The organism is Tritonibacter sp. SIMBA_163, assembly GCF_046535935.1.
Lineage (GTDB): Bacteria > Pseudomonadota > Alphaproteobacteria > Rhodobacterales > Rhodobacteraceae > Epibacterium > Epibacterium scottomollicae.
On record NZ_JAWJBP010000017.1, the window covers coordinates 1 to 57,671 of the forward strand.

General features: G+C 60.2%; 49 protein-coding genes (1 of these 49 running past the window's edge). 18 read left to right on the top strand and 31 right to left on the bottom strand.

Translation table 11 applies throughout. The features are described from left to right. Nucleotides 1–333: 333 nt before the first annotated feature. Nucleotides 334–1,263: a LysR substrate-binding domain-containing protein gene (locus R0J92_RS17660; protein ID WP_411052583.1), complete on the bottom strand. Its 930-nt coding sequence runs from the start codon at nucleotides 1,261–1,263 to the stop codon at nucleotides 334–336. 88 nt (nucleotides 1,264–1,351) lie between these two features. On the opposite strand from R0J92_RS17660, the gene R0J92_RS17665 reads away from it, so the two are divergent. Then, nucleotides 1,352–2,020: an FMN-dependent NADH-azoreductase gene (locus R0J92_RS17665; RefSeq protein ID WP_411052584.1), complete on the top strand. Its 669-nt coding sequence runs from the start codon at nucleotides 1,352–1,354 to the stop codon at nucleotides 2,018–2,020. A gap of 74 nt (nucleotides 2,021–2,094) precedes the next feature. On the opposite strand, the gene R0J92_RS17670 is transcribed toward R0J92_RS17665, so the two are convergent. Genes R0J92_RS17670 through R0J92_RS17700 form a run of 7 tightly spaced genes read right to left on the bottom strand, consistent with a single transcriptional unit; the run spans nucleotide 2,095 to nucleotide 8,954 of the window. Continuing rightward, a complete protein-coding gene (locus R0J92_RS17670) occupies nucleotides 2,095–2,796 on the bottom strand; it encodes a DUF1989 domain-containing protein (RefSeq protein WP_411052585.1) in 702 nt (233 codons plus the stop codon). 2 nt (nucleotides 2,797–2,798) lie between these two features. Then, a complete protein-coding gene (locus R0J92_RS17675) occupies nucleotides 2,799–3,692 on the bottom strand; it encodes a polysaccharide deacetylase family protein (protein WP_411052586.1) in 894 nt (297 codons plus the stop codon). Then, entirely contained in the window at nucleotides 3,689–4,957 is a 1,269-nt protein-coding gene (locus R0J92_RS17680) for an amidase family protein (protein WP_411052587.1), read from the bottom strand. Before R0J92_RS17680 ends, R0J92_RS17675 begins: the two co-directional genes overlap by 4 nt. After that, a complete protein-coding gene (locus R0J92_RS17685) occupies nucleotides 4,954–6,072 on the bottom strand; it encodes an ABC transporter ATP-binding protein (protein ID WP_411052588.1) in 1,119 nt (372 codons plus the stop codon). The genes R0J92_RS17680 and R0J92_RS17685 overlap by 4 nt, the downstream gene beginning before the upstream one ends. Continuing rightward, complete coding sequence (locus R0J92_RS17690; protein WP_411052589.1) at nucleotides 6,069–6,890, bottom strand: ABC transporter permease; 822 nt, start codon at nucleotides 6,888–6,890, stop codon at nucleotides 6,069–6,071. Before R0J92_RS17690 ends, R0J92_RS17685 begins: the two co-directional genes overlap by 4 nt. 3 nt (nucleotides 6,891–6,893) lie before the next feature. Next, nucleotides 6,894–7,781 carry an ABC transporter permease gene (locus tag R0J92_RS17695; protein WP_411052590.1) on the bottom strand — a complete coding sequence of 296 codons (888 nt, stop codon included), beginning with the start codon at nucleotides 7,779–7,781 and terminating at the stop codon, nucleotides 6,894–6,896. Nucleotides 7,782–7,838: 57 nt separating this feature from the next. Beyond that, the gene (locus R0J92_RS17700) at nucleotides 7,839–8,954 is read right to left on the bottom strand and encodes a spermidine/putrescine ABC transporter substrate-binding protein (RefSeq protein ID WP_411052591.1); all 1,116 of its coding nucleotides are present in this window, start codon (nucleotides 8,952–8,954) and stop codon (nucleotides 7,839–7,841) included. A 105-nt stretch (nucleotides 8,955–9,059) separates the two neighbouring features. Here R0J92_RS17700 and R0J92_RS17705 point away from each other — a divergent pair, with 105 nt between their 5' ends. Then, nucleotides 9,060–9,932, top strand: coding sequence for a LysR substrate-binding domain-containing protein (locus R0J92_RS17705; RefSeq protein ID WP_411052592.1), 873 nt, complete (start codon nucleotides 9,060–9,062; stop codon nucleotides 9,930–9,932). A 739-nt stretch (nucleotides 9,933–10,671) separates the two neighbouring features. Here R0J92_RS17705 and R0J92_RS17710 read toward each other — a convergent pair. From R0J92_RS17710 to R0J92_RS17720, 3 genes are all read right to left on the bottom strand, one after another. Continuing rightward, complete coding sequence (locus tag R0J92_RS17710) at nucleotides 10,672–11,811, bottom strand: aminotransferase class V-fold PLP-dependent enzyme (protein ID WP_411052593.1); 1,140 nt, start codon at nucleotides 11,809–11,811, stop codon at nucleotides 10,672–10,674. Nucleotides 11,812–11,877: 66 nt separating this feature from the next. Next, nucleotides 11,878–12,549: an amino acid ABC transporter permease gene (locus R0J92_RS17715; RefSeq protein ID WP_411052594.1), complete on the bottom strand. Its 672-nt coding sequence runs from the start codon at nucleotides 12,547–12,549 to the stop codon at nucleotides 11,878–11,880. A gap of 83 nt (nucleotides 12,550–12,632) precedes the next feature. Beyond that, nucleotides 12,633–13,442 carry an ABC transporter substrate-binding protein gene (locus tag R0J92_RS17720; protein WP_411052595.1) on the bottom strand — a complete coding sequence of 270 codons (810 nt, stop codon included), beginning with the start codon at nucleotides 13,440–13,442 and terminating at the stop codon, nucleotides 12,633–12,635. 185 nt (nucleotides 13,443–13,627) lie between these two features. On the opposite strand from R0J92_RS17720, the gene R0J92_RS17725 reads away from it, so the two are divergent. Then, on the top strand, nucleotides 13,628–14,287 hold the full coding sequence (locus R0J92_RS17725; RefSeq protein ID WP_106164468.1) for a GntR family transcriptional regulator: 660 nt from the start codon (nucleotides 13,628–13,630) through the stop codon (nucleotides 14,285–14,287). Between the two features lie 366 nt (nucleotides 14,288–14,653). Here R0J92_RS17725 and R0J92_RS17730 read toward each other — a convergent pair whose 3' ends face one another. Then, nucleotides 14,654–15,712 carry an ABC transporter ATP-binding protein gene (locus tag R0J92_RS17730; protein ID WP_411052596.1) on the bottom strand — a complete coding sequence of 353 codons (1,059 nt, stop codon included), beginning with the start codon at nucleotides 15,710–15,712 and terminating at the stop codon, nucleotides 14,654–14,656. A 55-nt stretch (nucleotides 15,713–15,767) separates the two neighbouring features. Continuing rightward, nucleotides 15,768–16,559: an IclR family transcriptional regulator gene (locus tag R0J92_RS17735; RefSeq protein ID WP_411052597.1), complete on the bottom strand. Its 792-nt coding sequence runs from the start codon at nucleotides 16,557–16,559 to the stop codon at nucleotides 15,768–15,770. A gap of 140 nt (nucleotides 16,560–16,699) precedes the next feature. Here R0J92_RS17735 and R0J92_RS17740 point away from each other — a divergent pair, with 140 nt between their 5' ends. The 15 genes from R0J92_RS17740 to R0J92_RS17810 all read left to right on the top strand — a co-directional run bounded on the left by R0J92_RS17740 (nucleotide 16,700) and on the right by R0J92_RS17810 (nucleotide 34,271). After that, nucleotides 16,700–17,953 carry an ABC transporter substrate-binding protein gene (locus tag R0J92_RS17740; RefSeq protein WP_106164471.1) on the top strand — a complete coding sequence of 418 codons (1,254 nt, stop codon included), beginning with the start codon at nucleotides 16,700–16,702 and terminating at the stop codon, nucleotides 17,951–17,953. A 140-nt stretch (nucleotides 17,954–18,093) separates the two neighbouring features. After that, nucleotides 18,094–19,017, top strand: a complete 924-nt coding sequence (locus R0J92_RS17745; protein WP_411052598.1) for a carbohydrate ABC transporter permease — start codon at nucleotides 18,094–18,096, stop codon at nucleotides 19,015–19,017. Continuing rightward, nucleotides 19,017–19,865: a carbohydrate ABC transporter permease gene (locus R0J92_RS17750; protein ID WP_106164473.1), complete on the top strand. Its 849-nt coding sequence runs from the start codon at nucleotides 19,017–19,019 to the stop codon at nucleotides 19,863–19,865. The genes R0J92_RS17745 and R0J92_RS17750 overlap by 1 nt, the downstream gene beginning before the upstream one ends. Then, a complete protein-coding gene (locus R0J92_RS17755) occupies nucleotides 19,862–21,928 on the top strand; it encodes an alpha-galactosidase (RefSeq protein ID WP_411052599.1) in 2,067 nt (688 codons plus the stop codon). Before R0J92_RS17750 ends, R0J92_RS17755 begins: the two co-directional genes overlap by 4 nt. Next, complete coding sequence (locus tag R0J92_RS17760; protein WP_411052600.1) at nucleotides 21,925–23,640, top strand: IlvD/Edd family dehydratase; 1,716 nt, start codon at nucleotides 21,925–21,927, stop codon at nucleotides 23,638–23,640. The genes R0J92_RS17755 and R0J92_RS17760 overlap by 4 nt, the downstream gene beginning before the upstream one ends. Before the next feature lies 1 nt (nucleotide 23,641). Beyond that, complete coding sequence (locus R0J92_RS17765) at nucleotides 23,642–24,412, top strand: SDR family NAD(P)-dependent oxidoreductase (RefSeq protein WP_411052601.1); 771 nt, start codon at nucleotides 23,642–23,644, stop codon at nucleotides 24,410–24,412. Beyond that, complete coding sequence (locus tag R0J92_RS17770) at nucleotides 24,409–25,323, top strand: 2-dehydro-3-deoxygalactonokinase (protein WP_411052602.1); 915 nt, start codon at nucleotides 24,409–24,411, stop codon at nucleotides 25,321–25,323. Before R0J92_RS17765 ends, R0J92_RS17770 begins: the two co-directional genes overlap by 4 nt. Before the next feature lie 10 nt (nucleotides 25,324–25,333). Then, nucleotides 25,334–25,939 (top strand): 2-dehydro-3-deoxy-6-phosphogalactonate aldolase, encoded by a 606-nt coding sequence (locus R0J92_RS17775; RefSeq protein ID WP_411052603.1) that lies wholly within the window; start codon nucleotides 25,334–25,336, stop codon nucleotides 25,937–25,939. Then, the gene (locus tag R0J92_RS17780; protein WP_411052604.1) at nucleotides 25,936–26,781 is read left to right on the top strand and encodes an SMP-30/gluconolactonase/LRE family protein; all 846 of its coding nucleotides are present in this window, start codon (nucleotides 25,936–25,938) and stop codon (nucleotides 26,779–26,781) included. Before R0J92_RS17775 ends, R0J92_RS17780 begins: the two co-directional genes overlap by 4 nt. 7 nt (nucleotides 26,782–26,788) lie before the next feature. Then, on the top strand, nucleotides 26,789–28,696 hold the full coding sequence (locus tag R0J92_RS17785; RefSeq protein ID WP_411052605.1) for a beta-galactosidase: 1,908 nt from the start codon (nucleotides 26,789–26,791) through the stop codon (nucleotides 28,694–28,696). A gap of 845 nt (nucleotides 28,697–29,541) precedes the next feature. Then, the gene (locus R0J92_RS17790; protein ID WP_106164481.1) at nucleotides 29,542–30,072 is read left to right on the top strand and encodes an Lrp/AsnC family transcriptional regulator; all 531 of its coding nucleotides are present in this window, start codon (nucleotides 29,542–29,544) and stop codon (nucleotides 30,070–30,072) included. A 127-nt stretch (nucleotides 30,073–30,199) separates the two neighbouring features. Beyond that, the gene (locus tag R0J92_RS17795) at nucleotides 30,200–31,339 is read left to right on the top strand and encodes a glycine cleavage T C-terminal barrel domain-containing protein (protein WP_411052606.1); all 1,140 of its coding nucleotides are present in this window, start codon (nucleotides 30,200–30,202) and stop codon (nucleotides 31,337–31,339) included. A 25-nt stretch (nucleotides 31,340–31,364) separates the two neighbouring features. Next, nucleotides 31,365–31,814 carry an OsmC family protein gene (locus tag R0J92_RS17800; RefSeq protein WP_106164483.1) on the top strand — a complete coding sequence of 150 codons (450 nt, stop codon included), beginning with the start codon at nucleotides 31,365–31,367 and terminating at the stop codon, nucleotides 31,812–31,814. Nucleotides 31,815–31,835: 21 nt separating this feature from the next. Beyond that, entirely contained in the window at nucleotides 31,836–32,636 is an 801-nt protein-coding gene (locus tag R0J92_RS17805; protein ID WP_411052607.1) for an enoyl-CoA hydratase, read from the top strand. Between the two features lie 3 nt (nucleotides 32,637–32,639). Then, nucleotides 32,640–34,271 carry an acyl-CoA synthetase gene (locus R0J92_RS17810; RefSeq protein ID WP_411052608.1) on the top strand — a complete coding sequence of 544 codons (1,632 nt, stop codon included), beginning with the start codon at nucleotides 32,640–32,642 and terminating at the stop codon, nucleotides 34,269–34,271. Between the two features lie 201 nt (nucleotides 34,272–34,472). Here R0J92_RS17810 and R0J92_RS17815 read toward each other — a convergent pair whose 3' ends face one another. From R0J92_RS17815 to R0J92_RS17900, 18 genes are all read right to left on the bottom strand, one after another. Further along, nucleotides 34,473–37,910 (bottom strand): AAA family ATPase, encoded by a 3,438-nt coding sequence (locus R0J92_RS17815; protein WP_411052609.1) that lies wholly within the window; start codon nucleotides 37,908–37,910, stop codon nucleotides 34,473–34,475. Next, nucleotides 37,910–39,145 (bottom strand): metallophosphoesterase family protein, encoded by a 1,236-nt coding sequence (locus R0J92_RS17820; protein WP_411052610.1) that lies wholly within the window; start codon nucleotides 39,143–39,145, stop codon nucleotides 37,910–37,912. Before R0J92_RS17820 ends, R0J92_RS17815 begins: the two co-directional genes overlap by 1 nt. A 261-nt stretch (nucleotides 39,146–39,406) precedes the next feature. Further along, a complete protein-coding gene (locus R0J92_RS17825) occupies nucleotides 39,407–40,033 on the bottom strand; it encodes a DUF2147 domain-containing protein (protein WP_411052611.1) in 627 nt (208 codons plus the stop codon). Between the two features lie 339 nt (nucleotides 40,034–40,372). Then, nucleotides 40,373–41,689, bottom strand: coding sequence for a TRAP transporter large permease subunit (locus R0J92_RS17830; RefSeq protein WP_106164489.1), 1,317 nt, complete (start codon nucleotides 41,687–41,689; stop codon nucleotides 40,373–40,375). 11 nt (nucleotides 41,690–41,700) lie between these two features. After that, nucleotides 41,701–42,201 (bottom strand): TRAP transporter small permease, encoded by a 501-nt coding sequence (locus R0J92_RS17835; protein WP_411052612.1) that lies wholly within the window; start codon nucleotides 42,199–42,201, stop codon nucleotides 41,701–41,703. 40 nt (nucleotides 42,202–42,241) lie between these two features. Then, entirely contained in the window at nucleotides 42,242–43,210 is a 969-nt protein-coding gene (dctP, locus tag R0J92_RS17840; protein ID WP_411052613.1) for a TRAP transporter substrate-binding protein DctP, read from the bottom strand. Between the two features lie 317 nt (nucleotides 43,211–43,527). Continuing rightward, entirely contained in the window at nucleotides 43,528–44,391 is an 864-nt protein-coding gene (locus R0J92_RS17845) for an ABC transporter ATP-binding protein (protein ID WP_411052614.1), read from the bottom strand. Next, nucleotides 44,391–45,257 carry an ABC transporter ATP-binding protein gene (locus R0J92_RS17850; protein WP_411052615.1) on the bottom strand — a complete coding sequence of 289 codons (867 nt, stop codon included), beginning with the start codon at nucleotides 45,255–45,257 and terminating at the stop codon, nucleotides 44,391–44,393. Before R0J92_RS17850 ends, R0J92_RS17845 begins: the two co-directional genes overlap by 1 nt. Continuing rightward, a complete protein-coding gene (locus R0J92_RS17855; RefSeq protein WP_106164492.1) occupies nucleotides 45,254–46,120 on the bottom strand; it encodes an ABC transporter permease in 867 nt (288 codons plus the stop codon). Before R0J92_RS17855 ends, R0J92_RS17850 begins: the two co-directional genes overlap by 4 nt. Beyond that, a complete protein-coding gene (locus R0J92_RS17860; RefSeq protein ID WP_411052616.1) occupies nucleotides 46,113–47,120 on the bottom strand; it encodes an ABC transporter permease in 1,008 nt (335 codons plus the stop codon). The genes R0J92_RS17855 and R0J92_RS17860 overlap by 8 nt, the downstream gene beginning before the upstream one ends. A gap of 60 nt (nucleotides 47,121–47,180) precedes the next feature. Next, complete coding sequence (locus R0J92_RS17865) at nucleotides 47,181–48,710, bottom strand: ABC transporter substrate-binding protein (RefSeq protein WP_106164494.1); 1,530 nt, start codon at nucleotides 48,708–48,710, stop codon at nucleotides 47,181–47,183. A gap of 86 nt (nucleotides 48,711–48,796) precedes the next feature. Continuing rightward, nucleotides 48,797–50,338 carry a phytoene desaturase family protein gene (locus tag R0J92_RS17870; protein WP_411052617.1) on the bottom strand — a complete coding sequence of 514 codons (1,542 nt, stop codon included), beginning with the start codon at nucleotides 50,336–50,338 and terminating at the stop codon, nucleotides 48,797–48,799. Continuing rightward, complete coding sequence (locus tag R0J92_RS17875; protein WP_411052618.1) at nucleotides 50,335–51,891, bottom strand: indolepyruvate oxidoreductase subunit beta family protein; 1,557 nt, start codon at nucleotides 51,889–51,891, stop codon at nucleotides 50,335–50,337. Before R0J92_RS17875 ends, R0J92_RS17870 begins: the two co-directional genes overlap by 4 nt. A 13-nt stretch (nucleotides 51,892–51,904) precedes the next feature. Next, nucleotides 51,905–54,049, bottom strand: a complete 2,145-nt coding sequence (locus R0J92_RS17880; RefSeq protein ID WP_411052619.1) for a thiamine pyrophosphate-dependent enzyme — start codon at nucleotides 54,047–54,049, stop codon at nucleotides 51,905–51,907. Nucleotides 54,050–54,192: 143 nt separating this feature from the next. After that, entirely contained in the window at nucleotides 54,193–54,639 is a 447-nt protein-coding gene (locus R0J92_RS17885; RefSeq protein ID WP_411052620.1) for a MarR family winged helix-turn-helix transcriptional regulator, read from the bottom strand. After that, complete coding sequence (locus R0J92_RS17890) at nucleotides 54,636–56,207, bottom strand: phytoene desaturase family protein (RefSeq protein ID WP_411052621.1); 1,572 nt, start codon at nucleotides 56,205–56,207, stop codon at nucleotides 54,636–54,638. The genes R0J92_RS17885 and R0J92_RS17890 overlap by 4 nt, the downstream gene beginning before the upstream one ends. Nucleotides 56,208–56,211: 4 nt before the next feature. Further along, nucleotides 56,212–57,003, bottom strand: a complete 792-nt coding sequence (locus tag R0J92_RS17895; protein ID WP_411052622.1) for a cyclase family protein — start codon at nucleotides 57,001–57,003, stop codon at nucleotides 56,212–56,214. Nucleotides 57,004–57,421: 418 nt separating this feature from the next. Then, nucleotides 57,422–57,671 carry the 3' portion of a MarR family winged helix-turn-helix transcriptional regulator gene (locus R0J92_RS17900; protein WP_411052623.1) on the bottom strand. Its footprint extends 227 nt past the window's final position, so only the last 250 of its 477 coding nucleotides appear in the window; its start codon lies off the right edge, out of view; the stop codon is at nucleotides 57,422–57,424.

Sequence of the window (57,671 nt, forward strand, 5' to 3'; positions counted from 1 at the left end):
GGCTTGCTCATACCACCCGTCTAACCGTATGGATTCGTGTTGTGAATCCTTCGCGGTCAGAGTTCTGCAACAACGCCAGGCTGACGCACGTTTGAATTTTTGCGAGTGCACGGCGTTTTTCCAGCGTGATCTAAATTGGCACTAGGTTAAACTATCGCGGCCAATAGGAGAACTCGTCCAAGTAGGTTGGTTTGGGCTCTAACCGGGCCTCTGCTGTCAATTCGCAGTGCTGCACTGCCGCCCCCTAAGGAACGCATTCAATGCGGGTGCGCAAACAGAAGCCTCGGAGCAGTCGGTACCGCAGGGCATTCGGGAATTGCGCGCGTGCAGCGGCTACCCGGAAGCACGCGCCCATGAAGCAAAGTGCTCAACTTCTGCAAAGCGCGGATGATTGCTGCGGCTCACCGCCCAAAAAGTTCTGCCAGGCAAAACCGCGTCAGACAGGCGCACTAAGTGCCCGGCTGCGACAGCGGGGCCAGCCAACACGCTGGAAGCCAGTACCACGCCTTGACCGGCAAGCGCCGAGTCTATGGCATTGATTTCCTCTGAAAAGTGCTGTGCGATCTCGGGCACCGCAGCCCCGAGCCCGGCTGCGTGAGACCAGCGCTGCCAGCTTGGCGACGCTTCCGCGCCGCAATTCCAGCGGTACTGGATCAGCGGCAGGCGCAAAATACCAGCGTCGTCGTTGGTCTGAGACCGGCGCAGCAGTTCCGGCGCGCAGAGCGGGATCAGGTTGTCTTCGAACAGCGGCAGCCAATGGTCTTCTGGTTGCGGCTGGACTGCGTAACGAACCGCAAAGTCGACATCACTACCGGAGAGGTCTACCGGCTGGTTGTCGGCCTCGACCTTCAGGTTCAATCCGGTCTGACTGCGCAACGCGGGCAGGCGCCGCATGAGCCAGAGGCTGGCAAACGCCACCGTGACGGACACCGTCAGCGGACGGTTCGTCTCCTGCTGCGAAATCCCCGCGATGGCGCTGCTCATGCGGTCGAAACTCTCGCGCAGTACCGGGTATAATGCCGCGCCTTCTGCCGACAGGCGGATTGGGCGCGGATAGCGGTGGAAGAGTTTCACCTCCAGGATCTCTTCCAGCTGGCGGATCTGGTGGCTGATCGCGGTTGGCGTCAGGTGAAGCTCGGCCGCGGCTCGAGCGAAATGAAGATGCCGGGCGGCGGCTTCGAAAGCACGTAGTGCGTGGAGCGGAGGCAGGCGCCGCATCGGTTCAATCCTTTCCGTTCGGGGTGGTGGCAGGGTGAATTTCATTCACCCTGACCATGAGAAATTCGCTTTCGCCAGAGGCTTGGCCGCTTGGTAGGCACAATGCGCAGTGCATATACTCAGGAGATTGCCCATGCCCACTCTGTTGCGAATTGATGCAAGCGCCCAGCTTGAAGAACGCTCCCTCACACGTCATCTGACCGGGCTGTTCACGCAGACCTTTCTGGCGCAAGTACCGGACACGAAAGTGATCACCCGGGATGTCGGTTTGAACCCGATCCCTGCGATCGACCACAAATTCATCCATGCGGCCTTTACCCCGTCCGACGAACGTGAGCCGTGGATGAACGAGCGTCTGGCCCTGTCCGACGAGTTGGTTGATGAGGTGATCGCGGCTGATATCGTTGTCCTGGGCGCGCCGATGTACAACTACGGAATGCCGACCGCCCTCAAAGGCTGGATCGACCACATCGCGCGGATCGGTCGGACCTTTTCCTTTGACCTGGCCCGCGGCGACACGCCGATCGAGCCGATCCTGTCGGGAAAACGGCTGGTGGTGCTGTCGTCGCGCGGTGAATTCGGCTTTGCGCCGGGTGGGCCGCGCGCGCATCTCAACGCGCTTGACCCGGCGCTGGCAGCTTGTGCGCATTACTTCGGCGTGGCACAGGCAGATATCGAGACGATCGCGATCGAATATCAGGAATTCAAAGATGCGCGTCACGAGGCGTCGGTTGAATCGGCAGAGGCCCGTACCCGCGACCTGGCCGCGAAACTGGCCGGTGGGACGGCGCAAGCGGCCTGAAACAACCCTTTGAAACGGTAAAGCTAGGTGGCGCGGATTTAAAACCGCGCCACCAATTCGTTTTGCGGTCAGGTTCATTCGGGTTCCCGGTGCAGCTTGACTTCCAGCGCGCTTGGCTCAGCATCTTCGCCATTGATCGGCAGGAGGTCCATCGGGCAGCAGGAAATCACCACCACAGCATCCATTTCAGCGCGGAACAGCACTTGATCCCCTTTGGTCGAGACAGGGGGGCGCCACTCCATTGCGCCACCTTCGATGACAGGCGTGTTCATCCAGAGGTTCAGCGGGCAGGGCACCGATGTCGGGCGCAGGCCGATGGCCCGCAGCGCCATGCGCAGGTTGTCGGTGCAATTGTCGTGATACCCCTGATGTCCAAGTTGGGCATACCGGTGAATATCGCAGGACGCGACAAGCGTGTCGTGAACGCCGGGCGAGCTGTCCTCAACCAGTGTCAGGATCGGGCGCCGCCGGTTGGTCACCAGCGCGTCGCCGGGACGTGGCGAAATGCGACGCAGCGTCGGGCGCAGGTGCTCCATCGACAGATATTCGTCGCAGTCATCTTCGACAAAGGCCCAAAAGTCTCCAATCTGGCTGCCGTCGCGGTTGATAACCGACAGCAGCTCTCCCTTCTTTACGCGCATCGCCCGGCCCTGACGGGCGGGAATGGTGTAGGTCGTATTGGGGCTGAGTCGGCCATCCTCTGCAAGCGTCTGATGTGCGCTCGGGTTTTCACCGTCGGGCCGTGCGGCATCAAAGGGGGTATCGCGGGTATCCATCTTTATTTCTCCATCAGGACGGGATGAGCGTAGGGCGCTGCGGGCTCACGGTGCGGCTGCCAGGCGCCTTCGGCCTCCTGGCTTGCGGCGTAGGCGGCGATCTCTTCCAGCGGCGCGAACCAGACATCGCCTCGCGACAGCACCTCTTCGAGCCACCGCTCCACCACCCGCCAGCGGGCCAGCCGCCCAGTCAGGAAGGGGTGCCATATCCCGATCCAGAGCCCGCCAGCCGCGTATTGCGCCTCAAATTCCTCAAAGGAGGCCTCCAGCCCGCGGCGCGGCGACATCACCGGCATCTTGTAGCCGATCTCGTCGAAATGCGCGAAAGGCGGCCAGTCATCGCTGCCCCAATGCACCGGCAGCTCATAAAGAGAGCCGGCTGCGGTATCGATCCGATAGGGCAGGTCGTCCGCCATCATCGAGCTTTCATAGGTTAGCCCGTGCTTTACCGCGAGCGACAGCACCTCGGGGGTGACGTTATAGACGGGGGCGCGGTAGCCGCGCGGGGTGCTGCCGGTCATCTGCCGGTGAACCGCAAGCGCGCGTTCGAACCAATAGGTCTGTTCCTCGGTGCTCTGTTCGGCGGGGTCTTCGTGCAGGTATCCGTGGTGGCCGATCTCATGCCCACCGGCAAGGATCGCCTCGACCGTTTCGGGGTATTGTTCCATCACCCAGCCGGGCATGAAAAAGGACTGTTTGAGCCCCAACCGCCGGTAGGTTTCCAGAATGCGCGGCACACCGGAATTCGGACCATAGCGGCCCATGCTGATCGGGTAGAGGCGACGGTGACCATCGTCCGGACGTGCGATGTGGATCAGGCTGTCGGCATCCACGTCAAACGTGATCGCACAGGCACAGCGGGCACCGTTTGGCCATTTTATCGGGTTACGGATCATGTCAGGGTTTCCTTCTGCATCAGCAGCGTTTCGACAATTGCCGCGGTGGCAAGCAGAGTGCGGTCACAGTCTGGCGGACCGACCAACTGCACTCCCACCCAAGCCCCCGCATTCGTTTTCCCGACGGGGAGAGAAATGGCGGGCAAATCCAGCAGGCTCGCAGGCATGGTCAGGCGTAGAGCCGCAGTATTTGTTGCGGCAAAGGTTTCGGGATCTTCCAGCAGCGGCGCCAGGTGCGGGGCTTCGATGGCAACCGTCGGCAGGAGGTAGATGGTACCGGAGGCACGGACGGTTTTGCGCAACGCTCTGGCACCCTGTTTGACGTGCGCGATCTTGTCCGGGTCCAGGCCTGCTGACGCACGCAGCCGCGCCGCGACAAAGGGGTCAAGGTGAGGAGCGCTCTCGGTCTCGAGCAGATGCCCATAGGTTTCGGCCGCCTCAATGGCGCCCGGCCAGCCGCCCGCGCGGATCAGCGCCAGCGCCTCATCCAGAGGCGACTGTCTGGTGTGCTCCAACAGGACACCCGCCTGTCCGAGAGCTGTCACCGCCTCCTTGCAGCGCTGGGAGACCGGCGCGGAGACATCGCTCGCGTCGAGCACGTCGCTGAGCACCGCAAGGCCGCTGGCGATGTCCGGGTGGGCGTTGTCGCCGGACAGGATCGCATCCAACTCGATGATATCGGCAACCGAGCGGGCAAAGCTGCCAACGGTGTCATAGCTGGGCGCGAGTGGCATCACGCCGCTCGTCGGATACCGTCCGCGCGTGGGCCGAAAGCCCACCACGCCCAGAAACGCCGCTGGCACCCGGCAGGAGCCAGCAGTATCGGTACCGACCGCGAGGCGGGTGATCCCTCGTGCGACAGAGGCCGCAGCCCCCGAGGAGGACCCGCCCGGTATCCGTCCCTCTATCATCGGTGTTCCGTGGTGTGGATTGTAGCCGATACCGGAGAACGCCAGCTCGGATTGATTGGTGACACCAATGCTGACCAGACCGGCCTTGCGGGCGCGCACCACCACCTCAGCATCCGCTGGGGCAGGGGACTCGGGGCGCCAGTGGGCGGAGCCTGCACGCGGGGTGGCGCCCTTGATCGCGATCATATCTTTCCAAGAGACAGTACTCCCATCCAGGGGGCTCAATCTCTCGGTGCGACCATCGCTTTGACGAGCTTCCGCGCGGGCCCGGTCCTGCAACAGGGACAGAAAAACCTCCCCCTCCCGCCCGGCTCGACGCAGAGCCTCCGTGGTATTGTCGAGAACAGACCTCATGCAGCTCTCACCTTGGGGCCCGGCTCCGACTGTTGCGCACGCTCCAGAAGAAATCCGTCATCGGAGTGCCAGGACGCATAGACCCGCGCGCCGATGCTTGCGTCCAACTGCTCCAGATCCCGCTGTTGAAGCTGCGCCACAAGGCTGTGACCTGACGCGGTTTCAAGATGCAAATTGACGACGGCCCCGGCAAACTCCTCTGACACCAGCGTGCAGGCGATTTCGTTTTCGCCCCAACCCGGCTCAACCGTCACGGAGATCCGGTCCGCCCGTACAGCCAGATCTGCGGCTGCGCCTTCGGCTAACCCGCTGCTGTGGGAAAGCCGGACTTTGCCGTCGCGTGTGTCCAAGAAGCGCTTGCTGCCCTCGCTGCCCGAAACCTTTCCTTCCAGCAGGCTGATCCCGCCGACAAACTGAGCAACAAATTTGCTGCGCGGTCGCAGAAAGATGTCCTGCGGGCTGCCAATTTGCTCCACTCTGCCGGCGTTCATGATGACAACCCGGTCGGCGAGCGAAAAGGCCTCGGAATGGCTGTGGGTGACATAGACAAAGGTGATGCCGAGCTCGCGCTGGAGCTTCTTCAGTTCGCCCTGCATCTTGATTGCCATATGGGCATCGAGCGCCGAAAGCGGCTCGTCCAAAAGCAGCACTTTGGGTTCCAGCACCAGGCTGCGGGCGAGGGCAACGCGCTGTCGCTGACCACCTGACAGACGCGCGACATTGCGGTCTGCGTAGGTGGTAATGCCCAACCGTTCCAGCCAGTCGTCAGCGCGGCGGCGGCGTTCTGGCCCGGCAACGCCGCGCATCTTCAGTCCGAACTCGACGTTTTCCCGCACGGTCATGAAGGGGAACAGCGCTAGGCTTTGCCAGACCATGGGGGTTTCCCGCTCCCAGACCTGCAGTTGGTCGATCCGGTTGCCCGCAAGGGTGATCTCACCGCGGTCTGCGGTTTCAAGACCGGCAAGCATGCGCAGGCTCGTGGTCTTGCCACAGCCGGACGGCCCCATAATTGCGATGAACTCCCCTTGCGCAATATCCAGCGAAAATTCTTCGACGGCGATGAAGGTACCATAGGACTTGGCAAGCCCCGCCAGTTTCAGATGTATGTTGGTCATGATGTCTCCTCCTTGGACATGGCGCCGCCGCTCTGGCGCAGGACCACGGCAAGCGCGATCAGAACCAGCGTCAGGGTGACGGAAAAACTCAATGTGCCGATGACGTGGATGGTGGGGTCGACCTGCCCTTGAAGCGTGGTCAGAACCGCAACGGGAATGGTCTGGTTCAAGCCGCCCGTGAACCAGGAGATCACATATTCGTCGAATGACACGGCAAAGGTGATCAGGAAGGCGGCAAGGATGGCCGGCAACGTATGCGGCAGCACGATGCGGGCGAGCGCGGAATGGGGCAGGGCACCGAGGTTCTGGGCTGCGGTTTCCAGCGTCTCATCCAGTTGCGCCAGACGCAGACGGCAGACCGCCATCGCAAAGGGTGCGGCGATCACGACATGCGCGGCAACCACTGCGGCAAGCGTGCCGGCAATGCCGATGCGGGAGAAGAAGGCCAGCATCGCCAAACCCAGGATGACCAGCGGCACCGTCGGCGGCAGCAAGGCCAGCGCCAGCACGGCTTTCTGGCCAAAGAACCGAAAACGGTAATCCGCATAGGCTGCGGCAAATCCCAGGGCTGTGGCAATCAGCGCGGTGATCCCGGAAACCGTCAGGCTGTTGCTGAGGGCCTCTAGCATGGCGCGGTCGGTCAGGACCTGCGCGTACCACTTGGTGCTGAACCCGGACATGCTGAGGCTTGGGAAGCGGTCAGCGCTGAAGGAAAACAGGACCGCCGACAGGATCGGTGCGTACAGCAGAAGGAAAACCAATGCGAGTCCGGCAACCCAGAAGGCTTTTGGCAAGGCGTGTTTCAGATGCGGAGGCATGTCTTATCCTTTCTCGCGATAGGCCCAGAGGACGGTTACAAAGGCGGTGATCAACAGGCTGGCGATCATCAGCAGCGACACCACGGCGGCGCGCGGCCATTGCTGACCGGCCCGAACAAGGTCCGTCACGAGGATCGGCAGGGTTTGGAAGGTGCCGCCGCCCAGATAGGAGGCGCTGACGAACTCCGCGTAGGACAGCAGGAAGGCAAACAGCAGCCCCAGCGTCAGCCCGGGCCGGGCTGCGGGCAGGATGATGCGGAACAGGATGGCTCCGGGCCGGGCGCCAAGGTTGGCGGCAGCCGAAATCCCGGTCCGGTCCACATTGGCAAGGGCGATGGTCTGCAGGATCAGGACCACCGGCAGCGCCAGCGTTGCATGGCCGAGAAGCAGCGCGAAATAGGTGTTGAGAAGGCTTTCCCCCTCGCCACCAAACGCCTGAATAACCGAGGAGATCACGCCGCCCTCTGTCAGGAAGACCTGCCAGGAATAGATGCGGACGAGATAGCTTGTGAAAAACGGCGCAATCGCAAGCCCCAGCAGGATCAGCCGCTGGCGCGGCGCAGCGACAAAGGCCATCGCGTAGGAGGCCGGGAAGGCCAGCAGCGAAATCGCGACCGCGCTGGCCATCGACAGACCGTAGCTGCGCCAGAAACTGGCCCAGAGAAAATCGAGGCCAAGAACATACCGCCAGGCCGACAGCGTGGCGTCCGGCGTCAGCCGGTAGTTCACCACGGACCAGAATGAAATCGCCACCAGCAAGCCAAGCGGCACTGCAAAGAATAGCAGCAGCCAGGCAGGCAGCGGCAGGACCCAAAGCGCCTGCCAGGCACGGTTAAAGAGAAAGTGGAACCGGCGCCCCGAAGTGCGGGCCGGGAAAGCAGAGGAAGTCATGTCGATATCTCCGATAAGGCTGCGGCCCCGACGATTGCGCCGAGGCCGGACCGGACATCAGGCGTTTTTGTAACGCGTCCAGGCGTCGTTCCAGGTTTCCAGCGATTGCTGTACCGGAAGTTCCCGCAGTTGAATGCGCCCGGCGCGGATCTCATCGAGTGCATTGGGTCCGTTCAGCACCATGTTCTGGCGCTGCGCCTCTCCCGGCAGTTCATCATTCAGCCGCGCCCAGCCCGCCCGCGTCGGGATCATCGCCGGATAGGCCTTGAGCGTGGCGGTCTTTATCTGACCCTCTGGCGACAGCATGTATTGGATGAATGTCCGGGCCAGATCCTGGTTTTCCGATTGCGCACCGATCGACAGCGACTCGGTCCATTGCAGGCCACCTTCCTCGGGGATGGTCGTCGTGACATCCGCACCATCGCGGGCCAGCACGCCGGTGATCCAGTCGCCGATGCCGGGGATTGCGGAAACCTCGCCCGAACGCAGCGCCGACAGCATCCCGCCGTAATCATAAAAGCCGCGCACCTGAGGCCGGAGCGACATCATCGTCTCGGTCAGTTTCGCCCAATGCGCCTCATCAAGGTCAAACGGCGACGCGTTGCCATTGAGGAGGCTTAACGAACCCAGGTTGGGTAGATGCCAATCGAAATGGCCGATGCGTCCCTCGTGTTGCGGCCCCCACATGGTGCGATAGCTGCGGGCTTCCGCCTCGCTCATCGCGGCGCGGTTATGGGACAGCCCGAGGAAACCGAACCGCAGGAAAACCGCATAGGGCTGACCGTCGAACCAGTGGCCACGGAAATTCTGAAACTCCGGAAAGAAGTCGTCGAACGGGTAGTCCTCGGGCGTTAGCGGCTCAATGAAGCCCGCTTGCTGCAATTGCACGACGTATTCCGCATCCGACAGGATTACATCGTAGGTTCCGGCCGGAGACTGCGCCATTTGAGCAAGCATTTGATCGCCGCCAACATACTCCTTGGCACGGATGCGAACATTGTGCGTCTCCTCGAATGCGCCGATCACATCGGGGTCGGCATGGCCTGCCCATGTGAGCATCGACAAGTCTCGGCGACCCTGTGCGCGCAGGACGGCCGGGGTGGCGATGACGGCCGCGCCCGCAAGCGCCCCCTTGATCAACCGCCGCCGGGTGGTGATAATATTATGTGTCATTTTTCCCTCCCTTTTCATTCCACAAGCTTCAGAAAGAGGAGGCCCAAAAACAAATGACCATTCGTCAGGCCAAGCTGAGTTTTCTTTGCGCAAGTGGGCGACGTCATGCGTAAACTACCGCCGTTAAACGCAATTCGAGCCTTCGAAGCGGTCGCCCGAAGGCTCAGTTTTGCCGAGGCGGCGGAGGAGCTGAGCGTCACCGCCACCGCCATCAGCCACCAGATCAGACATTTGGAAGCCTATCTTGGCTACCAGGTGGTGGAGCGCCGCCCCCGTCAGATCGCCCTCACTCCCGCCGGGCAAGAGTTGTTCCCCAAGCTGCAGACCGCGTTTGATATCTTGGGCGAAGCCTTCGCCATGCTCGACAAGGATGTCGAGCAATCGCTGGTTCGGGTCACAACCACATATGCCTTTGCGGAACGCTGGCTGGTTCCGCGCCTGCCAGAGTTTTTCGAAAAGCACGGCGAGATCAGGGTGGAGGTCGAAACCGATGACGACGTTCTGGACTTGCGGGTTGACCGGCTGGACCTGGCGATCCGATATGGCCCGGAGGCCTCGGTGAATGAGGACGTCGAGGTTTTGTTCTCGGATCGTTACATCCCAGTCAGTCTGGCTGACCGCCCGGAAACTGGCTTGCAGGACAGCCGGTTGCTGGGATTCCGCTGGCGCAACCCGGATATGGGCGGCCCGACCTGGGAAGAATGGTTCAAGGAAGCCGGGGAGCCGTTCCCGTCGGACCGCATTATCCGTTTCAGCGATGAAAGTGCGGCTTTTAACGCGCTGGATCAGGGGCTGGGGCCGCTTTTATCCAGCAGTGCGTTAGTCGAAAAAGGTCTGCAAACAGGCCGCTACCGGCAAATCCCTGGTCCAGAGCTGCGCGGATTTGCCTATTGCCTTGTGCTCAATCCGCTGTCGCGCAACAAGCACGGCGTTAAGACCTTCGCCGATTGGGTGAGGCAAGCTGCCAAACAGATATGAGCCCAATCGTCTCTGCATCGACAGCATTCATCTTTCCAGGTTTCAAATATGCCTAGACACAGATCTGGGCATCTGGCGCACAATCGCGCCCTATAGCAATCAGTTCGCGCACCCCATTGTGCGCTGATCCACATGGTTCAGTAGTGATCAAACAACTTGGACGAGCTTCGAAGAATTTATGCAATCGTCTGCGCTGGGTCGAACGATTGAAGAGAGCAGTGCCGCTGGCCGTAATACCCTGAACCTAAAAAATATCCACTTGCCGAGATGCAAGCCCTCTGTCGTGATTTCCATGGCGGGAGTCCGTTCCTGCCGGCAGATGAACTCCTCAGCTTGCCGCAACGTGCGGCGGTTGGAAGAGCATGCAGCGATGCACGCCGCCGAACTGGCGTTTGTGTCTACCCGAGGTGCGGGACCTCTGACAACAGCAGGGGGCACGTTGGGTTGCGCATCTAGGTCATCGGCGAAGGCGCCAACCAGCCCACTCGAACCCCGCGGCCTTAGCTGGGGACCAAGCGACCCCGGCCTTGCCAGTCAGCAAGAGTGCCTCGCCACGGGCTAAATCCGGAATGAAGAGCCGGGCGTGGCCGCGAACCTCGATGTTGCCGAGCGTGTTGTCGTACAGGTTGTCCTAGCAGTTTCCGCCAGCCAATCGACGTCATTGCTAGGCCTTCTGTGTCTCTCTCGGGCACGCAGCCCTTCGTTGCTGCGTGCCTGATCCGCTTTGGGTCACGGTCGCTTAGTTCACAAGCTCGCGCAGTGCGGTGATTGTACTTGCAATGCCTGCCTCCGTCGTCAGAATGCCGGGAGACATCCGAAGGATCTGGCTGCGGTTGTCGACGTAGATCTGCTGTTCAGACAGGGCGGCTACCACACCAGAAGCCTGTATGTGATCAGGCAGGGTGACCATCAGGCTGCCGCCGCGCTGGTCGGGGTCTGACGGGCTGGCCAGCCGTAACCCCATATCCTCCAACCCGGCTTGCAGCAGGGTCGTCAGCGCGCGGTTCTCCTCTGCGATCACGGCGCTGTCCTGTGCCATGCGCCACTGCATCGCAGGCAGGCTCGCGATCGCTGGAACGCTTGATGGTGTGCCACTGTCGAGGCGGCGCGCATCATCGGCAAACGCGAAGGCATCCAACGCCCAAGAGAATGGATTCTCTTGCGAGAACCAGCCGCGCATTTCAGGTTCGCTGCGCGCCAGGAGGTCTTCGTCCATGTAGATAATACCCGCGCCGGGGGTTCCGCACATCCACTTCAGGCTGGTCGACAGGGCGAAATCTATTTTAGGAGTGGTGACATCATAGGGCAGGAGGCCAGCACCTTGCGTAAGGTCCACTCCGATCAGTGATCCCATGGATCGTCCATGCGCTACGAGCTGTGGAATGTCGAGGCGATGCGAACTTGTCGAACTGATCCAGGTCAGCAGCGCCAGGGCCACATCTTCATCCCATTCCGTCATGATGTCTTCAGCCTCAACCCATTGGCCTCCTTGCCGAAATGGCACAGTGGCGAGGGTGAAACCGAAGCGCTTCGACAGCCCGGTCAGCAGAAAGTGCAGTGAGGGAAAGCCATCCTCGGCCACCAGTACTTTCTTGCCACGCAATGTGCCCTCAGGCAGCGCGCCAATCACGGCCATCAGGCCCGTGGTGACACTTTCGGTTGTGGTGACGGTGCCTTTGGGCGCATGGATCAGCTGGCCCCAAAGGTCGATGAACTGCTGGCGCTTGCCCAGTACATCGCCCCATTGATCGCCGTTTGGCGCAGACCAGACATCTGCAAAGTCCGCGAGGCCCGCGGTCATATCGGCGCGCTTACCCTCGTACTGACCGATGGAGTGGTAGAGGAGATAGGCGTCGCCCTTCCCCGTTAGTGTGGACATGGTCGTCTCCGTTCATATTTGCGGCGAAAGGCCTGCGCCCGTTGGTGGCGCGCGAAAGGGGGCTTTTCAGCGATAGCCCCGCTTGAAATGTTGTTCTAGCCAGCCGGTCAGGCGCACCAGCGGCCACAGGATCGCTATATAGAGCAGCGCTGCCAGAACTAGCGGTGTCGGGTTGGCGAAGAGCGCTTGGGCATCGGTGGCCTGCTTTAGCAGGTCTTCCATCGCCACGACCGAGGCCAGCGAGGTGTCCTTCATGATGGCAACGCCGTATGAGGCCAGTGGCGGGATCATCATGCGAAACGCCTGTGGCAAGACAACTTTGTACATTGTTGTTGCGAAGGACAGGCCAAGCGCATCGCAGGCTTCGAATTGCCCTTTCGGGACCGCTTCGATGCCGGCGCGCACCACCTCGGCTGTATAGGCCGCCAGGACCAGCGCCAGTGCAATGGTCGCGGCCACGAAAGACGAAAATACAATTCCTGCAAAGGGGAGCGCGTAGTAAACAAGTATCAGCACCACTAGGACCGGGATGGCGCGAAAAATATCGATGTAGAACACTGCCAGCAGGCGTAGCCACTTCGGCCCATATAGCCGCATCAGGCAGACCAGCACGCCGAGCACGCCGCCGAACAGGATCGCTGCCGCGCCAAGGAGAAGGGTGTTCAACATCCCCCGCATCAGAATGGGAAAGGCACGGCGCATAACGTCGAGATTGAAGAAGATGTCGAAGATTTCCATGGTGTGCTCCGATCAGGTCGCGGTCGTGTCGACAGCTGCACGTGCAGGCGGAAATGGTCACCGCCTGCACGTTCAAGCGAAGCTCAGTCGGCGGAGGTGGGGATCGGCAGCGGCTTCACGGTCACGCTCCCGGCAGCCGGGGCAACGCCAAGCCATTTCTCATAAAGGGAGGCCATTGTTCCGTCTTCTTTCATGGCGGAGATGGCATCGTTGAATGCTTGCAAGTGTTCTGAGTCTTTTGGAAGCATGATCGCAAACTTGTCGCCGGTTGGGATCTCTGCGGACACCTGAAGCATATCCATCTGTGGCTGCGCAAAAGCGTAGCGCAGGCTGACGATGTCGTTTACCGCCGCTTCGATCCGTCCACTGCGCAGGTCGGTCAGCATATTCGCGGTGGTGTCGTAGCTGGAATAAGCTTTGTAGCCCAGTTCATCCTGACGCTCTTTCAGCCAGTTTTCCGGAAAAGACGTGGCGATCGACCCGATGCGCTTTCCCTTGATGTCGTCGATGCTGTTGATGTCTGCATCCTTCTTGGTGCCCACGCCAAGCGCGCCGGAGAAATAGGGCTGCGTGAAGGACTGCGCCTCAAGACGTTCATCGGTGATCGTCAGCGAGGAAATCACGGCATCCACACGGCCCGAGGCTGTCGCCACGAAAAGGGCACGAAAATCGAGGCCGTCGATCTCAGTCGTCGTGCCGAGGCGGGTTGCGATCTCATTGATGATGTCGACTTCGAACCCCTCAAAGTCACCCGCTTCGTTCTTGAATTCCCAAGGCGGGTTCGCCGGGTAGGCTCCGATCTTAAGGGCCTCCTGAGCCATGGTGCTGGCGCCGGAGAACGTAGTCAGCGCCGCAACTGCGAGGCCGGTGAGCAGATTTCGTGTGGATGACATTGTGGTTTCCCTTGTTGCGTGGTGAAGCGCGTTTTCGCGTCTTGTTGTCGATATCGTTGGCATGTTTCGTATACGGATACAAACATTTTGTTTAAGCTTGAAGTTTATAATGGCGCTATAGAAGGGTTAAGTCTAAGGTTGCCTGCAGCTTAGGACCAAGCTTTAGTATACAGTTAGGGGCGATCATGGCGGACACACCCAAGCGCCACATGAAGGACAAGATTTACGAAACCTATCTGGGGCGTATCCAGCGGGGCGAGATCACATATGATGACCGCCTCGTCGACACCGCGATCGCGGAGGAGTTTCACGTATCGCGTATGCCGGTGCGTGATGCGTTGATGCGCCTGACGCATGAGGGCTACCTGGAAAGCACGACGAGAGGCTTCACCTTGCCCACCCTGCAGTATGACCAGATACTCGACATGTTTGAGTTGCGCCGTCTGCTGGAGCCACGTGCGGCTGCGCTGGCCACAGCCAACCTGACCGAGGCCGACCTCGAAACACTGACCGAGGCCGTCGCCCGTTCAGAACGAACTCTGGAGACGGGCGATGTCGAGAGTCTTTACGCCGCTTCAGAGGATATTCGCCGCACCTGGATCATGGCAGTGCCGAACGTTGAGCTGCGGGAGACCATTCTGCGCTACATGGCGCAAATTCAGTCTGTCCGGCTGGTGACGCTGCGGGATGAGGAGGCACATCACACGCTGGTCGACCTGCATCGCCAGATGCTGCAGGCCTTTTGCAGTCGCAACGCTGCGCATGTCGAGCTTTTGCTGCTGCGCTATGTCTTTGCCGGGGAGGCCAGCTTTCTGCGCATAAAGGGGGAGGGGCCTCACGGTTGAAGTCAAGCACTGGCTATGAATGGGGCCTCGACCGCGTTGTTGCACGAATCTTTCGATGGAGGATTCCACTTGCGAATTCATGCGGTTACACGCGCCGCATGCGCAAGGCCCCTCCCGCCCGTGATCGCACGACGAGCTGGTTTAACAACAGACGCCTGCTTGGCCCAATCGGAAACATCCCGCCAGCACAGGCTGAAGGGCTCCCATATGCTCAGCGCGACGTGTTCGATATGCGCACATGAAAAGAAGCTAGGCCTCCGACAGGCCCGGCGCGATTCAGTTCGTTTATTCAGCCTCTATATATAACCCGGCTGCTGGCGGGTTTCGGCTGCTGAGGCTAACAGCCGAAATCAGCGGGTCAGGGCGCTAGCGAAGCCGCATTTCTGTCTTTGCGTCGAATAGGAAGGCATCATTGTCCGAAAAATCGAGGCTGATGGAGGCACCTTCATCAAGCGCATCTTCGCCACGCGTTTCCACAATGATCTTGGAGCCGTCAGCGCAGATCAGGTGATCATAGGCAACCGCGCCCAACCGCTCGCGCAGGTCCAGTGTCGCGGGTCCTCCTGCGCTGACAGTGATTTGCTGAGGGCGCAAACCTACAATGACTTTGGATCCTTCTGGGGGAAGCGTCACAGAGGTGGTGATCTCACGACCGCCAAATGCGTCGACCGTGACCTTGCCACCGCACACCTTGCCTTCGACAAAATTCATGCTGGGAGAGCCGATAAAGCCCGCGACGAAGCGATTATCGGGGTTGTTATAGAGGTCCATCGGCTTTCCGACTTGTTCCACCCGGCCTGCACGTAGGACGACGATTTTATCCGCGAGTGTCATCGCCTCAACCTGATCGTGCGTCACATAGATCATGGTCGCGCCGATCTCCTTGTGCAGGCGTGCGATTTCCACTCGCATATCGACGCGCAGTTCTGCGTCAAGATTGGAGAGTGGTTCGTCAAACAGAAAGACATCGGGCCCACGCACGATTGCGCGGCCAATGGCGACGCGCTGGCGCTGACCGCCAGACAGAGCCTTGGGTTTGCGCTTCAGATATGCGTCAAGTTGCAGGATGCGGGAGGCCTCAGAGACTTTTTCCTTGATTTCCTCTTTGGGATGGCCGGTCATTTTGAGGCCAAACCCCATGTTTTCTTCAACACTCATGTGGGGATAGAGCGCGTAGGACTGGAACACCATCGCGACGCCGCGCTCTGCCGCTTCGACGTTGGTCACGTCTCGACTGCCAATATGGATCTGGCCTGAAGTCGTTTCCTCGAGGCCTGCAACCATGCGCAACAAGGTGGATTTGCCGCAGCCCGACGGTCCGACAAAGACACAGAACTCACCGTCCTCGATGTCGAGGTTCACATCAAAGATGGTTTGTACTTCGCCGTATTTCTTCACGGCATTGGTTAGCGTTACGCCTGTCATGGATGTTGTCCTCTCTATGGGCGCGGGTGTTTCCTGGCCCGACGCCACTCCTCCTTCAGGTGGGGAACTGCCAGCTTTCAGCAGCCTCCGCGATCTCGTTTGCGGTCGTTAGCAACCGTGGCTTCAGCGTGGTGAGCCCTTCCAGCGATTGCCGTTCGGTGGATGAGGTGATGGAAAGTCCGCCCATGACCCGACCCTTGGAAGAAAGGATCGGGGCGGCGATACAAATGATGCCAGGCTCATGCTCTTCGCGGTCAAAGGCGATCCCCTGCGCGCGAATGCTGTCGAGGTCGGCGCGAAAATCGGTCTCCTCACCCAAGGTGTGAGGCGTGTGCTGGAAAAACGCTTGCCGCCGGATGGCATCCTCGCGGGCGTCTTCGTCGAGATGTGCGATCATCGCCTTGCCGACGCCGGTGCAATAGCCGGGGCCGATTTTGCCCGCCTGGCTGAACATCTCGATCGGGGTGCGGGCGTTGCGCTTGTCCACATACAGCACCTGACCGTGATCCAGTTGCGCGAGGTGAATGGTCTCTCCGACCTCAGCCGATAGTGCATCGAGATACGGGCGGGCGACCGGCGCGAGCGAGCTTTGCCGCCATGCTGCGTGCGCGAGCCGCACCAAGCGCAGGCCGGGTGAATAGGTCTGCTGAACTTCATCGAAGCGCAGCATGCCCTGATTCGTCAGCGTCTGGATCAGACGGTAGAGCGTGGCCTTGGGGTGGGGCGAGGCTGCGAGCAATTCTCCAAAGCGCACTGGACGTCCATATTCCGCGACCTGATCCAAAACTTCCAAGGCTTTTCCGACGGTTCCGTCGTTGCCGCGCTGCGGCGCATCCGGCGTTGCCATTGCTGTCCTCCCTTACGTCTCAGAACCCTCGGGTGAAGAGACTGTTGACATTCATAGCTAGAATCTCTCATGGTTTCAATAGTTGGAAACGGGTTCCACTATGTGAGACCAGCGACCGACAGTCAATAAGGGAGGATACCATGAACTTGCTGAAGGGAACGGCCGCAGGACTTGCGATGGTCGTTGGTTTGACCGCGTCTGCACAGGCCTCGGAGTTGAGCGGGACGCTCAAGATTTTCTCGGATATGTCGAACCCGGCACCACGCGCGGTGATGGAGAAGCTGGCATCTGATTTCGACGCCCTGCATCCGGATCTGTCGGTCGAACTGACCGTGATCGACCGCGAGGCCTATAAGACACAGATCCGTAACTTCCTGACCGCGAATGCGCCGGACGTGGCCAATTGGTATGCGGCAAACCGTATGCGCCCCTATGTGTCGGCCGGTCTGTTCGAGGATGTCTCTGATCTCTGGGCGGAGCCTGCGATTGCCGACAATCTTGCCTCCACCAAGGGCGCGATGACGCTCGACGGGAAGCAGTGGGGCGTGCCGTATACCTACTATCAGTGGGGCGTTTACTACCGCGAAGATATCTATGACGAGCTGGGACTGGAAGAACCCAAGGACTGGGAAGCCTTCAAGTCGAATTGCCAGAAGATCCTGGACTCGGGCCGCAAGTGCTTCACGATTGGTAGCAAGTTTCTTTGGACCGCTGGTGGCTGGTTTGATTATCTGAACATGCGCACCAATGGATATGACTTCCATATGGCGCTGACCAACGGTGACGTGGAATGGACCGATGATCGTGTGAAGCAGACCTTCGCAAATTGGCGCGAGCTGATCGATATGGGGGCCTTCATTGACAACCATCAGTCCTACAGCTGGCAGGAAGCTCTTCCGTTCATGGTAAATGGGGAGGCCGCGGCCTATCTCATGGGCAACTTTGCGGTGGCGCCACTGCGCGAGGCGGGCCTCAGCGACGAACAGTTGGATTTCTATCAGTTCCCGGTGATCAACCCTGATGTGGAACTGGCCGAAGATGCGCCGACCGATACGTTCCATATCCCGTCAGGCGCACAGAACAAGGAAGCTGCGCGCGAATTCCTGCGCTACGTGGTCTCCGCCGATGTGCAGACCGAGATCAACGCAGGCCCTGCTTTGGGTCAGTTGCCGGTCAATGCATCGTCCTCGGTGGATGCGGACGAAATGCTCAACCAAGGGTTTGAGATGCTGTCCTCCAACAGCCCCGGCGGCATCGCTCAGTTCTTTGACCGCGACGCCCCGGCAGAAATGGCCTCGATCGCGATGGAGGGCTTTCAAGAGTTCATGGTGTTTCCTGACAACCTGGAAGACGTCCTGAACCGTCTCGAGAAGGCCCGTCAGCGGATCTACTGATCGTGAATTTTTGGGCGGGCTCGCTTCCGCCCAAAAACCGCCACGCGATCTCTATGTCCGTTTCGCCGCAATAACTGACGTTTCGCTCACCCAGCCTGCGATCATCCGCAGCGTGGTGCGTGTATCCTGGAGGTGCTCCTTTGGTTGACACAACAACTCCGCTTAAAGATGGTGCGCCGGGCTGGATCCGGCGCAACCGTCAGGCACTGGCGCCGGCTCTGTTCCTGTTGCCGGGCGTATTGTTCTTCGCGTTCTACGTTATCTTTCCGATTGTGCAGAGCTTTAACCTGTCGTTCTACCGCTGGGATGGCCTGGGAGAGCCGGTCTATGTGGGGGCGGAGAATTATATTGAGCTGATGGATGACCGCGCCTTTGAGGTCTCCATGTGGAACAATCTGAAATGGCTGCTGATGTATCTGCTGGCGATTCCGGCGGGACTGGCGATTGCGCTGTTCCTGAACCAGAACGTTGTCGGTATTCGGCTATACAAATCTCTGTTTTTCTTCCCGTTTGTGATCAGCCAAGTGGTGGTCGGACTGGTGTTCAGCTGGTTTTACGACCCGACGTTTGGCTTGTTGAATCAGATCCTTGGTTTTTTCGGCTTTGGTACGGTCAATGTATTGGGTGATCCAAACCTTGTGACCTACGGTATCATTGTTGCCGGTCTCTGGCCGCAAACGGCCTATTGCATGATCCTCTACCTCACGGGGCTAAATGCGGTGGACCCCGAGCAAGTGGAAGCCGCCCGTCTGGATGGCGCAAAGGGCATGAAGATGCTGTGGTATGTCATCATCCCGCAGCTGCGGCCTGCCACATTCATTGCCTTCGTCGTGACGATCATCGGGGCCTTGCGATCTTTCGATCTGATTTCGATCATGACCAACGGCGGACCGTTTGGATCGTCCCGCGTTCTGTCCTTTTACATGTTTGAAAAAGCCTTGTCAGAATACGGTTTCCGCATGGGCTATGGCGCAGCCATTGCGGTGGTGCTGTTCCTGATCATGCTGTCCTTCATCGCCTACTTCCTGTGGTCGATGTACCAAGAAGAGAAAGGGGGCCGCTGATGTTCCCGCGTCCGATCGAGAAATCCTCTCCCGCCTGGGCCGCCACCTATCAGGCGCTCGTGCCGATGGCGCTGGTACTGTGGCTGTTGCCCCTGATCGCTGTGGCCGTGTTTTCCATCAAGCCGGATGTGGATTTCACCACCGGCAACTATTGGGGCTGGCCCTCCGCGTTCAAAGGCTTTGAGAACTACGGCAAGGTTTTCTTTGCTTCTGACATGCCGCGCTATCTCCTGAATTCGGTGCTGATTACAGTACCGACGGTGATTGGTGCGGTGGCCCTGTCCTGCATGACCGGTTTTGCGCTTGGCGTGTATAAATTCCGCGGCAACCTCTTGTTGTTCTTCATGTTTGTGGCCGGAAACTTTGTGCCGTTTCAAATCCTCATGGTGCCGGTGCGCGATCTGACGCTGGATATGGGGCTTTATAACACCAAGCTTGGACTGGTGCTTTTCCATGTGGCCTTTCAGACCGGTTTTTGTACATTGTTCATGCGCAACTTCATCCGCGCCCTGCCGTTTGAGCTGATCGAGGCCGCGCGGGTCGAGGGTGTCGCGGAATGGCGGATTTTCTGGTTTGTTGTGCTGCCGTTGATGAAGCCTGCGATCGCAGCGTTGTCGGTGCTGATCTTCACCTTCATCTGGAACGACTATTTTTGGGCAGTGGTGTTGACCCAGGGCGCCGAGAGCCAGCCGGTTACGGCGGGGATCACCTCGTTTAATGCGCAGTATCGTGCCGCCTATCACCTGATGAGTGCAGGATCGATCGTCGCGGCGCTGCCACCGGTGGCGATGTTTTTTCTGATGCAGCGGCATTTCATTGCCGGTCTGACACTCGGGGCGGTGAAATGAGCGAAGATCTGCAACTGTGGCGGATTGATGCGCCGGGCCAAACGCTGGTGCTGTCATCTGACGGCGGTCTTCCCGGCGCGCTCTATTGGGGGCCTTCGCTGCACCCGGAGACGGATCTGACCGCGCTGGCCCGTGCCTGTGAACAGGAAGTGACGGGGGGGATGATCGATCATCTGCCACCGCTGTCGTTATGCCCAGAGGCTGCTCTGTCCTTCGAGGGGCAGCCGGGGTTGATTGCCTATCGCGATGGCGTGCCGCTCTATCCGCGTTTCCGGCTGGAAGAGACAAATGGCCTTCAGTTCACCTGCCGGGATCGCAAGCTTGGCCTGACGCTGTTCATAGACTTCGAGGTGCGGGGCGAGACCATTGCGGCCTCGACGTCGCTGACCGCAGAGCAGGAGATCACACTGCATCATCTCGCAGCGCCGGTTTTGCCAGCGCCGCAAATGGGGCAGGAGATCGTGGATTTCTCGGGTCGCTGGATCGGTGAATTTCAAATGGAACGCGCCCCCTGGCGCGCGGGTATCCACAAGCGTGAGGCACGGTCCGGGCGGTCCGGTCATGAGCACCCGCCTTTGGCCTATTTCCCAGAAGCGGGCGCGACCAATACCCAAGGCACCGTCTTTGCCATGCACTATGGCTGGTCCGGCGGACATGTGATGTTGGCGGAAGAGCTGCCCTCCGGACGGCGTCAGATACAGTGGGGCCATGCGTCCGGTGCGCGCCCTGCCGGCACCAGGTTTCGCAGCGCGCCGCTATATCTGGCAGTGTCTCAACGCGGTTTCAACGGATGTGCGACTGCCTTTCAACGCCTGCTGCGCGACCATGTGGTTGTTTGGCCAAAGCCCGATATCCCACGCCCGGTGCACTACAATTGCTGGGAGGCGGTCTATTTCAAGCATGACTTCGGCGTGCTGAGCGAGATCGCAGAGCGGGCGACCAAGCTGGGCGCTGAACGTTTCGTGCTTGACGATGGGTGGTTCGGGAAACGTGATGATGACACCTCATCGTTGGGCGATTGGGACATTGACCGCCGCAAATGGCCCGAGGGGCTGACGCCACTGATCGACCATGTCGAACGCCTCGGCATGACCTTCGGCCTGTGGGTCGAGCCGGAGATGGTGAACCTCGACAGCGATCTGGCGCGGGCGCATCCGGACTGGATTCTTGGGCCTGTCGATCAGATCGAGGGGCGCCAACAGCGTGTGCTGGACCTGTCGAGAGGCGAGGTGCGGGACCACCTGTTCGAGAAGCTTTCAACGATCCTGAGCACAAACCGGATCGACTACCTGAAATGGGATCACAACCGTTTGTTACCCGTCGCTGATGCGGCACAATCTGAGGGCATTTATACGCTTCTGCGAGACCTGCGTACGGCTTTTCCGGAGGTCGAAATCGAGAGCTGTGCTTCAGGTGGCGGGCGGATTGATGCCGGAATTCTGAGCCTCACGCAGCGGGTTTGGCTGTCCGACAGCAACGACGCACTGGAGCGGCTGCGTATCCAGCATGATGCGGCGCTGTTCCTGCCGCTGCCGGTTACAGGTTCGCATGTCGGGCCGCGTCGGTGCCATACGTCGGGGCGGATGATCGACATCCACATGCGCGCCTGGGTCGCGGCGCAGCGACACATGGGGTTCGAGATGGACCCACGCGAATTAACCGAGGTGGAGGCCGACGTTCTCACCCGCGTCACCTCCTGGTGGAAAGACAACCGCCATTGGCGGATGGGTGCGGACATCCTGCGCCTCGATAGTGCGGATGACAGCGTCATTGCAGAACAGCAGCAGGCGGCCGACGGCAGTCGATTTGTGGTTTTTGCTGGTAAGGCGCGCACGTCGCATCAGATCATGCCGCGCCCGTTGCGGCTGACCGACCTCGATCCATTCGCGCTTTACCGGATCGATCTCGTCAACCGCGACGAGCTGCACCACCTTTCTCGGGGACGCACGGCACTGAAGGACGGGGCGCTCACACTCAGCGGTCAGATCCTGATGCAGCAGGGGCTGACGCTTCCCTGGCAATTCCCTGAAACGATCTGGGTGATCGAAGGAGAAAAACTATGACCAAAGACCGTCGCAGCCGTGGCTGGTACGGCAAGCTGGATAAGGACGGCTTCATTCACCGATCCTGGATGAAGAACCAAGGCTATCCAGATCATGCCTTTGACGGGCGACCGATCATCGGAATCTGCAATACCTGGTCCGAGTTGACGCCGTGTAACTCTGGCCTGCGTGACCTTGCTGAGGGTGTGAAACGCGGGGTCTGGGAGGCGGGCGGCTTTCCGGTGGAGTTCCCGGTGATGAGCCTGGGCGAAACTCAGATGAAGCCCACGGCCATGCTGTTTCGCAACCTTCTGGCGATGGATGTGGAGGAATCGATCCGCGCATATGGGATTGACGGTGTTGTGCTGCTCGGTGGGTGTGACAAGACCACTCCGGGCCAGCTGATGGGGGCGGCTTCGGTCGACCTGCCGTCTATCGTCGTCTCCTCCGGTCCAATGCTGAACGGCAAATACCGCGGTCAGGATATCGGGTCTGGCACTGACGTGTGGAAATTCTCTGAAGCGGTGCGTGCGGGCGAAATGACCCTGAAGGACTTCATGAGTGCGGAGTCGGGCATGAGCCGTTCAAAGGGAGTGTGCATGACCATGGGCACGGCATCGACTATGGCGTCCTTGGTGGAAGCCATGGGCCTATCGCTGCCAACCAACGCCGCACTTCCAGCGGTAGATTCACGTCGCATGGCACTGGCTCATCTCACGGGGAAACGGATCGTCGAAATGGTCGAGGAAGACCTGAAGCCTTCTGACGTGATGACCAAACAGGCGTTTGAAAACGCCATCCTCGCAAATGCCGCCGTCGGGGGCTCCACCAATGCGGTGGTGCATCTTCTGGCAATGGCCGGTCGGGTTGGCGTGGAGCTGGACCTGAAGGATTTCGAGATCGGGTCCGAGATCCCATTGCTGGTCAACTGCATGCCCTCGGGCCAATACTTGATGGAAGACTTTTGCTACGCTGGCGGCATGCCGGTGGTGCTGAAGGAATTGCAGGGCCAGGGCCATCTGCGCAACGCCAAGACGGTGCTGGGCGGCGATATTGCGGCCTATGCAGACGGGGCTGAGTGCTTCAACGAAGACGTGATCCACCGTTTTGACGCGCCCGTGAAACCAGCTGCCGGCTTGCGGGTGCTGCGCGGCAACCTTGCACCCAACGGCGCGATCGTGAAGCCCTCTGCGGCTTCGGACCATCTTCTGGAACACGAGGGCGAGGCCTATGTGTTTGAGAGCATTGAGGACATGAAGGCCAATATCGACCGCGAGGATTTGCCCGTGACGGCAGAGACCATTCTTGTGCTCAAGGGTTGTGGACCGAAGGGCTATCCGGGGATGCCGGAGGTGGGGAATATGCCGATCCCACGCAAACTGGTGACCCAAGGGGTGAAGGACATGATCCGCGTCTCTGATGCGCGCATGTCCGGCACCGCTTTTGGGACGGTCATTTTGCATGTTTCGCCCGAGGCACAGGCGGGTGGACCGCTGGCACTGGTAAAAACCGGCGACCGGATCAGCGTGTCTGCCTCAAGGGGCGAACTGGAGCTGTTGATCTCAACAGAAGAAATGGAGGCGCGCCGCGCGGCGTGGCGACCGGACGAGCCGCACTACACCCGCGGCTATGCGAAACTCTACGTCGATCACGTCCTGCAGGCCGACAGGGGCGCGGATCTGGATTTCCTGGTGGGTAAGGATACTCGGCCCGTGACAAGGGAGAGCCACTGATATGGATCTTAACGCAACTTTCCGTGACCTTGAGGGGGCCTCCGTTTTCATCACTGGCGGCGGTTCTGGTATTGGAGCGGCACTGACCGAAGGCTTTCTGAAACAGGGGGCGAAGGTGGCTTTTGTCGGGCGCTCTGACGCCAGTGAGTTTGTCGAACGGATGGAGAGGGAGACCGGCAACAGACCGCTATTTGTCCAATGTGATATTACCGATATCGCTGCGCTGAAAGCTGCGATTGCACATGCCGCACACACGCATGGCCCTATCGGCGTGTTGGTCAATAACGCTGCGAATGATCAGCGCCACGCGACACTCGATGTTGACGAGGATTTCTGGGACTGGTCGCAGGCAATCAATCTCAAGGCATACTTTTTCGCCTGCCAGGCGGTGCTGCCGGGGATGCAGCAGCTTGGCGGTGGCGCAATCGTGAATTTCACGTCGATCAGCTACATGATGGGGAACAGTGGATATCCGGCCTATACCACTGCCAATTCCGGTATCAACGGCATGACCAGGAGCCTTGCCCGTGAATTCGGGCCTGACCGCATCCGTGCCAACGCGCTTGCGCCGGGCTGGGTGCTGACCGACAAACAGCTCGACAAATGGGCGACGCCGGAGGCGCTTGCCGCGCATCTTGAGCGCCAGTGCCTGAAAGACCATCTCGCACCCCAGGATATTGTTGAATCGACACTCTTCCTGGCGTCCAAATCCAGTCGCATGATCTCTGGTCAGGCGCTGGTGGTGGATGGTGGCGTTGTGGTGTCAGGATGAGTGATCTGAACCATACTCCGGCCCAATGGGTGGCGGTGGATTGGGGCACCTCGCATCTGCGGCTTTGGCCGATGGGGGCGGATGGGGTGCCGCTTTGCCGCATCGATTCTGACAAAGGCATGTCGCGGCTGACACCCGCTGAGTATGAGCAGACACTTTTGAACTTGCTGGAGCCGTATCTGACCTCGGACGGGGAAGTGACAGTGGTGTGCTGCGGCATGGCGGGCTCACGGCAGGGCTGGGCGGAGGCCCCCTACATGGCAACTCCGTGCAGGCCGCCCTCGTTTGAAACCGCAACACGCGTTGCAACAGGGGACAAGCGTCTTCGCGTGCATATCCTGTCAGGTGTAAAACAACCCGAACCTGCCGACGTGATGCGCGGCGAGGAAACCCAGATCGCCGGCGTCTTTGCGACCCACTTAAAGCTAGACGGGGTCATTTGTCTGCCCGGCACTCATACCAAATGGGTTTCGGTTCAAAAGGGCAGTATCACCGGGTTTTCGACCTTTATGTCGGGTGAGTTGTTCCAACTGGTCAGCGACCATTCCGTGCTACGGCATACGCTGGCGCATGAAGGCTGGGACGATCAAGCCTTCGACGCGGGGTGTCGGGATGGCGCTGCCAGGCCGGATCACCTGGCCAACGCGCTCTTTGGTCTGCGGGCTGCAGCTTTGTTGAACGATCTTGATCCGGTCGCGGCACGTGCGCGCGCCTCAGGATATTTGCTCGGCATGGAGGTCGCGGCGATGCGTGACGCCTGGCGGGGGAGCCCGGTTGTGGTCGTGGGCGACAATGCAATCGCGCAGGCCTACGCCACAGCTCTCAGAATAGGGGGCGCGACGGTCGAGATCTTTGAAGCGGAAAAAGCCACGCTGGCCGGTCTCAGCGCCGCCCGCGCTCAAATGAAGTAAGGATAAATCCATGAGCCGCAATATTATTGCCATCCTGCGGGGGCTTACACCCGAGGAAGCATTGCCTGTCACAGACGCGCTTATCGAAGCCGGAATTACGCGCATTGAGGTGCCGCTGAATTCGCCCAGTCCTTTCGACAGTATTTCTGCGATGGTGGATCATGCTTCGGGCGGGGCGCTGATCGGGGCAGGGACCGTGCTTGACACGCAATCCGTCGCGCGTCTTCAGGACATTGGTGCGCAGATGGTCGTCTCGCCCGATTGCAACCCAGAGGTCATCGCGGCGAGCAAAACGGCAGGGATGCTGTCCTTTCCCGGTGTGTTCACCCCGACTGAGGCACTCACCGCACTGCGCGCGGGGGCGGATGGGCTGAAATTCTTCCCCGCTTTCAAACTCGGAGTTGATGGCTTTAGGGCGATCAAGACGATCCTGCCTGCGGGTACCGCGACCTATGCGGTGGGCGGCGTGGGGCCTGCGAATTTTGCCGATTGGAAGGCGGCGGGGATCAGTGGTTTCGGGATCGGGTCAAATCTCTTTCAGCCCGGCTATACGGTTGCAGAGATCGCAGCCAACGCACGGAAAATGGTTCGTGCCTATGACGAGGCGTTTTCGTGAACGCGTCGGTTTTCAGTGATGTGGCCTGTGCACTCGGAGAGGGACCGCTTTGGCACCCGGAGCGCCAGCAGCTCTTTTGGTTCGACATTCTCGGCAAGCGGATGCTCTCGGTCGAGGGGGATGAGACGCGCATCTGGCAGTTTGACGAATGCGTCTCTGCTGCCGGTTGGGTGGATCATGATACGCTGGTCATCGCCAGCCAAACTGGCCTTTGGCGGTTCGACCTCTTGAGCGAAGAGCGCGTGCTTTTGTGTCCTCTGGAGGCGGATAATCCGACAACACGCTCCAATGATGGGCGCGCGGATCCGTGGGGGGGATTTTGGATCGGCACCATGGGCTTTCACGCAGAAAAAGGGGCAGGGGCCATCTATCGCTACTATCGCGGCGAGTTGCGCCAACTGGTGTCGGATGTGACCATTTCAAACGCGATCTGCTTCGCGCCTGATCGCTCCTGTGCGTATTATACCGACACCAATGTGGGCACGATCTTGCGCCAGCCGCTGGCGGTTCAGTCCGGTTGGCCTGAAGGGGAGGCTGAAGTCTATCTTGATTTCAGCGCCGAGGATTTTGGCGCCGATGGCGCGGTCGTGGACGCGGATGGCAACCTCTGGAACGCGCAATGGGGCGCAGGGCGCGTGGCCTGCTACAGTCCTGAAGGGGCCTTGTTGGCATCTGTTTCCGTGCCAACCCCACAGTCCTCCTGCCCGGCCTTTGGTGGGGCGGATCTTTCCACTCTTTACATCACCACAGCAGCCGAGGGACTGGACCGCTCCCCCGCTGGTCAGACCTTCGCTGCGCCGACATCGTTCGTGGGGCAGCGTGAACATCAAGTTATCTTGTGAGACGATCATGAAACGAACCCTTGGCATCTGCTACTACCCCGAACATTGGCCGGAAGAAATCTGGGCTCAGGACGCCGCGCGGATGAAAGAGGCAGGCCTTACGTGGGTCCGCATCGGTGAGTTCTCCTGGTCAAAGATCGAACCTAACCCAGGTGAGCTGCACTGGGATTGGCTTGATCGCGCGATCGAGACGCTTGGTGCGCAGGGCCTGCAGGTGGTATTGGGAACGCCCACAGCGACGCCGCCGCGTTGGATGGCAGATCGCTACCCGGACATGTTCGCTGTGGATGCACAGGGGCAGGTGCGCGGGTTTGGATCACGGCGGCATTACTGCTTCAGTCACAAAGGCTACTTTGCCGAGAGCCAGCGCATCACCCGTCTGATGGCGGAGCGTTACGGCGGCAATCCCTATGTGGCAGCATGGCAGACTGACAACGAATATGGATGTCATGATACGACCATCAGCTATTCCGACGCCGCCAAAGTGGCTTTTCACGACTGGTTGTTTGAGACTTTCGATGGCGACATCAATGCCCTGAACGCGGCTTGGGGCAATGTGTTCTGGTCTATGGAATACCGCAGTTTTTCCGAGATCGGCCTGCCAAACCTGACGGTGACGGAACCTAACCCCGCGCATGTGCTTGCGTTCAAACGCTTCAGTTCGGATCAGGTGGTGGCCTTCAACCGCGCTCAGGTGGACATTATCAAGGCATGCTCTACCGCGCCGATTTCTCATAACTACATGGGGCGGATCACCGATTTTGATCACTTCAAGCTGGGAGAGGATCTGGAAATTGCGACGTGGGACAGCTATCCGCTTGGGTTCCTAGAGGACCGCGTCGGTGCGACGCCCGAAGAACAACGCGCCTATGCACGGCAGGGCGATCCCGATTTCCAGGCGCTGCATCACGATCTCTACCGTGCTGTCGGGCGCGGGCGTTGGTGGGTGATGGAGCAGCAGCCGGGCCCGGTGAACTGGGCCCCCTACAATCCGGCGCCGTTGCCGGGAATGGTGCGACTTTGGACCTGGGAGGCCTTCGCCCATGGGGCTGAGGCGGTTTGTTATTTTCGCTGGCGGCAAGCTCCGTTCGCACAAGAACAGATGCACGCAGGACTTCTGCGCCCCGACAGCAAGGACGCACCTGCCATCGAGGAGGCACGCGACGTGGCGAGGGAGCTGGAAGACGCGCCTGAGGTCCAGTCCGCACAGGCTCAAGTGGCGATCTTGTTTGATTATGACGCCGATTGGGCTTGGTCGACGCAGCCGCATGGCGCGGGGCTCAGCTATTTCCAACTGATCCTCGACCACTATAAAGCGCTTCGGCGGGCCGGTCTTACGATTGATATCCTTCCCGCCGAGGTGCGCGATTTCGCCGACTATAGGCTGATACTCGCGCCAGGCATGATGCATATGCCAGCGGATTTGAAAGCCTCGCTGGAACAGAGCGATGCCGAAGTCCTTTATGGGCCCCGTAGTGGTGCGCGGGATGATCACTTCAACATCCCGACCGATCCGCTGCCACCTGCGCTTGTCGGGCTTGATGTGACTGTTTCCCGAGTGGAAAGCCTGCGGCCGGATATGCCTGTCGCGCTTACGAATGGCGGCGCGGTACACCGCTATCTGGAGGTATTGGAAGGGGACGCCGAAGTGATCCTTGTGACTGCGCAGGGCGCTCCGGTAGCGATGCGAATGGGCAGACAGACCTATTGTGGTGGTTGGCTTGATGCGGATGGTCTGGATCAGTTGATCACGATCATTGGCACAGCGGCGGGGCTGGCGTTGCGCAAAATGCCTGAAGGGGTCCGTACCCGCCGCACCGCGACAGAAGAGTTCTGGTTTAACCATAGTGCTGAGCCCGTGCAGACCGAAGTGGGGCTTTTGCCTCCAGCAGGAATGATCAGGTGTGAGTTGTAAACTGCTGGGGCAGACGAATAGGTCGAAGTGGTGACTCTGTTCGAGTTTTGACAGGCGCGGCCTGCCGTGAGGCGCTCAAAGAGGATCCAAACGAAAGTTTCGAGTGTTCGGGAAGCATGTGATCGCGGGGGCTGGGCGGTAACAAATCCCCTCATCTCTCTGTCGTGCTTCACCTGCGCAGAACAAGGCAGTTCAGCATCGCGAATAATTCTGCCTGCGACGTGATCATCAATTAACGGTCGATGTTGCGTCGATGGACCTTGACGGTCTGGCGCGCGACGCCGCGCCGCAATGTTGCCGACTGGTTGGAATGGCCCTGCAGGATCAACGCGATCACCTACGTGTTGATTTCAGCCCAAAGGGGCAGATGTGACCCGGCATTGCCATCCGGTAAAGGTACGTCGTCGTTTGGGAGGTCGTTACCACTGTTGCCTCCTGCCGCTTGAGTTCAAACGCCGCGGACACTTTCATGCGCTTGGGAGTACCGTGTGTACAGGTCATACGTTCTTCGGCGCTGACCGACCTAGTATGGTTTGGCAAACTAATCGCGATGCACATTGTTCCAGTTGTCGCGACAGCCGAACGCGATGTGTCGGTAGCATCGTCGCTATAGCAGGTATGATCGGCTGCTAAGGAATCTACTGCTCGTCAAATTGTCAATCACCGAGCCGGTGTACCGCCAAGAGATCGTTTTTCTCCGCCAATGAAGTTGGGGAAAGCGCGCAGGTCAGCGGGGCGTTAAAAGTGGATACTTGTCGCAAAAGAGGGCGTTGGCGCGGGTGGGGCAGGCTAGAACCGTCGATGACCGCATTCTGCAAATGACTAAGACCGTAAGGACGACGTGAATGAAACAGCTTGCCCTTGATGCCGCAGACATTCGTATTCTGAGTGCGCTGCAAAGACACGGCCAGTTGAGCAAAGCAAGACTGGCAGAGATTTGCAGTCTTTCGGCGACGCCCTGCTGGGCACGGCTGACACGGTTGAAAGCTGCCGGGTATATTCGTGGCTATCATGCTGACATCGCATTGGCGCAACTGGCTGATTTCGCCCAAGTGATTGTGACAGTCTCGTTGAGCCGTCACCGGAAGATAGACTTTGATCGTTTCGAGGCCTTCATCAACAGTCGGGACGAGATCATTGACTGCATCGCCACGGGTGGCGGGGTCGACTACATCATGAAGGTGATCACCCCCACGCTCTCTGCGTTTCAGGATCTGATGGAAGAGTTTCATGCCGAAGATCTCGGCATTGATCGCTACATGACTCATTTCGCGACGCGGCAGGTGAAGTCAGCCTTGCCCAGTATCGCAAAGCTGGCATCTGCGAACGTCAAAAATAGGCAAGCCGGTCCAATCGGTCCTGTTGGAGGGCAATAAACGGCCTGACCAGTCTGCGAATTGAAAAACTTCAGACCACAGTCGCTGCCTCTCTCGGACTATATCTCGGACAGAGTTTGGCAGTTTGTGGTCGGGAGGATCACGGACAAAACGGGAGGACGTTTCAATGCACGCAGATGATTTTGGTTTCGGCACACAGATCCGCAAATCGCCCTATTTTGACGCAACTGTGCGTTGGGGCGCGCAAGGGTTTTCGGTCTACAATCACATGTATATCCCACGTGATTTCGGGGATCCGGAGCAGAACTTCTGGAACCTCGTGAACGACGCGATCCTGTGTGATGTTGCGGTTGAGCGGCAGGTCGAAATTACCGGTCCGGATGCCGCGCAATTCACCCAGATGCTGACCTGCCGTGACCTGTCCAAGATGGCTGTGGGGCAGTGCAAATACATTCTGATCACAAACGCCGATGGCGGCATCTTGAATGACCCTATCTTGCTGCGCCTCGCTGAAAACCACTTTTGGATTTCGCTGGCCGACAGTGACATTCTGCTGTGGGCGCAAGGGGTTGCGATCAATTCCGGCCTTGATGTCACGATTGGTGAACCTGATGTCTCGCCGCTGCAATTGCAGGGTCCCATGTCGGGTGAGATCATGAAAGCGCTGTTCGGTGACGAGATTATGGACCTGCGCTACTACTGGCTGCGGGAGGTTGAACTGAACGGCATCCCGCTGGTGGTGTCCCGCACCGGCTGGTCGAGCGAGCTGGGGTATGAGATCTACCTGCGTGACGGCTCCAAGGGTGATCTACTTTGGGAGACGATCATGGCCGCGGGGCTGGAGTTTGGCCTGAAGCCTGGTCACACGTCGTCCATCCGGCGTATCGAGGGCGGGATGCTATCCTATCACGCGGATGCGGACATGGGTACCAACCCGTTCGAGCTGGGTTTTGACCGGCTGGTGAACCTTGACATGGAGGCCGACTTTATCGGCAAAGCCGCGCTGCGCCGGATCAAGGAGGAAGGCGTCAGCCGCAAGCAGGTGGGTCTGATCCTCGACGGTGCGCCACTCACCGGGCCCAACACGACCTTCTGGGGGGTGCAGTCCGCCGGTGAGGAAATCGGCAAGGTGACATCCGCGGTCTATTCACCACGTCTGGAGAAGAACATCGCATTGGCCATGGTTGCCGCAGAGCATGCCAACATCGGCGCAGAGGTCGAGGTGGTAACCAATTCCGGCCCCGCCCGTGCGACCATCTGTGAGCGTCCGTTCTATGATCCCAAAAAGCAGATCGCAGCGGCGTAAGGCATCTTCAGCAAAGGCCATTCAAATGTCAGACCTCGCCATTGAGCTGCATTGGCAGCGTGCGGCACCTGTGTTTCAGACAGGGACATATTCCAACGAACATACGGTTCAGTACAACAACCGCTATGACATGCTTGTGGACTCCGCCCCAGATTGGGGCGGAGATCCGGACAACACAAACCCCGAACAGGCGCTGGCTTCGGCGCTGTCCAGTTGCCACATGATGACCTTTCTGGCGCTGGCGGCCAAAGCGGGTTGGCCGGTGGCAAGCTATCACGATTACGCTGAGGCGCATCTGGGCAAAAACCCAAAGGGGCAAATGTCAGTGACCCGGATCGATCTGCATCCTGTGGTGCGTTTCGACACCGGGTTTGCCGTGACCACCGAAGAACTGGCGCAAATGCAGGACCGCGCGCATCGATATTGCTTTATCGCCAATACTTTGGCTGACAGTGTAGAAATCAACATAGTTTGAAACCCCGAAAGGAGTATCGTCTTGACCACCTCCGACATCCTGCAGCGTGATCTGGACGCGAGCGGAATTCTACGGCTGACACTGAATGATGTTGGGCGGCGCAATGCACTGTCCGAGGCGATGCTGGCAGAGCTCGGCGCGGCCTTTGATGCAGCGGGGGCGGACCAAGCCGTGCGCGTCGTTGTTCTGGCCGCCAACGGTCCTGCGTTTTGTGCCGGTCACGACCTGAAGGAAATGACGGCGGGACGCAGCGCAGACGATGGTGGCAAAGCCTATTTTGCCAAGATCATGTCGATGTGTGCGGGCGTCATGCAGGGCATCGTGAATTGCCCCAAGCCGGTCATCGCCGAAGTCACCGGTGTTGCGACTGCCGCCGGCTGCCAGCTGGTTGCAAGCTGCGATCTGGCGATTGCGTCGGATAGCGCATCATTCAGCACGCCGGGCGTACATATCGGGCTGTTCTGCTCCACCCCGATGGTGGCGCTGTCGCGCAACGTGGCGAACAAACACGCGATGGAGATGTTGCTGACGGGCGATATGACGTCAGCCACGCGGGCGGCGGAGATCGGTCTTGTAAACCACGCCGTTGCGCCAGACGTGTTGCAAGACACGACGATGGAGCTTGCACGCAAGATCGCATCCAAATCCAGCATGACACTGGCGACCGGAAAACGTGCCTTTTACGCGCAGCGCGACATGTCGCTGTCTGACGCCTATGACTACGCCTCCAGCGTGATGGTCGAAAATATGCTGGCGCAGGACGCGCGCGAAGGTATCAGCGCATTCATTGAAAAGCGCAGCCCCCATTGGCAGGACGCCTGAGGCATGAGTGCGAACCCCTACGACACCGACCTGGACCGCAATCCCGCAAACCACCAGCCGCTGACACCGCTGACATTTCTGGAACGGGCAGCGTTGGTCTTTCCGGAACACACAGCGATCGTGCATGGCGCATTGCGTCGCAGCTATGCGGAGTTTTATGCGCGGTCGCGCCAACTGGCGTCTGCTTTGGCGCAGCAGGCCATCGGGCGTGGGGATACGGTGTCTGCCGTGCTGGCCAATACGCCTGCGATGCTGGAATGCCACTATGGTGTGCCCATGTGCGGTGCAGTTTTGCACTCGGTGAACACGCGCCTTGATGCATCCGTGATCGCGTTTCAGCTGGACCACGCCATGTCGAAAGTGGTCATTGTGGATCGCGAATTCATGCCTCTGGTGCAAGAGGCGCTGGCACTGGCAACAGTGAAGCCGCTGATCATTCAGTACAATGATCCTGAGTTCTCCGAGGCTGAGATCCAAACTGATCTGCAGGACTATGACGCGTTTCTCGCCACGGGTGATCCCGATTTTGTCTGGCTGATGCCGCTGGATGAATGGGACGCGATTTCAATCAACTACACCTCCGGCACCACCGGCGACCCGAAGGGCGTGGTCTCGCATCATCGTGGTGCTTACCTCTTGGCGCAGGGCAATGCGCTGACCACCTCGATGGCGAAACATGCGGTCTATCTGTGGACCCTGCCCATGTTCCACTGCAACGGCTGGTGTTTCCCCTGGACCCTGTCGGCGATTATCGGAACCCATGTGTGTTTGCGCCAGGTCAGGGCAGAGCCGATCTGGACCGCCTTGGCGGAGGAGGGCGTCACCCATCTCTGCGGCGCACCGATCGTGATGTCTCTGATGATCTCTGCCCCCGAAGCTCAAAAACGCCCTCTCAGCCAGACGGTTCAGGTCTTCACGGCCGCGGCCCCGCCGCCCGAAAAGCTGTTGGCAGATATGAAAACCGCAGGTTTCGACGTGACGCATCTTTATGGGCTGACCGAAACCTACGGACCCGCCGTGGTGAATGACTGGCATCAAGACTGGTCAAACCTGCCTGCGGCGGAACAAGCGGCGCTGAAATCCCGTCAGGGCGTGCGCTATCTGCCGCTCGAAGGTCTTGACGTGTTGAACCCCGAAACCATGCAGCCCGTGCCGCGTGACGGCAAAACCATGGGCGAGGTGATGTTTCGCGGCAACGTCGTGATGAAGGGCTACTTTCGCAATCCTGCGGCCACGCAGGCGGCCTTTGCAGGGGGATGGTTCCATTCCGGTGATCTGGGGGTGCGTCACGCGGACGGCTATATCCAGCTCAAGGATCGCTCCAAGGACATCATCATTTCGGGGGGCGAGAATATTTCGTCGATCGAGGTGGAAGAAGCGCTGTATCGCCATCCTGCGGTTGAGACTGTCGCAGTGGTTGCGATGCCTCATGAAAAATGGGGCGAAACGCCCTGCGCTTTTGTGGAATTGGTCGGCGGTGAAACCGTGGATGCGACAGTTTTGCGTGCGTGGTGCAAGGAGCAGCTGGCGTCCTACAAAGTACCGGGACAGTTCGTGTTCATGCCGATCCCACGCACCTCCACGGGCAAAATCCAGAAGTTTGTCCTTCGCGAACACGCCAAAGAGCTGGCATGACGTGAAACGGCAAGGCAACTGGCTCTCGTATGGCGTCACACTTGCGAGCAGCCTTACAGCATATGGCGGAGAAAAACGTTGATCGTCGGCGGTTTGTCCTACCGTGTGGAGTGATATCCGGGGCCGGGCACGCAAGCACCACCAACAACTCCACTATGTGATGCCCTCGGGCTAAGACAGATCCGCCAAGGCCGCCGCGCTCTAAAGCTCATGAACAATGGGTGGCGTGGTGCAAACGGCCTTGGCGATCTCGACCACATGCCGATGATGGGTCAGATAAATCGCCTGTCCGCGTCTACCTATGGTTTCCATGACGCGACACGCGGCACTGGTGCGCGCCTCATCGAAGGTTTCAAAAATATCATCGCAGAAAAAGGGAAGTGTCGTGCCTTGAGCGACAAGCTGATCGTGCGCCGCTGCACGCAGTGCCAGATACAGCTGGAACCGCGTGCCCTTTGACATTTCATCCGCCCTTTTGCTGACGCCATTATTGTCAACGGCCAGCAAAACCTCGCTATCCTTGTCGATCTGGGTGCTGAGGGAGGGGTAGGCACCGTGTGTGAGGCTGGAGAAACACTGCTCTGTCGCCGTTAGCATTCCGCTGCGGTGACTGTCACGGTAGCGTCGAATTGCGTCGGAGGCGAGGTGATGACCCAAGGACAACTCAAGATGCTCCACTGCAGCGTCCTCCAACTGAAGTTCCAGCATCGCCTTTTGTTCGACCAGCGTGGCAACTGCGTCGTCGCCCTTGATCGCGGCAAGGGCATGTTCCGCCGTGACCCGCGCTTGGATTGATCGGGTCAGCTCTTCTTCGGCGTGGGCAAGGTCGGAGCCGTGGCTTTCCAGTGCGGCCTCCAGTGCGGCGACCGAGGTTTGAGAAAGCTCAGCCCGAGCCGCCTCCATATCGGTGGTTTCAAGCTCGGACAGGACTTCGCGGGTGCGCTTTTCAAGCAAAGCGCGGTCTTCGATCACCTTCTGTGCGCGGGTTACGACCTCACGCAGACGATCAACATCCTGCAGCGCGTCAGGCTTTGGGAAGATTGATGCGATCGCCGCGGCCTCTTGATCGATGGCGTTTTGCGCCTTTGTGTGGGTGTCTTTGTCGGCCTTGGCGGCCGTTATTGCAGTGTCGATTGCCTCGCGCTTCTCCTGGGCCGAGCGCGCGTCTTCGGCGAGTGATTTGAGCGCCGCGTATGTTTCGGCGGCCGTGGTTTGGGCTGGAACATCATGAGCGTGTGCTAAGGTGCTGACTTCCGTGATGAACTGCTTTTGGTCTGCCTGCATTGTTGTGACCCTTCGCGCAGCATTCGCGCGGGTCTGCTCGTACTCGCGCAAGGCGCGCAGCGGTTCCAAAGAGGCCATCAGACGTTCTGGCGAAAGCAGCGCTCCGGCAAGGTCATTGACAAGCGCGCGCCAGGTCCGGTCGGCACTTTCCTTGGCTTTAAGTGCGTCTGCGTGGCGCTCTCTACGACGGCAAAGATCACGTTGCGCCTGTTGCAGTACGTGCTCGGCCTTTACACGCATCTCTGCTTGTTTGCGCTCCTCCTCGGTCAGACGTCTTGCCGTTTTCAGGGCGATATCGAGATCTGCAGGAGCGACCGGCAGGACAGCTGAAAGCTCTGCCATCAGGGCGTCGGCGCGCTGCAGTGTTGATTGATGCGCCTCTTGCGTTTCCCAAAGGGCCTGAGCATCGTCACTGGCCACCTCGTGTCGATGCACCCATTCCAGCCACTCGACAGGCATGATGCTGGCGGCAAGCCCCACTTGGTTTGCCGCCGCATGGACCGCCGCCTCAATGTTAGAGAGTTCTTGGCGCAGGGATGCGAGACGCGTTTCGGTCTGTGCTGCGCGTGCGCGCGCCTCGGCCTCGGCCTGTGAAATCTCGCGCAGCTGTGCCAGTTCGCGATGCTGCGCCAATCGCGTATCTGCGGCATTGTCATGCAGTTGCATCGCCGTGTGAAAACTGTTGGCAGTGCCGGTGTCTAATGCCGCGAGATGCTCTGACCATCGAGCGTCACGCAGTCCGCGCAACTCCTCAGATTCTGCGTCAGAGACAACGTTTGCACTCCGTGTCAGTGCGTTGGCGTGGGCGGCGCGCGCCTCCGCGTCCTCTAGGTACTCGTCCCGTTTGTCCGTCGTCTTACGAAGCTCGCGCAACACGTCCTGATGGCGTTCGGACCAGATTATTGCCTGCTGGCGCGAACTGGGGCAGACGGGCGGCGCGTCGAATGTGACACCGTTGAACGCGAGCGCCGAAAGGGCTCGTCGGAGCTTTGCCTGCGCAACCCCGATTGCTTGCAGCGCAGCTGCATGGGCGGGCGCAAGGCTGTCCGCATCAAACCGGAGCAGAATGTCACCAACCTTTTCCGGAGCCTCAGAGGATGGCATGTCAGCTTGTAAGGCTTGGGTGGCGGCGTCCACGCGCTCTTGCAGTTCTACGACTTCGTCGGCCTCGGCCGCTTCTTTTGAAATGGCCAAGCGCAGCCGCTCCCCGGCAGTCTCCAATTCGGCGATATCGGCGCTCGACAGGATAAGGTCTTGCAGATCCGTATCCGGCGATGTGATGCCTAGATCTACGGCTGCCTGCCGCATGGCTGTCTCTGCCGCTTGATGTTCGTCCTGTCGCCTTTTGAGGTCGAGATGTGCAGTGCGGTCGCGCGCAGCAAGGTCCTCCAGCGTTTCCAAGGCGGTTGCGAGCTCAAGACGCTCTGGCGCAACCGTGAGCGCTGCGCGATCTTTTTCCAGTGCCGCGATTTCATCGGTCAGGCGTGCAATGTTCTGCGTGGCGACGCCGCGATCACTGCGCAGCTCAATCAGGCGCTCGGGATGAAAGTCGAGATGCTCGGGATAATCGGACCAAGGCGCTATGTTTTGCTCAAGCTCGCGTATCTCAGCGATCAGCGGCAGGGCGCGTCGTTGCGCCTCTGTGCGGGCCTTCGCTCTGTTTAACGCATCGCGTGCCGTGCGCGCTGCCTGTTCGGCGACCTGTGCCTTCCCAAGATCTCGTTTGAGCGCCTTCCACGCGCTGGCCGTCACGTCGCGCGCCTTGATGTCCTTTTCGACTTCCATCAGGGCGCGTTTTAGTTCTGCGATGCGTGTGGTGCGGCCGCGTTTTTTCCAGAGCGCGTCAGCCCTTTCACGAATACCGTCCAAAACGCTGCTGAGATCGGCGACCCCCGCCGCAGCAGAAAAAAGCAGGCGCCCTATATCGCCTTCAGCGTTGGCGATTTCTTCGCCGCCCCTTTCGATCGTTTCATCGTCGAGGCAGAGAAGGCGGCGGTAATCCAGTTCTGACAGGCCGGCCAAATGAGCGGACAGCGCCGCTTCCGGTACGGGAGTACCAGTATCATCCACCAGCGCGCCGTTACTGGTAGGCAGACGGGTGAAATTTCGCAGCTCCCCGTCGAAATCCAGCATCGCGGAGATTTTCAGGTTCTTGCGCGGGTGCTTGAACGCGTAGCTCTCGCGTATTGGAAAGCCGTAAAATAGGCGCAAGACGGCTTCCATCGTGGTGGTTTTACCAGCTTCGTTGGGGCCATAGATGATGTGAAAATCATGACCATCACCCGCAGGTCCGAAGTCGAACTGCCGGTTGGTAAAATGGCCGAAACGGTCGAGGGAAAGCCGTTGGATCCGCATTATTTCTCCACGCCCTTCATCTGCGCGAGCACAAGGTCTGCGCCCGCTTTCGCGAGGCGCTCGACCAAGGCATCTCGCTCGGCTTCATCCGCCATCAGTCTGTCGCGTATCGTGGCAGGCAGAGCTTGCAGAACTGTCTCAACCTCGGTGCGCGCGAGCTCCGTGAACCCCGGTTCCGTGCGGATCGTCGCCATGGTTGTGGCCAGCTCGTCCGAGGCGTTGCCGGCTGTGTCATTCGCGCTTGGTGGTGAAAAGGCGAACAGCAGCTTGTCGATCCAAAGATTGCCAGCGCTCTCGGCGAGTTCGCCCAGTTGTTCGCTCCAGACATCTCGGTCCCTGAGGAATTTCCAATGGCGGGCAGGGCAACCGGTCAGAGTCAAGCGGAGGACGCCTGCGGGTGCAGAGATTGCGTGCCGCGTCTCTTTTAGGTGGGCCTTGAGCAGTGCGCGCAGGGTCTCGTTATTGTCGGCTTCAGTCACGTCCAGCTCGGTATGGACAAATTCTACGACAGATGTGGGCACTTCACTCACATTGATGCATCCACGATCAATCGTAAGAAGTGTCGCGGACTTGGGGCCAGCCTCGCCGATATCACGGCCCTGTGGCATGCCGGGCATCACAACCCATGGTGTTTGCGAATGTACCTGCCGCTTGTGGATGTGACCAAGCGCCCAGTAATCAAACCCCATCTCTGCAAGCGCGGTGATGCTGCAAGGGGCATAGTCATCATGACCTGCAGCCCCCCCAAGAGAGCTGTGCAGCATGGCAATGTTCACCGCACCCGGCACCGGTGATTTGAAGCGCGGGAGAAGGCTGTCCGGGGCATGGCTATCGGCAAAGCTGACACCGTGAATCCAGATGTCATCGGTCAGTTGTTTCTTGCCCCCGCGCGCGTCGAACACATGGACATGGGCGGGCAGGTCGAGGGCTCCGGCTATCGGATTCTCCGCGTCATGGTTTCCCTTGATGTAGAAGACTTCGATACCCGCATCACCAAGCCGATCCAGTTCTGCCAACAAGAAAGCGCCGGTTGTAGCCGTGCGTTCCTTGCCGTCGAAGAGATCACCGGCAATCAGAAATGCGGCGACCTCTTCGGAAATCGCGCGGTCGATCAGCTGGCTGAAGGCACTCCGGGACGCTGCTGCAATGGTGTCGCGCAGGCCAGAATTTCTCAGCGCAAGTGATCGGAGTGGTGAATCCAAGTGGAGGTCGGCAGTGTGAAGTATTTTTATCAATATTGTCCCCTTGTCGGGGAGAATGAAGCAAGAATCCAGGCTCGGAACAATAGAGAAAGCCTTGTCTTGCGTCGTTGAGTAGCACGCCAAACGCTGCTGGTCTTTGTTCTCAAGAGTTTGCGGGAGAATACATCAAAAGCTCACCCGCCTGCGGATCTATGAAATCCACTCCCCTGTTTCCGTATCACCGTCGTATGGCCGCACAACAGGAGAGGCGGCGCGGCAGATCCTGTCCTGCTTCCGTCAGGCTTCAAAGTAAGGTCAGAGGGCGTCGCTGCACAGTTGCTGCGGTTGTGCTGTGCGGACCCAGCTGAAGGTCTCGCCCAGGTGTTTCTTGCCGATGATGGCACGCGTTGCGTAGGAAACCGTCGCGAATACGGGTAGCTCACCGGTGGCGGCAGCCACGCCCAGGTCGACCGCTTCGTCAATGCTGGCTCCGTAGTAGGCGCGCGCTTCGATCACATTGTGCGACGTCATTGATATGATCAGATTGAGATCTTCGCCCTCTCCGGGATCATAAAATCGACCTGTATATGACTGAGGCTCTTTGGTTGCTTCGAGATCGGAGATGACGACACTGTTGCAGATCTTTTGCCCCCAGGCGAAAAGGTCAGGGTTGAAGGCGTCGCGCGCGCTTGGGTCCCCTTCAAAGACAACAAGCCGACCGCAGAGCTTTTCTGATCCCGTCTCACAGGGTTCTATCAAGACGGTATTGGGGGCATCGCTCAGTGTCCAATACCCTTCGAGCGGGCTGATGGCTCTGGCCACAATCTCCCCTTCCTGATCAGAGGCCGCACAGGCTCCAACAGCAATGGATACCAAAAGTGCCGTGTCGCGCAGGGTCAGTCCGGATGTCGGCCACCCTCCGCTGGATTTTGTGATTTTCATTCGCCGCTCCCTGCCTCTGTCAGATGTTTCGCGAGTTAGCGGCAGAGCGTTGGGGTCGCGCGCAGAATGTGTGGAGGCGTTGTGAAGGACGGGCCGATCGGGTGTCAGGCCGCCCACACAGATCTGGTTAGCATGTCAGCGGAGGCCGGAATTCGGTCGAGACGGGGCAGGCACAGGATATCGCGCTGGGCCCCGCCGGGCTGTGGCAGATGAACGGGGGCGGCGAGAGCCTTCTGTGTAAGCTTTCCGGGCCCGCGTCATGGCGGGCCCGGAGAACGGCACAGAGTGCCGTGGTTGGCGATCACGTGTCGCCCGGTGCGACTGTTCGGGACAGACGGCTCAGTGCGCCATCAACCCCGGTAGCCAGGTGCCGATGGCAGGCTGCCAGACGATCAATGCCAATACCGCGAGCTTGATGACAAGGAATGGCGTCACTGCCGCATATATATGCTTCATGCCGATACCCTCGGGCGCGACGCCGCGCATCACGAACAACAGCAGGCCAAACGGCGGGGTCAGCAGTCCGATCTCCATGGTCAGGAGATAGACGACGCCGAGAACCAGCTCGTTGATGCCCAGTTGAGCCGCAAGCGGCACAAACACCGGCACCGTGACCATCAGCATCGAAACCTGATCCACGAAACATCCCAGGAACAGCAGGATCAGGATCATGCCCACCAGCACCATCGTCGGGGTCGGGTCCACCGCATTGATTGCAGCAATCAGACCATTGGTGGCGCCACTGAACGACAGAACCTGCGCAAATGTCTGGCTGGCCGCCATGATGAAGAGGATCATCACCGAGAGTTTGACCGTTTCCATCAATGCCTTGGCGATCTTGCTCAGCGACAGGGCGCGGTAGGCGGCCCCGATCACAAGTGCTGCGAGACAGCCAAGAGCGGCGGATTCTGTCGGGGTGGCAAATCCCATCAGCAGGCTTCCGATCACCACCGCGAACAGCACGGACAGGGGCGCGACGTAGATCATGAAGGGGCGCCAGCGCTCTGCAAGTGTCATCTCAGGCAGATCATCCGGCGGGGCAACGCTGGGGTCCAGGATGCTGCGACCGATGATGTAGACGACAAAGGCACCGGCCAGCATCAGCGCAGGGATCACGCCCGCGATCAACAGGCCCGAGATGGAGATGCCCGCAAGGCTGCCGACCAGAACGGCCAGGGCTGACGGGGGGATCAGCATCGCGATCGCGCCAGAGGCCATGATCGGCCCCATGGCCATCGTCGGATGGTAGCCGCGTTGCAGCATGCCCGGCATCAATGTGGAGCCCAGCATGGCCGTATTGGCGATGGTAGAGCCGGACAGAGCGGCAAAGATCGTGCCGCCAAAGACGGTGACCACCGACAGGCGGCCAGGCACCCGGGTCACCACGCGTTCGATCGCATCTATGGCCCGGTGGGCAATGCCGGTCTGAAACAGAATTTCCCCCATCAGGATGAACAGGGGTATCGGGGCCATCTGAAAATTGGCCACCGACTGGGTGGAGTTTCGGGCCAGTTGCAGCAGGCCGCGATCCCCGCCCAACACCTCGAACGCGCCGATCATGGTGACGGTGATAAAGGCAAAGGCGACCGGAAGGCCGATCAGCAGCAGGACCGCCAGCCCCCCCAGCATCAGCGAAAGCGTGAGAATCCAATCCATGGGAATTCCTTTCAGAGGCCGGTCAGCGGCGCAGAGTCTTCGGAGGGGCGGAAGATTTTGCGCAGGAATTCGATCATGCACAGAAGCATCGACAGCGGCAGGACGGTCAGTGTCCACCATTCAGGAAAGGTGAACGCGGTGCGCACCATGGAGCCGCGCGCGTATGATTGCATCAGGGCCTGCAGCCCGGCCCAGCCAAGCGCGGCACAGGTGATGGCCCCCAGCAGGCAGGTCAGGATTGCGGCGACGCGGGCCCCACGCGGTGGCAGCCCGCGGGTCACGAGGTCGACCTGTACGTGGGCGTCCAATCGCAGCACCCAAGGGGCGCCCAGAAAGGCGATGGCCATCAGACCGTACTCGATGACATCAAGCGCGCCGTAGATCACCGGCAGGCCGAGGTTGCGCAGAAACACATTTAACGGGATCACCAGCGTGATCGCCGCAAGGATGGCGGCGGCGAGCACGGCAAGGCCAGTGGTCAGCGCGCCGAAGCAGCGGTTGAAGTTCATCATGGGAACAACGGCGGAGCGACCAGAGGCCGCCCCAGCCACTTCACTTTGTCAGACAGGATTGCAGTTGCTGGCCAAGCTCAGCGTCGATTTCCATCACCTCGCCCCAGCCTGCGGATTGGGCGGTCTCAGCCCATAGCTCCTTGTCGGCGCCGTCAAAGGTGACGGTTTCAATGCCAGCTTCCGCCTGTGCGTCTGCTTCGGCCTGATTGCGCGCGATGTTTTCTTCGTTCTGCGTCTCGATCCAGGTGGCGGCCTGTTCCAGCAGCGCCTGTTGATCGGCGCTCAGGTCGTTCCAGCGGTCCATGTTCACCAGGAAGTTCACATCGACCTGATAAAAACCAGGGTCGACCCGGTAGGCTGTCTGCTCGTGCCAACCAAGATCAAGAACCCCCTGGCTGGGCCAGCCATAGCCATCAATCGCACCGCGTTCGAGGGCAGTATAGACCTCGCCCGGGGCGGTGCGCACAAGGGTTGCCCCCAATTTTTCAAACATGGCGCGATAGACTGGCGTGGTGCGAATGGTCAGACCGGTCAGGTCCGGACCCTCCAGTGGTTTCGCCAGATACAGGTGATAGTTCATGTTGTCGCCCACGCGGGCGAGGTATTTCACATTCATCTGCTGCTGGTGAATGCTGTCGATCAGCTCATAACACCCATTGGCGCGTTGGTCCTGAATGGTGTTTTGCGCCAGATGCAGTGCATCACCGGTGGGCAGAAGGTTGGGATAATAGGCGGTGGTGTTGTTCGCGATATCGACGATGCCAGCCTGAACCGCGTTGCCCAGTTCAAAGGGCGGCACCGCCTCGGGCCCGCCCAGCAGGTCGATCTGAACCAGACCTGTGCCGTTTTCGTTGACCCAGTCGACAAAGGCTTCGAAGTCGCGGGAGAAAGTTGTGCCGGTGGCAAAGGCCGTGACAGCCTTCAGCGTCACCTCTTCGGCTTGAACGCCGGCTGCGGTGAAGGTTGAGGCGCCAAAAAACGCGGCAGTGGCGAGTGAGCGGATGGTCATATTCGGTCTCCCTGGGTGAGTGTGCTGGCGCGGAGCGGGCGCTTCTGAGCCTCTTGGTGTTCCGTATCCATATCGAAAAGCGTAGAGCCTCATTCTCAATTCTTCAAGCATGAAGCTTTAAGTCTGAAATAAAAATGCGACGGATCTTGGGGTGTGGTGATTTTTGCAACCTCAATGCGCCAAGTCGCGCAAGAATGTGAATATTTCGCCCGCGCAGCGCACTGGCGCGACAGGGGCGATATTTTGTTTGTCTCCGTTGGTCCGAACTGGATCTCGCTGCGCCAGCGCGGACTGTGGCGTTGTCTTGCGTTACATGGTCAGTCGAACCATTTGTCGTCCAGCTCTGGCAGTGGAATGGCATCGAGCAGCAGGCGCGTGATCTCGGATTGCGGGGCGGCAAAGACCTGCTCTACGGGGCCGTTCTCCAGAATTTCACCACGGTTCAATACGATGACATTGTCGCATAGGTGCCGGATCACGCTCAGGTCATGGCTGATGAAGGCGATGGTCAGGTTCATCTCCTGCGCCAGCGATTTGAGCAGCGACAGCACCTGCGCCTGGCTGGAGACATCAAGGCCCGAAACGATCTCGTCGGCCAGAATGAACTCCGGCTCTAGTGCGATCGCGCGGGCGATGCCGACGCGCTGGCGCTGCCCGCCGGAAAGCTCATGCGGATACCGCTCGCCAAAGCTGGGATCGAGGCCGACACGTTCCAGCGCCCGCAGAGCCTGATCCCGACGCGCGGCGCTTCCGCTCCGGGTGGACGTTTCATTCGCGTAGCGCGCCAGTGGGGCTGCAACGATGCGCCAGATCTTGTGGCGCGGATTGAGGGACGACATCGGATCCTGAAAGATCATCTGCAAGTTTCGCCGCAGGGGACGCAACGCCGCCTCGTCCAGCGTGGCGATATCTTGTCCATTGAGCAGAACCTGACCGGCATCCGGGCGCAGCAAGCGCACGAGAACCCGCCCCAGGGTCGATTTGCCAGAGCCGCTCTCGCCAACGATGCCGGTGATCTGGCCCCGCGGCAGATCAAGGTCGAGACCTTTCAGAACTTCGATCCGGGGTGCGGGGGCAAACAGCGGCGCATGGGCGGTATCGGGAAAGGACAGGCGCAGGCCGCGCACCGAAAACAACGCCGGAGCGGGAGCAGTCTGTGGGCAGAGCAAGGGAGCGGCCATCACCAGATCTCCTCCTGTGCGATCTTTGATTTCATCTGTGCGATCAGCTCGGGCGGCACCGGAGAGAAGCTGCGAGCGGGGTCGGCATAGCTGGGCGTTGCGGCAATCAGCGCGCGCGTGTAGGGGTGCGTCGGATTGGAGAAGATCGCCGCGGTGGTTGAATCCTCCATGACGCGGCCTTGAAATAGCACGGATACTTTCTGGCTGATCTTGGCCACGACCCCCATGTCGTGGGTGACAAACAGCACTGCGGTGCCAACTTCCTTTTGCAACTCTCTGATAAGTTTCAGAATTTGCTTCTGTACGGTAACGTCCAGCGCAGTGGTCGGCTCGTCCGCCACAATCAGGGGCGGCGAGGGTGCAAAGGCTGCGGCGATCAGAATGCGCTGACGCATGCCGCCGGACAGTTCATGCGGGTAGCTGCGCATGACACGCGCCGGATCACGAATTTCGACCCGATCCAGCAATTCCAGTGCCCGCGTCTGCGCACGGTCAGCAGACCAGCCATGGATGCGGGTCAGCGGGTCGGTGATCTGCGGCGCGATCCGGCGTACCGGGTTTAGTGCGGTGAGCGGGTCCTGCGGGATCAGAGCGGCACTCTGGGCAACGCAGTGGCGTCTCTTGGCGGCGTTGAGGTGATCGAGTGCCTGACCCCTGAGGAAGATCTGCCCGTGGGTCACCCGTGTCGCCGGGGGCAGGGTGCCCAGAACGGCCTTGCCGATCATCGACTTGCCAGCGCCACTCTCCCCAACTAGCGCGCGCACCTCTCCGGGCTCTAGCGTCAGGTTGACCCGTCTCAGAAGCGGCAAGCCGCTGCGCAGGGACACGGTCAGATTCTGGATGTTCAGCGTCGAGGACATGGTCATTGCAGCACCGGATCAAAGCGTTGTTTCAGCCCTTCGCCGAGCTGAGAGAAGCTCAGCACCGTGAGGAACAGGGCGATCAGCGGGAACAGCAGCACCCACCAGGCAAAGTGGATGGCGTTGCGTCCCTCGGCAATCATGCTGCCCCAGGTCGCCACATCCGACGACAGAGACAAGTTCACGAAGCTGAGGATCGCCTCGACGATCACCGCGATGCCCATCTCCAGCATCAGCAGGGCGACAATCGACGGCAGCACGTTTGGCAGGATTTCCGAAACCAGGGTGGTCAGTCGCCGCGCGCCGCCGATCTGCGCGCTGTCCACATAATCCATCTGCGCCTGCACCATGGTCTCGGCGCGGATCACACGGGCAAAGCGGGTCCAGTCAATCAGGGCGATGGCTACGATGACCGAGGTCAGACCGGTGCCCATAACTGCCACCAGCAACACCGCGAACAGCACCGGAGGAAAGGCCATCCAGATCTCGATGAGGCGAGAGATCACCCGGTCCCACCAGCCGCCGAAATACCCGGCCAACAACCCAAGGGTCGAGCCCACCAGACAGGTTGCCGTTGCCGCGATCAGGCTGACACACAGCGCGATGCGGGTGCCGTAGATGACCCGCGACAGAACATCCCGGCCCAGACTGTCGGTGCCGAGCCAATAGCCCGGTTCCGTGCCGGACATGAAGAACGGGGGAAGGCGTTCGAGGAACAGATCCTGATAGAGCGGATCATGAGGCGCGATCAGCGGTGCAAAAAGGGCCGCCAGACCCAGCGTGGTGATCCAGGCCAATGGCAACCACAGACGCAGGTTGCGGCGACCCGAGCGGACACGGGGCGTGGTTTGCAGGGAGACATCAGCCATGACGCAACCTCGGGTTCAAAAGGGTGTAGGACAGATCCACCAGCAGGTTGATGGCCACAAACAGGGCGGCAAACAGCAGCACGATGCCTTGGATCAGCGGCAGATCACGATTGATAACCGCATCAATGGCCATGTTCCCAAGGCCGCCGTAAGCAAAAAGGCGCTCCACGATCACCGTGCCACCGATGAGAAAGGTGAACTGCACCCCAACCAGCGTCAGCGTCGGCAGGGCGGCATTGCGCATGGCGTCCCGCAGGATCACTTGCGTTTCAGAGAACCCGCGCACCCGCGACAAGGTGGTGTAGTCTTGGATCAGAACCTCCTTGAGGTTCTGCTTCAGCAATTGTGCAATCAACGCCGCCAACGGCAGCGCCAGCGACAGCGCGGGCATCAGCATATGTGAAAACGCGCTGCCAGCGACGTCGAAACGCCCCCGCAAAAGCCCCTCGATAGCCACGAAGTTGGTGAGGAAATCGAACTCGAGCCTCGGATCGAGACGCCCGGAAATAGACAGAACGGGCCAGAGCACACCAAACAGCAGGACAAACAGCAGCCCCCAGAGGAAATCGGGAATCGAGAGCACAGCGCCACTGGTCAGGTCGACGGCGGCCTCCGTCGGACTGCCCCGTCGACGCGCCCCGATCACGGCAGCCACACCGCCGATGGCGACCGCGATCAGCAAGGCAAAGAATGACAGCTCCAGCGTCGCCGGAAGGCGGGCTAGGACCAGATCGGCGACCGGCTGGCGCAGGGTGATGGAGGTGCCGAAATCGCCCTGAACCACCCCGCCAATCCAGATGACGAACTGTTCGACCAGGCTCTTGTCGAACCCGTAGAGGGCCGTCAGCTGGGCGATGTCGTCCTCGCTCGCACCCGGCGGCAGCATCATGGCGATCGGATTGCCTGGTGCCACTCGCACCAGAACAAAGACAACAACCGCAACGCCAAACAGCGTGACAAGGGTCGTCAACAGACGGGACAGCACTGTCCTGAGAAACATCAAAGGTACTCCGCTTCGATGCCGCCGACCGCAACGGGCCGGCAGCAGGAGATTGACAGATCAGACGGATGTCACGGCCTGGGGCAGCAGGTCGCCAGAGGTATAGGCCGCGACGTTCAGATCCGAGCGGTAGACGATGGGCATCACATATTGCAGGAGCGGGATCACATAGCCCTCTTCAGCAATATAGCGGGACACGTCCTTGTAGCCCTGGATGCGCTTTTCTTCGTCGGCTTCCACGAACAGCGGGCCGATTTTTTCCACCAGATCCGGGGTGTCCCAGACCGCGTGTGGCGAAGGGCCGAACATCGAAAATCCCGTAGATGTCGACGGATCACCGATCGAATTGCCCCAGTTGTAGAAGGCCGCAGGCGCCAGCTGGTCGGTGGCACGCAGCTCGTAGTGTTTGGCGATCTCGTACACTTCGATTTCGGCTTCGATGCCGACACGACGCCACAGTCCGACGATGGCCTGCACCATTTCATAATCCTTGGGCTTAAAGCCCTTGGTCGTCTGAATGGTGAATTTGACCGGGTTGTCCGTGGAATAGCCGGACTCTGCCAGCAACGCCTTGGCGCGCTCCGGGTCGTAGGGCACCGTGATGCTGTCGTCGAAGGCGGCATAGCCGGGCACTTCGAGGGTGGAGAGCGGCACGCCATAGCCTTTCAGAAGCCGGTCGATGATCAGCTCCTTGTCGATGGCGTGATGGGCCGCGAGGCGGACATTCTTGTCGAGCATCGGCCCGATGTCGTTGAGGAAGATCATGCCGATATCGGTGATCGGAACCGCCTGACCGGACAGGCCGTCCTTGGCGATCAGGCGATCGTAATCTTCGTAGGGCATATTGGTGGTAATATCCGCGTTGCCGGATTCCACCTCGGCCACGCGCGAGGTCGCATCGGTCACGAATTTGATCGTCACGGTGGAGAACTCCGGAGCCGCCCCCCAATAGCCGTCGTAGGCTTTCAGGCGGACGTAGGCGCCGGGTTCGAATGTATCCACCATATAGGGGCCAGATCCGATCGGTGCTTTCTCAAACCCTTCGGAGCCGACGCTTTCGTAATAGTCCTTGGGCAGAACAAAGGCCGTCAGGAACGCCATCCATTTGAACAAGGCCGGTTCGAACTCGATCACATCTGCGGTGATGCGCTGCCCGTCGATCTGGAAATTTCCGATCTTGGACCAGACGAACTGCATCGGGTTTCCGGTTTCGGACTGGGCGGCACGGGTCAGCGACCAGACGATGTCATCCGGGGTCAGCGGATCCCCGTTCTGCCAGGTCACCCCTTCGCGGACGGTCATGTGGATCTGGGATTTGTCCTCGCTGAACCCCCAGTCGGTCAGCAGCCCGGCGTCAAAGCTGAGATCCGGGTTCTGGCCGACAAAGCGGTCGAACACCGCCAGGTAGATGGATTGCAGCACCGGGTTGACCGCAGCCGGGCCGGTGGTCGGATCCCAGCTTTGCACAGGCACGTTGTAGGCAATGGTCAGGTCGCCCCCGTTCTGGGCGATCACCGGCAGGCCCGAGGCCGCAAGAGCGGTTGCAAAGGCTGAGGTGCCTAGGAAACCACGACGGTTCATAGTGTTCATGTCTTCTCTCTCCTGTTGGCGGGCCTGTTTCGACCCAATTTATTTTTTGTGTTTTGCCCATGCGGGCAGGGGCGACCGCAGGGCGGTCAAAGGTCTTGTGCCTTGAAAAACCCCGAACCGGCGCCGGTGCCGGCGCCTGGCCAGACCGCTGCTCCGATCATATGCAACCCCTTGATGGGGGTCGTGCCATCGGCGAACCCACGCACCGGGCGGAACAGAAAGTTCTGCCGCAGATGATGCGAGCCGCAGAGCTGGTCGCCGCCCACGAGGTTGGGGTTGCCAGCTTCCAGATCTCTCGGCGACACTACGGTCTGGGCGAGAATGCGGTCCCGCACTCCCGGTGCCTGCTCCTCCAGCTGATCAATCACGCGGGCTGCAAATGGCGCTTTGGCCTGATCCCAGTCCCGTGCGGAGATCTTGCCCTTGGCGTCCCCTGCGATATCCGCAGGTAGGACGCGAACCTGCACCCAGAGCGTCTGTTTTCCCTCCGGCGCGCGTGTCGGATCAAAGATCGAAGGTTGCCCAACCACCAACACCGGGCTGTCCGGCAGCAAACCGGCCATCGCCTGTTGATAGGTCTGCGCGGTAGCGTCGATGGACTGGCCGACATGTACATAGGCAAAGCGACCCAATTCGGGGGCAGCCCACGGCACCGGGCCATCCAGTGCAAGGTGAATCATCATCGTGCCTGGTGCGTGGCGGAAGGCGTCAAGCCCGGCATCAAAACGGGCGTGGCCGCTATCGCCAATCAGCGTGGACAGATGACGCGGCGCCAGTCCGGCCAGCACCGTCTTGGCGGCGATGTCTTCGCCATTGACGCTCAGGCCCGTGACGGTTCCGTGCGTGTGGGAAATGGCGCGGACATCGGCATCGCAGGTGACGCTGCCGCCATGGGCCTCGATCATCCGCACAAGCGCGTCCGTAACGGTCGCGGCACCGCCCTTGCCGATGACCATGCCCTGTGCCTGTCCGCCGAGAGCCTCGAGGAACGGGAAGATGGCCCCACCTGCAACATCCGGCGCAAAGTCCAGATGCAATCCCCAGGTGGAAAAGGCGCAATGCAACCGGGGATCTTCGAACGTATCCTGTAGCCAGTCGCGCGGTGAGGTCATCAGCAGGCGGGCGATATCGGTCATCTTGCCGAGCCCCAGGCTGCGCCACTGTCGCCAAACGAACTTCAGCAGCGCTGTTCGCGTCATTGGCGTCCCGAGAAGCCCACCGATTACCGCGGCCTTCTCGGGGAATTCGCGCATCAATGACTGCCAGGTGTCTTTGTCCTGCTCACTGTGAAAGCTCGCCAGCGTTTCGTTGATATCTGTCGACACGCCGACAAAATCGCCCGGTGTCATCGCCTGGGCAAAGGGACGATCAACGGACACCAGCTCCAGCCCATGACGGGCCATCTCCGCGCCATGGCGCGCCATGAAGCCGGAGCCTGCGAACATCGAGAGGTTCATCGCAGCCACGTCATGGTGAAAACCGGGCAGTGTCAGCGCCTTGGTCTGCACCGCCCCGCCGGGGGTGGGGCCGCGCTCCCAAACCTGAACCTTGCGCCCGCGTGCGGCCAGATCCGCGGCGGCCACAAGACCGTTGATCCCGGCGCCAATGATGTGAATGGGGCCGCTCATGCAGCGTCTCCGGCGAAGCTCTGGACCGTGGCGAGCGCGCCCTCGAGCTGCGCCCCGGACTCATCGGCCAAGGCGGCACTGCGCAGTCGTCGCATCCAGTCCGCCGCGTCGGGCCGCCCTTGCAGAATGGGCAGCGCCTGCATGATGCGGGCGAATTTCGAATGGCCGCGCACATGTGTGTCTGAGTAGCCCTTGATCAGCCGGTAGTTGGCCAAAAGCTCCGTCGCCAGAGCACGGTCACGTTGGGCCACATCTGTCACCGTGGCAAACCACTGGTCGATATGGGCCATCTCTGTTTCATGCCGCAGCAAAGACCGGCGCCAGGGCCGCAGCGCCGACACCGCCCAGAGCATCAGGAACCCACGCAGCCGGTCGGTTCGGATCCGGCGCCCCTTGTCTAGATAGCGCGAGTAGAACGCTTCGAGACGGGATGAGTTGCGCAGCCGCTTGCCAAGCCAGCCGGGCAGTGTTGTGGTGAATTCTTCAAAGCGCGGATGGAAATACTCGGTCACCATCAACACCTGGTCATCACCCACCACAACCTCGTCGCGCACACGGGTCATCCGGCTGGCGCGGGTCTTGATGTCAGCGACCCGCAGAATGTCATCGTAGCACAGCGCGCGGGCGCAGTATTTCGCCCCTGCAATGGTCATCTCGAACGGAGCGCTGTCCGTCACGGCCAGAGTTTCGACCATGTCCATATACTGCTCGCCGTAGGCAAGGTCCTGATAATCCACCACTTTGGTCAGCCCTAATCCCGCCATCTCCTGGGATGCGGCGGGCAAGGCGGTAAGGCGCGATTGCAATTGCGCCCATTTGTCCTGATGGCGGGATGGCACATGCAGCGTTTCGATCTGCTTCGTTTCCGCTTCGGGCTGTGGCGGTTGCTGTTTACCCGTGGCGCAGTCAAACGCATCATTGAAAGCCCGCAGCGAGGCCTCGACGCCCCGGCCTGAGGCGCGGATCACGTCCTCATAGCTCTCCTTGGGAAAGGGCAGGGCGCCAGACCCGGCCAGCCCGCCCAGCAGCGAGGACGAGATCATCGACCCGGCAGATTTTGCCAGCGCCTCCATGTCGAAGGCCACCGTATGATCGGCGGCAATGCCCATGGCTTCGATCACCTTCTGACCATCGGCACGCCCATCTCCGGGAACCGTTTTTTCCGCAACCGCAGGAATGCGATGGGTCGAAGCGATCAGGGTGGTGCGCCCCGGCGTCACAAAGCCACGCATGATCGCGCGGCCGCCTTCCATCAGTTCGGATGCGATCAGGATGTCGACGTCCCCTTCGGCGGGCGACAGGGCAAAGACCGGCATACGGCCGGTGTCGCGACACATTTCGACATAGTAGATCGTGGCCCCCGTGCGCTGGGCCACACCCGCGACCGAGGTGGATTGCGCACGATAGCCATTGGCCTCCGCGACGGCGGTGATCCAGTTGGTCAGGACGCCACCGCCCTGGCCACCAACGGCAAGTGCGGCCAGCGTGATGATCTTTTCACCTTCTGCGCTGGGCGAACGGCGGGCGGCAATCGAGGTGTTTTGAATGTTCATGTTGTCAATTCCTTCAGGCGAAGACCACGCGTTTCGCGTCACGCCTGCGTTGCAGCCAATCAATGATCTTCTGGGTCCTGCGCGCCTTGCGGCCTTCGCGCGGGGTGGGGTTTGATACGATATCGGCCTGATAGAAACTGGGGCAGAGCACGGCGGCATCGGCGACCTCGCCGCAATTGCCGCATCCGACGCAGGTCTGGTCGATGGCTGCGACCGGATCATCGCGCAGCGGATCGCCGGTATCCTTGACCGACAGGGACGGGCAGCCCGAAAGCCGCATGCAGGCGTGATCGCCGGTGCAGATGTCCTCATCGACGCCAAAGCGTGGCCGCACGGTGCGCTTGCCTTCCTTGGTGGCCTTGGCCAACAGTGGTTTCTCCCGACGCTGCCGGTTCAGCATGCATTCTGAGGAGGCGACGATGACCTTCGGGCCTGCAACCTGTGTGGTCAGCGCCTCTTTCAGCGTGTCGCGGACCTTGGTGACGTCATAGGTTCTGTCGATCTGGCGGATCCATTTGACGCCCATGCCCTGGCAGGCCTCGACGATGGAGTTCTGCGTCTGCTTGGTCTTGTTGTCTGCGCGGGATGATAGGATGTCCTGCCCGCCGGTCGCCGCAGCATAGAAGTTATCGACGATCACGATCACATTGTCGGACTTGTTGAAGACCGCATTGCCCACAGACGACGTCAGACCATTGTGCCAGAACCCGCCATCCCCGACGAAGGAGATCGAGCGACGGCCATGCGGGTCTTCGTTGTGAAACGCCGCAGCCGAGGCCGGACCCAGACCATATCCCATCGTTGTTGCGCCAAGATCGAAGGGCGGCATGATCGAAAACAGATGGCAGCCGATGTCCGATGAAATGTGGTGCTCACCCAGTTCCTGCTCGACCAGTTTTGTCGCTGCAAAGATCGGCCGCTCCGGGCAGCCGGTGCAGAACCCCGGCGGGCGTGCGGGCAGAACGTCGGACAGATCTGGGATCGGCGCTGGTGCTTCATTCTTGGTGACCGCGGCGGCTGGCATCAGGCCCGGCGCATATGCCGTCAGAAACTCCCCAAGCCCGTGCAGCATCACCTGTCCGGTATATTCGCCCCCCATCGGCAGCATGCCCTTGCCCTCAAGCGTGACGCGCTTGCCGGCCTTGTAGAGCATATGCCCGATCTGCTGTTCGATGTAGTTGGGCTGGCCTTCCTCGACGATCAGAACGGCCTCCTTGTCCTTGCAGAAGTCGAGGATTTGGCTTTCGACCAGCGGGTAGACACAGTTGAGGCAGAGAATATCAAGATCGGTATCGCCATAAAGATCGGCAAGCCCAAGACGGTTCAGCGCGCGGATCACCGTGTTGTAGGTCCCGCCCTGAATGATCAGACCGACCTTTCCAGATGGCTGCCCAAACCGCTCGTTCAGGCCGCGTTCCAGAATGAAGCGTTCAGCCGCGGGTTTGCGTTTGGTCAGCTTCTCCGCCTCATGGAGATAGGTGGCAGGGGGCAGGACGATCCGCTCAAGATCCCGGCGGGGGCTTTCCAGCGCCTGGCTCACTGTCATGTCGGGACGGCGATTGTCGGAGGCGGCGAAAGAGCCGTGCACATGGCAGGAGCGGATGCCCATCTGCAGCATCACCGGCGTGTTGCTGGCCTCCGACAGCTCAAACCCATCCCCAACTGCGGCAACGATCGAGGGCAGGTTGGGGCGCGGGTCCAGCATCCAGACCTGGCTTTTCATGGCAAAGGCATAGGTGCGCTCCTGCATGATCGAAGAGCCTTCGCCGTAGTCTTCGCCGACAATGATGAGCGCGCCGCCGGTTACGCCGCCCGAGGCCAGATTGGACAGCGCATCGGAGGCGACATTGGTCCCGACAACGGATTTATAGGTGACCGCTCCGCGAATGGGGTAATGAACGGATGCCGCCAGCATCGCCGTTGCGGTGGCCTCGCTTGCGGAGGCTTCAAACCGGACGCCCAGCTCTCCGAGGATCTCCTGCGCATCTGCAAGAACATCCATCAGATGCGAAATCGGCGAGCCCTGATAGCCCCCGACATATCCAACGCCATTTTCCAGCAGCGCCTTGGTGATGGCGAGGATCCCTTCGCCCGAGAAGGTCTCTCCATCTCCCTGTTTCAGTTTTTGGACTTCCTTGGCAAAGGAACGTTCAGCCATGGGTGGTCTCCTTGGGTCGTACCGACCGACATCTGAAGGGGACGACGCGCTGTCGCTGTGCCTCCATGTCGGAAAACTTGGCCACGTGCGCGATGCAGGTGACATGGATCTGCCCCTCATGGGGACAGGGCCGCGAGGGCCTTTTAAAAATCGTGCTGGCGGATGTTGTAGAACACGCGCAGCAGCAGACCGTTCATCATCTTTCTGTCGTCTGGAGAGAGCGCGGACAGCATGACCTCCTGCATCTGCAGCATGGCCGGCCAGGCGGTCTCGTGGACGTGCCGCCCCGTGTCTGTCAGCTGGATGTGGCGGATGCGGCTGTCTTTTCTGTCGGCCTCGCGCCGGATCAGCCCGGCTGTTTCCATCGTGTCCAGCGTGCGTGACAGCGTTGATTGCTTGATCACCGTCAGCACGGAGAGTGTATTGATGGTGCAGGGGCCGCTCTCGGTCAGCACCGCCAGCGCGCGCATCTGCGCCACCGTGATCCCAACCTCCTTCAGGGCCTCTTCAACACCCTTGTTGTAGCGCGCCATGATGCGGTTCATCAGATAGGGGGTGAACTCCTCCAGATGATCGGGGCCGGTGGTCATGCGCCAAGCTCCTTCGCTACGAGATAGCCCGAGCCACCTGACAGACCGGGGCCCGGATGGGTCGAGGCCCCGATGTGATAGAGGCCCTTTACCCCGGTGGTGTGCCGTTTGCTGTCCGTAAATGGGCGCCAGAGAAAGAACTGCTCCAGCGAGCAGGCGCCGCCATAGGGGTCGCCGCCCACAAGGTTGGCATTCATGCCAGCCAGATCCGCAGGTGAAATGGCCCGTCGTGTCACGACCTTGGAGGCAAAGCCGTCGATATGGCTGGCCAGGATTTGCTCGACACGGTCTGCAAATGCCTCGCGCAGCTCCAGCGTCCAGCTGCCGTCCTCGGGGACGGAGATTTCGCCCTTGGCATCGCCTTTGACGTGACGCGGGGCCTCTGGCATCTGCAGCCAAAGAACGGATTTCCCGTCCGGCGCGCGTGTCGGGTCTGCCGCACAGGGTTGGCCGACGCAGATTGTCGGCACCTCCGGCAGCAGGCCGCGCTCTGCCTCATTTCCGGCCTTGGAGACCCCGTCCAATCCCGGTGTCAGATGCAACAGCTGCACGGTCTCAACTCCCGGCGTGCGCCAGGTCACCGGCCCCTCCAGCACATAGTGCAGCTGGAAGTTTCCCTTGCCGTAACGATAGCGGCGCAGGTCGTCTGCTTTGCTCTCTCCCTCGAGCAGCGTGCCGTAGAGCTGATGCGGCGTGACCGAGGCCAGTACGGTGGGCGCGGAGATATACTCCGCGTCAGCGAGGGTAACGCCGGTGACCGCCCCGCCGGCCTGTTCAATCCGGCTGACGTCGGCGTTGGTGCGCACCGTCCCGCCGTTTTCCTCGATGATCGCGCACAGGCCCTGCACCATGGACGCGATGCCGCCCTTGGCGATCGGTGCGCCGGCGGCTTCGAGGGCAAAACCGATGATCTGTCCCATCTGTCCGGAAAAGGCAGCTTCCGGCCCGAGACCCGCATGCAGGCACCACGGCGCCCAGAGCGCCTGAGACAGTTCGGACTGGAATGAGGTTTCCAGCCAGCCCCGCATCGAGGTCAGCGATTCCCCCATGGTCGCGGCAAGCCCGTGGGGGCCACGTTTCCAGGCCTCCTTGCCGAGCAGCTTGGCAGTTGCGCCGGACCATGGATCGCCGCCCATCAGTCCGAACAGCAGATCAGCCTTGCCGCCGAACGCGTCCAGATCCGCAGAAAGCTGGTCGCCATCGCCCGCCGCTGCCGCGTTGAAGGCCGCAACATTGGCGGCACGATCCATCTGGTAGACCAGCGCCTGACCGTCGGGCAGGAGCACGCCAGTGGGCGTCTGGGTGGCGCAGAATTCGACGCCGTGACGGGTCAGGTCGTCGCCAAGGGCGGCATGGGCAGCCCCGGTCACCCACAGGACCAACGTGGTCGCCAAAGGGTCATGGAGCACGCCGTCGCCGAGCGGTTCGGTGCGCATGCAGCCACCTGCCACGGATTCACGTTCCAGCAGCACCACGCGCTTTCCGGCCTTGGCCAGCAAGGCGCCGGAGGTCAGCGCGTTGATGCCTGAACCTATGATGGCAACGTCGAATTCAGTGGCAGATGACATAGTTTCAGGCCCCCGGAACCAGTGCGAGAACACGCACCGGAGATCCTGTTCCGTTGACGATCTTCAGCGGCGCAGTGACCACGATCGCGCCTTTGGCGGGCAGCTCCTTGAGATTGGTCAGCGAGGCCAGACCATAGCGGTTTGCCTTGTGCAGCAGGTTATGGGCCGGGAAGGGCAGTTCAAAACTGGCCGCGAGTCCGGCGTCGGTCCCAATGCACTGAGACCCCCAACCAAGCGCATTTTTCTCCATCAGGTATTCGATGCAGTCAGCCGAAGGGCCGGGGGTGTGAGGGCCGTTTTCATCGGTGTTGAGAAACTTGTCCTCGTCGTGGTTGTACTGATCCCAGTCGGTGCGCATCAGGACCCATTCGCCAGCCTTGATCTCTCCGTGTTCGGCTTCCCAGTCCTGCACGCCCTGCTTGGTCAGCAGGAAATCATTGTCTTCGGCGGCCTGCGCCGAACAGTCGATGACATTTGCAGGGGCCATGAATTTTTGCGGATCGATCGTGTCCACGGACCCATCTGGATAGTCCTTGCCGGTGACCCAGTGGTGCGGCGCATCGTAATGCGTGCCCGAATGCTCACCAAGCTTGAGCCAGTTCCAGGCCCAGAACGGACCACGGTCGCCGTATCTCGAAATCTGATGAATTTCGATCTGGGGCGTGTCGTCTGCGATCTCGGGCGGTAGCTTCAAAAGCGGGGTGTCCGGTCCCAGCGGGGCGGAGCAATCGACGACCCTGATCCCCCCATCCAGAAGTCCCGAGGCAAGTGCGGCAAGCGTGTCTGTTTGGTTCATTGACCTCATCCCTGTTGTTGTTCTCGCTTGGTATATATGCAGGTGGATATTTCTCATTGTTTCAAGTATAAAGTTTCTAATCGCAGTGAATATTTTTCTGGACGCTGGTTTTTGGGCGAATTTTCAGGGGCTTTGTCGGGGGAGTGCCTGTTTTCTCTGCGCTGCAGCATCGACGAGCAGGCGTCGAGGCGTCGCGAATCCCACCGCGTCGGCCTCTTCCACGGGCCCGCAGCGCGCCGAAATACAGCTTTTACTTTAGGTTCAAAGTAATTCAGTTAGGGCCAGATCCGCAGGGAAGCACACATGCCCGAGGCACGACCGGTTGTTCCTGCGTGTAAGGCAAGGAGACTGTTCATAGCGTCGGAGTGGAGAAGTCATCCGCATCTCTGCATCTTCGCCGGTCTGATAGGACGAGATGTCAGGTGTCGGACGGTCTGTCAGGCTTTTGACGGATATCCAGCATCACGGATATCGCCCGTGCGACATCCGGCTCTGAGACATGTGACATCAGGCAGTCGATCCAGGCCAGGTGTTCGCGCACCATCTGATCCATCTTCTCGCGCCCCTCCGGTGTGACCGAAACGACAAATGCTCGGCGGTCGTGCGGCGAGGGGGCTCGTTGCACCAGACCATCCTTCGCAAGCCGATCCACAACGCCAGTCACATTG

What these genes read in the sequence shown, in the direction of transcription:
- R0J92_RS17770 (WP_411052602.1), top strand. Translation starts at nt 24,409, where the DNA reads ATGAGTGATCTGAACCATACTCCGGCCCAATGGGTGGCGGTGGATTGG.
- R0J92_RS17750 (WP_106164473.1), top strand. Translation starts at nt 19,017, where the DNA reads ATGTTCCCGCGTCCGATCGAGAAATCCTCTCCCGCCTGGGCCGCCACC.
- R0J92_RS17880 (WP_411052619.1), bottom strand. Translation starts at nt 54,049, where the DNA reads ATGGCTGAACGTTCCTTTGCCAAGGAAGTCCAAAAACTGAAACAGGGA.
- R0J92_RS17775 (WP_411052603.1), top strand. Translation starts at nt 25,334, where the DNA reads ATGAGCCGCAATATTATTGCCATCCTGCGGGGGCTTACACCCGAGGAA.
- R0J92_RS17785 (WP_411052605.1), top strand. Translation starts at nt 26,789, where the DNA reads ATGAAACGAACCCTTGGCATCTGCTACTACCCCGAACATTGGCCGGAA.
- R0J92_RS17885 (WP_411052620.1), bottom strand. Translation starts at nt 54,639, where the DNA reads ATGACCACCGGCCCCGATCATCTGGAGGAGTTCACCCCCTATCTGATG.
- R0J92_RS17865 (WP_106164494.1), bottom strand. Translation starts at nt 48,710, where the DNA reads ATGAACACTATGAACCGTCGTGGTTTCCTAGGCACCTCAGCCTTTGCA.
- R0J92_RS17875 (WP_411052618.1), bottom strand. Translation starts at nt 51,891, where the DNA reads ATGAACATTCAAAACACCTCGATTGCCGCCCGCCGTTCGCCCAGCGCA.
- R0J92_RS17860 (WP_411052616.1), bottom strand. Translation starts at nt 47,120, where the DNA reads ATGTTTCTCAGGACAGTGCTGTCCCGTCTGTTGACGACCCTTGTCACG.
- R0J92_RS17705 (WP_411052592.1), top strand. Translation starts at nt 9,060, where the DNA reads ATGCGTAAACTACCGCCGTTAAACGCAATTCGAGCCTTCGAAGCGGTC.
- R0J92_RS17695 (WP_411052590.1), bottom strand. Translation starts at nt 7,781, where the DNA reads ATGACTTCCTCTGCTTTCCCGGCCCGCACTTCGGGGCGCCGGTTCCAC.
- dctP (WP_411052613.1), bottom strand. Translation starts at nt 43,210, where the DNA reads ATGACCATCCGCTCACTCGCCACTGCCGCGTTTTTTGGCGCCTCAACC.
- R0J92_RS17665 (WP_411052584.1), top strand. Translation starts at nt 1,352, where the DNA reads ATGCCCACTCTGTTGCGAATTGATGCAAGCGCCCAGCTTGAAGAACGC.
- R0J92_RS17870 (WP_411052617.1), bottom strand. Translation starts at nt 50,338, where the DNA reads ATGAGCGGCCCCATTCACATCATTGGCGCCGGGATCAACGGTCTTGTG.
- R0J92_RS17700 (WP_411052591.1), bottom strand. Translation starts at nt 8,954, where the DNA reads ATGACACATAATATTATCACCACCCGGCGGCGGTTGATCAAGGGGGCG.
- R0J92_RS17765 (WP_411052601.1), top strand. Translation starts at nt 23,642, where the DNA reads ATGGATCTTAACGCAACTTTCCGTGACCTTGAGGGGGCCTCCGTTTTC.
- R0J92_RS17735 (WP_411052597.1), bottom strand. Translation starts at nt 16,559, where the DNA reads ATGGCAACGCCGGATGCGCCGCAGCGCGGCAACGACGGAACCGTCGGA.
- R0J92_RS17855 (WP_106164492.1), bottom strand. Translation starts at nt 46,120, where the DNA reads ATGGCTGATGTCTCCCTGCAAACCACGCCCCGTGTCCGCTCGGGTCGC.
- R0J92_RS17830 (WP_106164489.1), bottom strand. Translation starts at nt 41,689, where the DNA reads ATGGATTGGATTCTCACGCTTTCGCTGATGCTGGGGGGGCTGGCGGTC.
- R0J92_RS17710 (WP_411052593.1), bottom strand. Translation starts at nt 11,811, where the DNA reads ATGTCCACACTAACGGGGAAGGGCGACGCCTATCTCCTCTACCACTCC.
- R0J92_RS17690 (WP_411052589.1), bottom strand. Translation starts at nt 6,890, where the DNA reads ATGCCTCCGCATCTGAAACACGCCTTGCCAAAAGCCTTCTGGGTTGCC.
- R0J92_RS17835 (WP_411052612.1), bottom strand. Translation starts at nt 42,201, where the DNA reads ATGATGAACTTCAACCGCTGCTTCGGCGCGCTGACCACTGGCCTTGCC.
- R0J92_RS17730 (WP_411052596.1), bottom strand. Translation starts at nt 15,712, where the DNA reads ATGACAGGCGTAACGCTAACCAATGCCGTGAAGAAATACGGCGAAGTA.
- R0J92_RS17675 (WP_411052586.1), bottom strand. Translation starts at nt 3,692, where the DNA reads ATGATCCGTAACCCGATAAAATGGCCAAACGGTGCCCGCTGTGCCTGT.
- R0J92_RS17825 (WP_411052611.1), bottom strand. Translation starts at nt 40,033, where the DNA reads ATGAAAATCACAAAATCCAGCGGAGGGTGGCCGACATCCGGACTGACC.
- R0J92_RS17680 (WP_411052587.1), bottom strand. Translation starts at nt 4,957, where the DNA reads ATGAGGTCTGTTCTCGACAATACCACGGAGGCTCTGCGTCGAGCCGGG.
- R0J92_RS17685 (WP_411052588.1), bottom strand. Translation starts at nt 6,072, where the DNA reads ATGACCAACATACATCTGAAACTGGCGGGGCTTGCCAAGTCCTATGGT.
- R0J92_RS17890 (WP_411052621.1), bottom strand. Translation starts at nt 56,207, where the DNA reads ATGTCATCTGCCACTGAATTCGACGTTGCCATCATAGGTTCAGGCATC.
- R0J92_RS17755 (WP_411052599.1), top strand. Translation starts at nt 19,862, where the DNA reads ATGAGCGAAGATCTGCAACTGTGGCGGATTGATGCGCCGGGCCAAACG.
- R0J92_RS17740 (WP_106164471.1), top strand. Translation starts at nt 16,700, where the DNA reads ATGAACTTGCTGAAGGGAACGGCCGCAGGACTTGCGATGGTCGTTGGT.
- R0J92_RS17660 (WP_411052583.1), bottom strand. Translation starts at nt 1,263, where the DNA reads ATGAAATTCACCCTGCCACCACCCCGAACGGAAAGGATTGAACCGATG.
- R0J92_RS17895 (WP_411052622.1), bottom strand. Translation starts at nt 57,003, where the DNA reads ATGAACCAAACAGACACGCTTGCCGCACTTGCCTCGGGACTTCTGGAT.
- R0J92_RS17760 (WP_411052600.1), top strand. Translation starts at nt 21,925, where the DNA reads ATGACCAAAGACCGTCGCAGCCGTGGCTGGTACGGCAAGCTGGATAAG.
- R0J92_RS17850 (WP_411052615.1), bottom strand. Translation starts at nt 45,257, where the DNA reads ATGACCATGTCCTCGACGCTGAACATCCAGAATCTGACCGTGTCCCTG.
- R0J92_RS17720 (WP_411052595.1), bottom strand. Translation starts at nt 13,442, where the DNA reads ATGTCATCCACACGAAATCTGCTCACCGGCCTCGCAGTTGCGGCGCTG.
- R0J92_RS17800 (WP_106164483.1), top strand. Translation starts at nt 31,365, where the DNA reads ATGTCAGACCTCGCCATTGAGCTGCATTGGCAGCGTGCGGCACCTGTG.
- R0J92_RS17715 (WP_411052594.1), bottom strand. Translation starts at nt 12,549, where the DNA reads ATGGAAATCTTCGACATCTTCTTCAATCTCGACGTTATGCGCCGTGCC.
- R0J92_RS17790 (WP_106164481.1), top strand. Translation starts at nt 29,542, where the DNA reads ATGAAACAGCTTGCCCTTGATGCCGCAGACATTCGTATTCTGAGTGCG.
- R0J92_RS17845 (WP_411052614.1), bottom strand. Translation starts at nt 44,391, where the DNA reads ATGGCCGCTCCCTTGCTCTGCCCACAGACTGCTCCCGCTCCGGCGTTG.
- R0J92_RS17810 (WP_411052608.1), top strand. Translation starts at nt 32,640, where the DNA reads ATGAGTGCGAACCCCTACGACACCGACCTGGACCGCAATCCCGCAAAC.
- R0J92_RS17670 (WP_411052585.1), bottom strand. Translation starts at nt 2,796, where the DNA reads ATGGATACCCGCGATACCCCCTTTGATGCCGCACGGCCCGACGGTGAA.
- R0J92_RS17795 (WP_411052606.1), top strand. Translation starts at nt 30,200, where the DNA reads ATGCACGCAGATGATTTTGGTTTCGGCACACAGATCCGCAAATCGCCC.
- R0J92_RS17815 (WP_411052609.1), bottom strand. Translation starts at nt 37,910, where the DNA reads ATGCGGATCCAACGGCTTTCCCTCGACCGTTTCGGCCATTTTACCAAC.
- R0J92_RS17725 (WP_106164468.1), top strand. Translation starts at nt 13,628, where the DNA reads ATGGCGGACACACCCAAGCGCCACATGAAGGACAAGATTTACGAAACC.